General features: G+C 68.3%; 50 protein-coding genes (2 of these 50 cut by a window edge). 32 read left to right on the forward strand and 18 right to left on the reverse strand.

Annotation, left to right across the window (positions count from 1 at the left end):
• The 5 genes in view from PFX90_RS09360 to PFX90_RS09380 are tightly spaced (at most 41 nt apart) and all read right to left on the reverse strand, a layout consistent with a single transcriptional unit that may run on beyond the window.
• A protein-coding gene (locus PFX90_RS09360) for a carboxyl transferase domain-containing protein (protein ID WP_285712166.1) crosses the window boundary here: on the reverse strand, positions 1–1409 show its 5' portion. The gene continues 199 nt to the left of window position 1, outside the view; only the first 1409 of its 1608 coding nucleotides appear in the window; the start codon lies at positions 1407–1409; its stop codon lies beyond the left edge, outside the window.
• Positions 1406–1789, reverse strand: a complete 384-nt coding sequence (locus PFX90_RS09365) for a hypothetical protein (RefSeq protein ID WP_285712167.1) — start codon at positions 1787–1789, stop codon at positions 1406–1408. The genes PFX90_RS09360 and PFX90_RS09365 overlap by 4 nt, the downstream gene beginning before the upstream one ends.
• On the reverse strand, positions 1789–2094 hold the full coding sequence (locus PFX90_RS09370) for an alkylphosphonate utilization protein (protein WP_285712168.1): 306 nt from the start codon (positions 2092–2094) through the stop codon (positions 1789–1791). The genes PFX90_RS09365 and PFX90_RS09370 overlap by 1 nt, the downstream gene beginning before the upstream one ends.
• 41 nt (positions 2095–2135) lie before the next feature.
• The gene (locus tag PFX90_RS09375; RefSeq protein ID WP_285712169.1) at positions 2136–2507 is read right to left on the reverse strand and encodes a hypothetical protein; all 372 of its coding nucleotides are present in this window, start codon (positions 2505–2507) and stop codon (positions 2136–2138) included.
• Between the two features lie 11 nt (positions 2508–2518).
• Positions 2519–3685 carry an isovaleryl-CoA dehydrogenase gene (locus PFX90_RS09380; RefSeq protein WP_285712170.1) on the reverse strand — a complete coding sequence of 389 codons (1167 nt, stop codon included), beginning with the start codon at positions 3683–3685 and terminating at the stop codon, positions 2519–2521.
• A gap of 116 nt (positions 3686–3801) precedes the next feature.
• Between PFX90_RS09380 and PFX90_RS09385 the strand changes: the two genes are divergently transcribed.
• Both PFX90_RS09385 and PFX90_RS09390 read left to right on the forward strand, forming a co-directional pair.
• Positions 3802–4575 carry an ATP-binding cassette domain-containing protein gene (locus PFX90_RS09385; protein ID WP_285712171.1) on the forward strand — a complete coding sequence of 258 codons (774 nt, stop codon included), beginning with the start codon at positions 3802–3804 and terminating at the stop codon, positions 4573–4575.
• Positions 4572–6116: an ABC transporter permease/substrate-binding protein gene (locus tag PFX90_RS09390; RefSeq protein WP_285712172.1), complete on the forward strand. Its 1545-nt coding sequence runs from the start codon at positions 4572–4574 to the stop codon at positions 6114–6116. Before PFX90_RS09385 ends, PFX90_RS09390 begins: the two co-directional genes overlap by 4 nt.
• 10 nt (positions 6117–6126) lie before the next feature.
• On the opposite strand, the gene PFX90_RS09395 is transcribed toward PFX90_RS09390, so the two are convergent.
• From PFX90_RS09395 to lgt, 3 genes are read right to left on the reverse strand one after another with little or no spacing between them, the layout of a single operon-like run.
• Positions 6127–6552, reverse strand: a complete 426-nt coding sequence (locus tag PFX90_RS09395; RefSeq protein ID WP_285712173.1) for a DUF2147 domain-containing protein — start codon at positions 6550–6552, stop codon at positions 6127–6129.
• Positions 6553–6563: 11 nt separating this feature from the next.
• Entirely contained in the window at positions 6564–8645 is a 2082-nt protein-coding gene (locus PFX90_RS17110) for a class I SAM-dependent methyltransferase (RefSeq protein ID WP_336426492.1), read from the reverse strand.
• Positions 8646–8662: 17 nt separating this feature from the next.
• A complete protein-coding gene (gene lgt, locus PFX90_RS09405; RefSeq protein WP_285712174.1) occupies positions 8663–9574 on the reverse strand; it encodes a prolipoprotein diacylglyceryl transferase in 912 nt (303 codons plus the stop codon).
• A 192-nt stretch (positions 9575–9766) separates the two neighbouring features.
• Between lgt and PFX90_RS09410 the strand changes: the two genes are divergently transcribed.
• From PFX90_RS09410 to PFX90_RS09420, 3 genes are all read left to right on the forward strand, one after another.
• Positions 9767–11482 carry a class I adenylate-forming enzyme family protein gene (locus tag PFX90_RS09410; RefSeq protein WP_285712175.1) on the forward strand — a complete coding sequence of 572 codons (1716 nt, stop codon included), beginning with the start codon at positions 9767–9769 and terminating at the stop codon, positions 11480–11482.
• Between the two features lie 7 nt (positions 11483–11489).
• Positions 11490–14249, forward strand: a complete 2760-nt coding sequence (locus PFX90_RS09415) for a [protein-PII] uridylyltransferase (RefSeq protein WP_285712176.1) — start codon at positions 11490–11492, stop codon at positions 14247–14249.
• Positions 14250–14363: 114 nt separating this feature from the next.
• A complete protein-coding gene (locus PFX90_RS09420) occupies positions 14364–17111 on the forward strand; it encodes a TonB-dependent receptor (RefSeq protein ID WP_285712177.1) in 2748 nt (915 codons plus the stop codon).
• A 61-nt stretch (positions 17112–17172) separates the two neighbouring features.
• Here PFX90_RS09420 and PFX90_RS09425 read toward each other — a convergent pair whose 3' ends face one another.
• Positions 17173–17835 carry a YggS family pyridoxal phosphate-dependent enzyme gene (locus PFX90_RS09425; protein ID WP_285712178.1) on the reverse strand — a complete coding sequence of 221 codons (663 nt, stop codon included), beginning with the start codon at positions 17833–17835 and terminating at the stop codon, positions 17173–17175.
• A gap of 22 nt (positions 17836–17857) precedes the next feature.
• On the opposite strand from PFX90_RS09425, the gene PFX90_RS09430 reads away from it, so the two are divergent.
• From PFX90_RS09430 to PFX90_RS09460, 7 genes are all read left to right on the forward strand, one after another.
• Positions 17858–18394: a thiamine phosphate synthase gene (locus PFX90_RS09430; RefSeq protein ID WP_285712179.1), complete on the forward strand. Its 537-nt coding sequence runs from the start codon at positions 17858–17860 to the stop codon at positions 18392–18394.
• The gene (locus tag PFX90_RS09435; RefSeq protein WP_285712180.1) at positions 18394–18579 is read left to right on the forward strand and encodes a DNA translocase FtsK; all 186 of its coding nucleotides are present in this window, start codon (positions 18394–18396) and stop codon (positions 18577–18579) included. The genes PFX90_RS09430 and PFX90_RS09435 overlap by 1 nt, the downstream gene beginning before the upstream one ends.
• A gap of 74 nt (positions 18580–18653) precedes the next feature.
• Positions 18654–21077 (forward strand): FtsK/SpoIIIE family DNA translocase, encoded by a 2424-nt coding sequence (locus PFX90_RS09440; protein WP_285712181.1) that lies wholly within the window; start codon positions 18654–18656, stop codon positions 21075–21077.
• A gap of 285 nt (positions 21078–21362) precedes the next feature.
• Entirely contained in the window at positions 21363–23723 is a 2361-nt protein-coding gene (locus PFX90_RS09445) for a TonB-dependent receptor (protein ID WP_285712182.1), read from the forward strand.
• Positions 23724–23891: 168 nt separating this feature from the next.
• Complete coding sequence (locus PFX90_RS09450) at positions 23892–24803, forward strand: hypothetical protein (RefSeq protein ID WP_285712183.1); 912 nt, start codon at positions 23892–23894, stop codon at positions 24801–24803.
• Between the two features lies 1 nt (position 24804).
• The gene (locus PFX90_RS09455) at positions 24805–26028 is read left to right on the forward strand and encodes a 7TM domain-containing protein (protein ID WP_285712184.1); all 1224 of its coding nucleotides are present in this window, start codon (positions 24805–24807) and stop codon (positions 26026–26028) included.
• A 1-nt stretch (position 26029) separates the two neighbouring features.
• The gene (locus PFX90_RS09460; protein ID WP_285712185.1) at positions 26030–26941 is read left to right on the forward strand and encodes a sugar-transfer associated ATP-grasp domain-containing protein; all 912 of its coding nucleotides are present in this window, start codon (positions 26030–26032) and stop codon (positions 26939–26941) included.
• Here PFX90_RS09460 and PFX90_RS09465 read toward each other — a convergent pair whose 3' ends face one another.
• The 3 genes from PFX90_RS09465 to PFX90_RS09475 all read right to left on the reverse strand — a co-directional run bounded on the left by PFX90_RS09465 (position 26942) and on the right by PFX90_RS09475 (position 29838).
• Positions 26942–27511: a GDYXXLXY domain-containing protein gene (locus tag PFX90_RS09465; protein ID WP_285712186.1), complete on the reverse strand. Its 570-nt coding sequence runs from the start codon at positions 27509–27511 to the stop codon at positions 26942–26944. It lies immediately after the preceding gene.
• Positions 27508–28659 (reverse strand): DUF2157 domain-containing protein, encoded by a 1152-nt coding sequence (locus PFX90_RS09470; protein ID WP_285712187.1) that lies wholly within the window; start codon positions 28657–28659, stop codon positions 27508–27510. The genes PFX90_RS09465 and PFX90_RS09470 overlap by 4 nt, the downstream gene beginning before the upstream one ends.
• Positions 28660–28767: 108 nt before the next feature.
• On the reverse strand, positions 28768–29838 hold the full coding sequence (locus PFX90_RS09475) for a substrate-binding domain-containing protein (RefSeq protein WP_285712188.1): 1071 nt from the start codon (positions 29836–29838) through the stop codon (positions 28768–28770).
• 207 nt (positions 29839–30045) lie between these two features.
• Here PFX90_RS09475 and PFX90_RS09480 point away from each other — a divergent pair, with 207 nt between their 5' ends.
• Entirely contained in the window at positions 30046–31788 is a 1743-nt protein-coding gene (locus PFX90_RS09480) for a GGDEF domain-containing protein (protein ID WP_285712189.1), read from the forward strand.
• A gap of 159 nt (positions 31789–31947) precedes the next feature.
• Here PFX90_RS09480 and PFX90_RS09485 read toward each other — a convergent pair whose 3' ends face one another.
• Positions 31948–32340: an acyl-CoA thioesterase gene (locus tag PFX90_RS09485; RefSeq protein ID WP_285712190.1), complete on the reverse strand. Its 393-nt coding sequence runs from the start codon at positions 32338–32340 to the stop codon at positions 31948–31950.
• 117 nt (positions 32341–32457) lie between these two features.
• Entirely contained in the window at positions 32458–34671 is a 2214-nt protein-coding gene (locus PFX90_RS09490) for a S9 family peptidase (protein WP_285712191.1), read from the reverse strand.
• Between the two features lie 111 nt (positions 34672–34782).
• On the opposite strand from PFX90_RS09490, the gene PFX90_RS09495 reads away from it, so the two are divergent.
• The 3 genes from PFX90_RS09495 (at position 34783) to PFX90_RS09505 (ending at position 37603) form a co-directional block, all read left to right on the forward strand.
• Positions 34783–36591 carry an aminopeptidase P family protein gene (locus PFX90_RS09495; RefSeq protein WP_285712192.1) on the forward strand — a complete coding sequence of 603 codons (1809 nt, stop codon included), beginning with the start codon at positions 34783–34785 and terminating at the stop codon, positions 36589–36591.
• Between the two features lie 215 nt (positions 36592–36806).
• Entirely contained in the window at positions 36807–37211 is a 405-nt protein-coding gene (locus tag PFX90_RS09500) for a VOC family protein (RefSeq protein ID WP_285712193.1), read from the forward strand.
• Positions 37208–37603, forward strand: coding sequence for a cupin (locus PFX90_RS09505; RefSeq protein WP_285712194.1), 396 nt, complete (start codon positions 37208–37210; stop codon positions 37601–37603). Before PFX90_RS09500 ends, PFX90_RS09505 begins: the two co-directional genes overlap by 4 nt.
• A 170-nt stretch (positions 37604–37773) precedes the next feature.
• Here PFX90_RS09505 and PFX90_RS09510 read toward each other — a convergent pair whose 3' ends face one another.
• Entirely contained in the window at positions 37774–39312 is a 1539-nt protein-coding gene (locus PFX90_RS09510) for a helicase HerA-like domain-containing protein (RefSeq protein ID WP_285712195.1), read from the reverse strand.
• A gap of 100 nt (positions 39313–39412) precedes the next feature.
• On the opposite strand from PFX90_RS09510, the gene pabB reads away from it, so the two are divergent.
• The 5 genes from pabB (at position 39413) to PFX90_RS09535 (ending at position 43359) form a co-directional block, all read left to right on the forward strand.
• A complete protein-coding gene (gene pabB, locus PFX90_RS09515; protein ID WP_285712196.1) occupies positions 39413–41227 on the forward strand; it encodes an aminodeoxychorismate synthase component I in 1815 nt (604 codons plus the stop codon).
• Positions 41224–41883: an RluA family pseudouridine synthase gene (locus PFX90_RS09520; protein WP_285712197.1), complete on the forward strand. Its 660-nt coding sequence runs from the start codon at positions 41224–41226 to the stop codon at positions 41881–41883. Before pabB ends, PFX90_RS09520 begins: the two co-directional genes overlap by 4 nt.
• Positions 41876–42301, forward strand: a complete 426-nt coding sequence (gene arfB, locus PFX90_RS09525; protein ID WP_285712198.1) for an alternative ribosome rescue aminoacyl-tRNA hydrolase ArfB — start codon at positions 41876–41878, stop codon at positions 42299–42301. The genes PFX90_RS09520 and arfB overlap by 8 nt, the downstream gene beginning before the upstream one ends.
• 139 nt (positions 42302–42440) lie before the next feature.
• A complete protein-coding gene (gene rpmG / locus PFX90_RS09530; protein ID WP_017664380.1) occupies positions 42441–42608 on the forward strand; it encodes a 50S ribosomal protein L33 in 168 nt (55 codons plus the stop codon).
• A gap of 79 nt (positions 42609–42687) precedes the next feature.
• Positions 42688–43359, forward strand: a complete 672-nt coding sequence (locus PFX90_RS09535; RefSeq protein WP_285712199.1) for a LolA family protein — start codon at positions 42688–42690, stop codon at positions 43357–43359.
• A 530-nt stretch (positions 43360–43889) separates the two neighbouring features.
• Here PFX90_RS09535 and PFX90_RS09540 read toward each other — a convergent pair.
• Positions 43890–45305, reverse strand: coding sequence for an alkaline phosphatase (locus PFX90_RS09540; RefSeq protein ID WP_285712200.1), 1416 nt, complete (start codon positions 45303–45305; stop codon positions 43890–43892).
• Positions 45306–45442: 137 nt separating this feature from the next.
• Here PFX90_RS09540 and PFX90_RS09545 point away from each other — a divergent pair, with 137 nt between their 5' ends.
• The 4 genes from PFX90_RS09545 (at position 45443) to PFX90_RS09560 (ending at position 48874) form a co-directional block, all read left to right on the forward strand.
• On the forward strand, positions 45443–46231 hold the full coding sequence (locus PFX90_RS09545) for an exodeoxyribonuclease III (RefSeq protein WP_285712201.1): 789 nt from the start codon (positions 45443–45445) through the stop codon (positions 46229–46231).
• A gap of 35 nt (positions 46232–46266) precedes the next feature.
• Positions 46267–47295 carry a GTP cyclohydrolase II gene (gene ribA / locus PFX90_RS09550; RefSeq protein ID WP_285712202.1) on the forward strand — a complete coding sequence of 343 codons (1029 nt, stop codon included), beginning with the start codon at positions 46267–46269 and terminating at the stop codon, positions 47293–47295.
• Positions 47292–47798: a GNAT family N-acetyltransferase gene (locus PFX90_RS09555; protein ID WP_285712203.1), complete on the forward strand. Its 507-nt coding sequence runs from the start codon at positions 47292–47294 to the stop codon at positions 47796–47798. Before ribA ends, PFX90_RS09555 begins: the two co-directional genes overlap by 4 nt.
• Before the next feature lie 353 nt (positions 47799–48151).
• A complete protein-coding gene (locus PFX90_RS09560) occupies positions 48152–48874 on the forward strand; it encodes a tetratricopeptide repeat protein (protein ID WP_285712204.1) in 723 nt (240 codons plus the stop codon).
• Positions 48875–48895: 21 nt separating this feature from the next.
• Here PFX90_RS09560 and PFX90_RS09565 read toward each other — a convergent pair whose 3' ends face one another.
• Positions 48896–49858 carry a right-handed parallel beta-helix repeat-containing protein gene (locus tag PFX90_RS09565; RefSeq protein ID WP_285712205.1) on the reverse strand — a complete coding sequence of 321 codons (963 nt, stop codon included), beginning with the start codon at positions 49856–49858 and terminating at the stop codon, positions 48896–48898.
• A gap of 158 nt (positions 49859–50016) precedes the next feature.
• On the opposite strand from PFX90_RS09565, the gene PFX90_RS09570 reads away from it, so the two are divergent.
• The 6 genes from PFX90_RS09570 (at position 50017) to PFX90_RS09595 (ending at position 55183) form a co-directional block, all read left to right on the forward strand.
• Positions 50017–50310, forward strand: coding sequence for a hypothetical protein (locus PFX90_RS09570; protein ID WP_285712206.1), 294 nt, complete (start codon positions 50017–50019; stop codon positions 50308–50310).
• A gap of 13 nt (positions 50311–50323) precedes the next feature.
• A complete protein-coding gene (locus PFX90_RS09575; RefSeq protein WP_285712207.1) occupies positions 50324–50545 on the forward strand; it encodes a hypothetical protein in 222 nt (73 codons plus the stop codon).
• Positions 50546–50581: 36 nt separating this feature from the next.
• The gene (locus PFX90_RS09580) at positions 50582–51784 is read left to right on the forward strand and encodes an acyl-CoA dehydrogenase family protein (protein WP_285712208.1); all 1203 of its coding nucleotides are present in this window, start codon (positions 50582–50584) and stop codon (positions 51782–51784) included.
• Positions 51785–51882: 98 nt separating this feature from the next.
• On the forward strand, positions 51883–53115 hold the full coding sequence (locus PFX90_RS09585; RefSeq protein ID WP_285712209.1) for a CoA transferase: 1233 nt from the start codon (positions 51883–51885) through the stop codon (positions 53113–53115).
• Positions 53112–54338 (forward strand): acetyl-CoA C-acetyltransferase, encoded by a 1227-nt coding sequence (locus tag PFX90_RS09590; protein ID WP_285712210.1) that lies wholly within the window; start codon positions 53112–53114, stop codon positions 54336–54338. Before PFX90_RS09585 ends, PFX90_RS09590 begins: the two co-directional genes overlap by 4 nt.
• The gene (locus PFX90_RS09595) at positions 54335–55183 is read left to right on the forward strand and encodes an HTD2 family dehydratase (RefSeq protein WP_285712211.1); all 849 of its coding nucleotides are present in this window, start codon (positions 54335–54337) and stop codon (positions 55181–55183) included. Before PFX90_RS09590 ends, PFX90_RS09595 begins: the two co-directional genes overlap by 4 nt.
• A gap of 107 nt (positions 55184–55290) precedes the next feature.
• Here PFX90_RS09595 and ppk2 read toward each other — a convergent pair whose 3' ends face one another.
• Complete coding sequence (ppk2, locus tag PFX90_RS09600; protein WP_285712212.1) at positions 55291–56064, reverse strand: polyphosphate kinase 2; 774 nt, start codon at positions 56062–56064, stop codon at positions 55291–55293.
• A gap of 67 nt (positions 56065–56131) precedes the next feature.
• On the opposite strand from ppk2, the gene phhA reads away from it, so the two are divergent.
• A protein-coding gene (gene phhA, locus PFX90_RS09605; protein WP_285712213.1) for a phenylalanine 4-monooxygenase crosses the window boundary here: on the forward strand, positions 56132–56807 show its 5' portion. It continues 263 nt past the right edge of the window; only the first 676 of its 939 coding nucleotides appear in the window; its start codon is at positions 56132–56134; its stop codon lies beyond the right edge, outside the window.

A 56807-nucleotide genomic window follows, 5' to 3' on the forward strand; every position in this document is an offset into this window, starting at 1 on the left:
GGCGTCCAGCTGTCGGCGTCGCGGTGGACGGTGGCGAGGACGCTGGCCGCCTGCTCGCCGCCCATCACCGAGATGCGCGCATTGGGCCAGGTGAACAGGAAGCGCGGCGAGTAGGCGCGGCCGCACATGCCGTAATTGCCCGCGCCGAAGCTGCCGCCGATCACCACGGTGACCTTGGGCACGGTCGCGGTCGCCACGGCGGTGACGAGCTTTGCGCCGTGCTTGGCGATCCCTTCCGCCTCGTATTTCCCGCCGACCATGAACCCGCTGATATTCTGGAGGAACAAGAGCGGAATGCGGCGCTGGCAGGCGAGCTCGATGAAATGCGCGCCCTTCTGCGCGCTCTCGGAGAACAGCACCCCATTGTTGGCGAGGATCGCGACCGGCATTCCCCAGATATGGGCAAAGCCGCAGACGAGGGTGCTGCCGTAATGCGCCTTGAATTCGTGGAACTCACTGCCGTCGACCAGCCGCGCGATCACTTCCTTCACGTCATAGGGCGCGCGCACGTCCTCGGGGATGAGGGCGTAGAGGTCTTCGGCGTCGTATTTGGGCGGGCGCGGGTCTTTCAGCGCCACGTCCTTCGCCGCGCCGGTGTTCGCGCCGAGATGGCTGACGATGTCGCGCACGATGGTGAGCGCGTGCTCGTCGTTCTCGGCGAGATGATCGACCACGCCCGATTTCTTCGCGTGCAGATCGCCGCCGCCCAGATCCTCGGCGCTGATTTCCTCGCCCGTAGCGGCCTTCACCAGCGGCGGGCCGGCGAGGAAGATCGTGCCCTGATTGCGCACGATCACGGTCTCGTCGGACATGGCGGGCACGTAAGCACCGCCCGCGGTGCACGAGCCCATGACGCAGGCAATCTGCGGGATGCCCAGCGCGGACATATTCGCCTGATTGAAGAAGATCCGCCCGAAGTGGTCGCGGTCCGGAAACACCTCCGCCTGATGCGGCAGGTTCGCGCCGCCCGAGTCCACCAGATAGATGCACGGCAGGCGGTTCTCCTGCGCAATCTCCTGCGCCCGCAAGTGCTTCTTGACCGTCATCGGGTAATAGGTGCCGCCCTTCACGGTCGCGTCATTGCACACGATCATGCACTGCCGCCCCGAGACGCGCCCCACGCCGGTGATGATCGAGGCGCCGTTGACGTCGCCCTCGTACATCCCGTTCGCCGCGAGCTGACCGACCTCGAGGAAGGGCGAACCCGGATCGAGCAGCCGCTCCACCCGCTCGCGCGGCAGCAGCTTCCCGCGCGACAGATGCCGCTCGCGATGCTTCTCCGGCCCGCCCAAAGCGGCCTCGGCCACCCGGGCGCGGAGCTCCTGCGCGAGCGCATGGTTATGCGCGAACCGCGCCTTGGCCTCGGGGCTCTCGCGGTCGAGTTTCGAATTGAGGGTGGGGGCGGTCATTTGCGTGCCACTTCCAGAAGCGACCAGACAAGGCCGACGAGCGCCGTCGCGAAGGCCATGCCGATCAGGATGGTGAGAAATCCGAGGTCGATGTTGCCGGGGTTGGAGCTGCCCGGATCATAGACCTTGCCGAAGAAGCTGCCGAACAGCATGCCGAGGCAGGCCGCCCATCCGGCGATGAACAGGTGGCTGCGCAGGGGCGTCGGGCGCGCCATCAGGATTGCGCCCGCCAGCAGCAGGCCGCCGGTCCAGTAATCGTCGAACCAGAACGGCCAGGGGCGCCCGGTGCCCCAGGTGCGAATGCCCTCGCCGATCATCAGCGACAGGGCGAGCCCGCCGCCAAGGACGCGCAGCACCAGCAAGGACGCACCCTCCCGCATCACCGCTTCCGGACGAATTCGGCCCTGAGCACCAGGCCCTTGATGCCGGGATACTTGCAGTCGATCTCCTGCGCGTCGCCGGTGAGGCGGATCGACTTGATCAGGGTGCCCTGCTTGAGCGTCTGGCCTGCGCCCTTGACCTCGAGATCCTTGATCAGCGTCACCGCATCGCCATCGGCAAGGATGTTGCCGACCGCATCGCGCACCTCGACAGCGTCCTCCGCCGCGCGCTTGGCGGCGAGTTCGGACGCAGGCAGCCACTCGCCGCTCGCCTCGTCATAGACGTAATCTTCGTCGGGGGTCATCGGTGGCTCTTTCCGTTTCTGGGTGAAGTCGAGGGATGGCGTTACTTGCGGGCAACTTCAACCAACGACCAGACGAGCCCGACCAAGGCGGTTGCGAAGGCCATGAAGATCAGGATGGTGAGGAAGCCGAGGTCGAAATTGCCGGGGTTGGAGCTGCCCGGGTCATAGATCTTGCCGAAGAAACTGCCGAACAGCATGCCGAGGCACGCCGCCCATCCGGCGATGAACAGATGGCTGCGCAGGGGGGTCGGTCGCGACATCAGGATTGCGCCCGCCAGCAGCAGGCCGCCAGTCCAGTAATCGTCGAACCAGAATGGCCAGGGGCGCCCAGTGCCCCATGTGCGGATGCCCTCGCCGACCATCAGCGACAGGGCGAGCCCGCCGCCAAGGACGCGCAGAACCGCAAGGGACACGCCCGGACGAATCACCCCGCCGCCCCGATCAGTTCCCGCCCGATCAGCATCCGGCGGATCTCGTTGGTCCCCGCGCCGATGTCGAGCAGCTTCGCGTCCCTCATGTAGCGCTCCACCGGCCAGTCGGTGGTGTAGCCCGCGCCGCCCAGTGCCTGCACGCTCTCGGCCGCGACGCGGAAGGCGTTCTCGGAGGCCAGCAAAATCACCCCCGCCGCATCGAAGCGCGTCGTCTGCCCGGCGTCGCAGGCCTTCGCCACCGCATAGGTGTAGGCGCGCGCCGATTGCAGGGCGACATACATGTCGGCGACCTTGGCCTGCATCAGTTGGAAGCTGCCGATCGGCTTTCCGAACTGCTTGCGCTCGCGCAGGTAGGGGATCACCGTGTCGAGGCACGCCTGCATGATCCCGAGCTGCAACCCGGCAAGCACCACGCGCTCGTAATCGAGCCCGCTCATCAGCACGCCGACCCCGCCGTTCAGCGGGCCCATGATGCGGTCTTCGGGGACGAAGCAGTCGTTGAACACCAGCTCGGCGGTGGGCGAGCCCTTCATGCCGACCTTGCTGATCTTCTGGCCGATGGAGAACCCCTCGTCGCCCTTCTCGATCAGGAAGGCGGTGATCCCGCGCGATCCGGCGTGCCCGTCGGTCTTGGCATAGACCACCAGCGTGTCCGCCTCGGGCGCGTTGGTGATCCAGAACTTGGTGCCGTTGAGGACATAGCCGCCCTGCACTGCGTCGGCCTTCAGCTTCATCGAGACCACGTCCGACCCGGCGCCCGCCTCGGACATGGCGAGGCTGCCGACATGCTCGCCCGAGATGAGCTTGGGGAGATATTTCGCCTTCTGGTCGTCATCCCCCCAGCGGCGGATCTGGTTGAGGCAGAGGTTGGAATGCGCGCCGTAGCTGAGGCCCACGCTGGCGCTGGCCCGCGAGACTTCCTCGACCGCGATCACATGCTCGAGATAGCCGAGCCCCAGCCCGCCCCATTCCTCCTCGACCGTGATGCCGTGGAGGCCCAGCGCGCCCATCGGCTCCCACAGCTCTCTCGGAAAACGGTCCTCGCGGTCGGTGCGCTCGGCGAGGGGGGCGATCTGCTCGTCGGCGAAGCGCGCGGTGGTGTCGCGGATCATCTCGGCGGCTTCGCCCAGCTGGAAGTCGAAATCGGGGGTCGCGCGCATTAATCGTTCCTCGCCGCGTAATGTTTGTTCTGCGACATTGGCATAGCAAGCCATCGCGCAAAGGCCAATCGCTCGCGCTGGCGCAGTAGCAAAACAGCGGCTAATCCTCGCAAAGGATGACCACCGCGCCGCCCCTGCTCCGCTTCGACGGCGTGACCTGCCGCTTCGGCGACGTCACCGCGGTGGGCGGCGTCACCTGCGACATCGCGGCGGGGAGCTTCGTCGCGATGGTCGGCGCCTCGGGCTCGGGCAAGTCGACGCTACTGAAAACGGTCAACACGCTGGTCGAGCCCACCGGCGGCCGGGTGCTGTTCGCGGGCGAGGACGTAAGCGACCTGCCGCCTGCCAAGCTGCGCCGCCGGGTCGGCTATGTGTTCCAGGGCATCGGCCTGTTCCCGCACATGAGTGTCGCCGAGAACATCGCCATCGGCCCGCGCCTTGCGGGCGAGAAGCTGGCGGCGGGGCGGATCGCCGAATTGCTCGAACTGGTGGAACTCGATCCCGCCTATGCCACGCGGATGCCCGACGAACTCAGCGGCGGGCAGCGCCAGCGGGTCGGGGTGGCGCGGGCGCTGGCGGGGGAACCGGAACTCCTCATCATGGACGAGCCCTTCGGCGCGCTCGACCCCGTGACCCGCGACGCGCTGGGCCGCAAGGTGCGCGAGCTGCACGACACGCTCGGCCTCACCACGGTGATGGTCACGCACGACATGGCCGAGGCGCTGCTGCTCGCAGACCGCGTGCTGGTGATGGATCGCGGCGCGCTGGTCGCCGATGCGAGCCCCCAAGGCCTGCTGGCGGGCGAGGGCGGCGCGGTGGCGCAGCGGCTGGTGCGGGTGCCACGCGAACAGGCTGAGAAGCTGGCGGCCATGGAGTCTCGCGGCGCGTGAGGGAAATCTGGGACATCCTCCCCGGCCTCGGCGAGAAGCTTGCAGCCCATGTTGTGCTCTCGGCGAGCGCGATCGGCCTTGCGATGCTGATCGCCCTGCCGCTCGCGGTGTGGGCGGGCCGCTCGCGGATCGTCTCGCGGCTGGCGCTGAGCCTGGCGAGCCTTGTCCAGACCATCCCGGCCCTCGCGCTGCTGGCGCTGTTCTTCCCGCTGCTGCTGTCGCTCAGGGCCGTGTTCGGCGAGGGGCTGCCGACCCTCGGCTTCCTTCCCGCCCTGATGGCGCTGACGCTCTATGCGCTGCTGCCGATCCTCAGGAACGCCGTGACCGCGCAGGCCAACCTCGACGAGGGCGTGCTCGAAGCCGCCGACGGCGTCGGCATGACCAAGTGGCAGAAGCTCTATCTGGTCGAAGCCCCGCTTTCCGCCCCCTTCATCATGGCCGGCATCCGCACCGCGAGCGTGTGGACCATCGGCGCAGCGACGCTCGCCACCACCATCGGCCAGCCGAGCCTCGGCGATCCGATCTTCGCCGGGCTCCAGACCCAGAACTGGGCGCTGGTGCTCGCCGGGTGTCTTGCCAGCGCGGGGCTGGCGCTGGCGGCGGACAATCTGCTCTGGGTGATCGAGGTCGGCCTCGCGCGGCGCAAGCGCTGGATGACTTTCGGGGGCATGGCGATCGTCGTCCTCGGCATCCTCGCCGCCTTGTGGGGCCAGCGCAGCGAGGAGGCCGAGCGGCCCATCGTCATCGCCGCCAAGCAGTTCTCCGAGCAGTACATCCTCGCCCAGCTGATCGGATCGCGGCTGGAGGCGGCGGGCTACCGCGTCGAATATCGCGACGGGCTGGGGAGCGCGGTGGTGCACTCGGCGGTCGCGGCCTCGAGCGTCGACATCTCGGTCGACTACACCGGCACGATCTGGGCCAATTTCATGAAGCGCGCCGACAATCCCGGGCGCGAGGCGGTCTACGAGACGATCCGCGAGTGGGAGGCGCGGCAAAACGGGGTGAAGGTGCTCGGGCGGCTGGGGTTCGAGAACGCCTATGCCTTCGCGATGCGGCCCGACCGCGCCAAGGCGCTGGGCGTCACCAGCCTTGCCGATCTGGTCGGCAAGGGCGCGAGCCTGACGGTCGGCGGCGACCCCGAATTCTTCGAGCGGCCCGAATGGCTGGCGGTGCGCGACGCCTATGGCCTGCGCTTCGGCAAGACGCGCAACTTCGCGCCGACCTTCATGTATGATGCGTTGAGGTCGGGCGAGGCGGACGTGATCAGCGCCTATACTTCGGACGGGCGGATCGCGGCCGACAGGCTGGTGGTGCTCGCCGACCCCAAGGGCGCGCTGCCGAGCTATGACGCGCTGCTGATACTCTCCCCCCGCATCGCCGACGACCCCGGCGTCGCCGCCGCGCTGCAACCGCTGCTGGGCGCGATCAGTGTCGAGGCGATGCGCGAGGCGAATTTCGCGGTCGACCGCGAGGATGCGGGCAAGCTCACGCCCAAGCAGGCGGCGGAGCAGCTTTCGCGTAAACTCCGTCGTCCGGAATGACGGATCTCTGCTACCCCGCCTTCCGCCACACCTGCGCCTGGCAGAACGGCCCCACGCAGCCCTTCATTTCGAGCGTCCCGTCGGGCTTGCGGCGCACGTAGGCCGTGTAGGTCTTGCCCTTCTTGGGATCGTAGACCTTGCCGCTCCACACATCGCCGTCAGCCACGAGGCCGGTGAGGATCGTGATGCCGAGCAGCTTGCGGGTGCGCTTGGCGGGGTCGGGATTGTTGACGTCGCGCTGGTCATTGCCGCCGGGCGGGGGGACGAGGAAGCGCTCGATCCGTCCGCACAGCGCCTTGCCGCAGGGGGCGATCGCGACCACCGCGTCCTTCTCCGCGGTCACCCAGCGGCCGGTGATCGGCTCGGCCGCGAAGGCCGCGGGGATCATCGCCGCCGCGCCCAGAACCACAGCCAGCATGCCTGCCCTCAGCTTCATTCCCGCTCTCCTCACTGGAACCCCGCTCCGAACGGCCAGCGCCGCCCGCACAGGCCGAGCACCTTGAACAGCCGGCCCATCTCGCTGTCCTTGACCAGCCGGTTGCGCTGCCGTTCGAACTTCTCGCGTTCATAGGGCGCGCGGCGGCGGAGCATTTCCATGCGCGTGTCGATCCCCATCTGGATCAGCCATTCGCCCTGATATTGCAGCCCCATCAGGTCCGCGCCGTTCTGCACCGCGACGTGCTGGAGCAGCTCGAAATCGACGTGGGCGGTAAGGTCCGCATCGCCCGGATGCGCGAAGACATCGACCTTCTGGTGGCTCTTGAGCGCCTGCAAGGTCGAGCCCGAGCGCAGCTCCTCGTGGCCGTAGTCGATGATCAGCGCGACCCCGCCCTGCTCCTTCAGCCGCCGCGCGAGTTCGGCCATCAGCGCGACCGCGGCGGGGCTGGTCTCGATCAGCGTGCCTTGCGAGGCAGTGACCCAGCTCGGCGGGACGAGGTGATCCAATCGCTCCTTGCCGGTGACGAAGGTGAAATCGTCGCCCTCCAGCCCCACCATGCGGCCATACCAGCCATCGGTGGAGCGGATCAGGTGCTGCACCGGCAGGGCATCGAAGAACTCGTTGGCGACGATCAGCAGCGGGGCATCGTCGGGCAGGGTCGAGATGTCGTGGTGGTGGATGCAGTCGGGGAAGGCCTCGCGCTGGAGCTTGCGCAGGGCCGCCGAGGTCTCGACGAAGTGGACCTGCGGCGTGAGCCCCTGCTTGGCCGCCGCACCCAGCGCATCCTTGGCGAGCGTTCCACGCCCCGGGCCAAGCTCGACATAGTGGATATATTTGCGCTTAGTCATCTGCGACCACAGGTCGGCCAGCCACACCCCGATCAGCTCGCCGAAGACCTGCGTGATCTCGGGCGCGGTGATGAAATCGCCCTGTTCGCCCAAGGGATCGCGGCTGGCGTAATAGCGCGCATTGCTCTCGCCCATGTATTGCGAGAGCGGGATCGGGCCGGTCTCGCGGATCAGACGGCGGAGCACCTTGGGCACGTCGACATTGGCGCGAGCGAGGACTTCGGCTTCGAGCCGGGCCTGTTCGGCGGCAGCAGCTTCCTCGGCCTCGCGCTTGGCCTGTTCCTCGGCAGCGATGCGGGCGGCTTCTTCCTCGGCAGCCTTTCGTGCAGCCTCTTCGGCGGCGAGGCGCGCGGCTTCTTCGGCGGCGAGCCGCGCGGCTTCCTCGGCTTCGCGGCGGGCCTTCTCTTCGGCTTCCTTCTTAGCCTTGGCCTCGGCTTCGCGGCGCGCCTTTTCCTCGGCGGCTTTGCGAGCTTTCTCTTCGGCGGCGGCCTTGGCCTCGGCCTCGCGGCGGGCTTTCTCCTCGGCGGCCAGCCTCGCCTTTTCCTCGGCTTCCGCCTTGGCGCGGGCTTCGGCTTCGGCCTTCGCGCGGGCCTTGGCTTCGGCACGGGCGCGGGCTTCGGCTTCCTTCTTGAGGCGGGCTTCCTCGGCAGCGCGGGCGCGGGCCTCGGCTTCGGCGCGCTTGCGAGCCTCGGCGATGCGGCGCGCTTCTTCCTCGGCACGCGCGCGTTCGGCGGCTTCGGCGACCTCGGCCTCGCGGCGGGCGCGTTCCTCGGCCTCGGCTCTCGCCTTGGCTTCGGCGATGGCGCGGGCCTTGGCCTCTTTCTTCGCCTGGAGTTCGGCCGCCGCGCGGGCGCGGGCCTCTTCCTCGGCCTTCCGGCGCGCCTCGACCTCGGCGAGCTTGCGCGCGCGGGCTTCGGCCGCGGCCTGCTCGCGCGCTTCGCGTTCCGCCTTGGCGCGGGCTTCGGCTTCGGCCTTCTCGCGGGCGCGGGTTTCCTTGAGGGCGCGCGCGCGTTCCTCGGCCTCGGCCTTGGCGCGGGCGAGCGCCTCGGCCTTCTCGCGGGCGGCATCCTCGGCGCGGGTCTTGGCGGCGAGCCGCGCCGCCTCGCGCGCTTCGGCCTCGGCATGCGCCTTGGCTCTGGCCTCGGCCTCGGCACGCGCCTTTGCGGCAGCAGCCGCCGCCGCGCGGGGCTCGCCGGCGCTGCCGGGCTCGGGATCGATCAGCCGGAGCGAGCTACGCCACACCCCCGGCTCGTTATCGTTCAGGCCGGCGCTGCCGTCCCTGACGCGAGCGGCTTCTTCCGCAGCGCGAAGATCACGACAATCAATCCAGTCAGGATAAGCGGTATTGTCAGCCATTGCCCCATCGATAGTCCGGTGCGGAGTGCAAAGTCAGCCAGTTGTTGATCCGGCTCGCGGAAAAATTCGTTCACGAAGCGCGATACGCCCATGCCGATCGTGAACACCCCGGCGAGCAGCCCGGGGCGATAGCGCGCGCGGGTCAGCCAGAACAGCGACAGCATGATCACCAGCATCGCCAGCCCCTCGAGCCCCGCCTGATAGAGCTGGCTCGGGTGGCGCACGGTGCCGGTGGTGGCGCAGGCGACGCCCTGGCGCGCGATCCCGTCGCAGAACACCATGCCCCACGGCACGTCGGTCGCCCGGCCCCAGAGCTCGCCGTTGACAAAGTTGGCAAGGCGGCCGAGCAGCATCCCCATCGGCACCCCGACGCTGACGTAATCGACCACGCGGATGAAATTGAGCTTCTCGCGCCACGAGATCCACAGCATCGCCACGGTGACGCCGATCAGCCCGCCGTGGAAGCTCATCCCGCCCTCCCACAGGCGCAGCAGGCGCCAGCTGAGCCAGCTGTCATTGGCGAAGGTGGTCCACAGGTCGGGCTCGTAGAAGGTCGCATAGCCCAGCCGCCCGCCGATGATGACGCCCAGCGTGCAGTAGAAGAACAGGTCGTCGGCATGGCGCTGCGCCATCGGCGCGCCGGGCTGCTTCAGGGCGACCGAGGTGTGCCAATAGGCGAAGATCACCCCCAGCAGATAGGCGAGCGAGTAGAACCGCAGCTGGAAGAAGCCGAGGTCGATCGCCTTGGCCAGACGCAGATCGGCGAACTGGATCGGATCGGCGGCGGCAGCGCTTGCGGCAAGTAGTGACAGCACGGAGCGAACCTCTTATTGCAATGATATGCCGTAACGGTGAGCCCGCGAGGGCCTTCCATCATGATCCCGGTTGCGCTGGCGCTTCTGGCACAGCCGCGGGGTCAGGGGAAGGGGCGAGGGACTGCTGCCGGACGGAATGGGACAGGCGATCCGGACACCGGATGCCGCACACGAGAGAGAGGAAACCACCGCATGCCCACCCCCCTGGACAATGCGCTCGAAGCGATCATCACCGGCCTCACCGCCGAGGGCCAGCCCTTTGCCACCGTGCCTTTCGTGCGCGACGGGGTGGAGATGCCGGTCTTTGCCGCAGCCCCGCCGACGCTGGCCCATTATTTCGCCCATTTCGCCAACCAGAACAAGGACATCCCCTTCCTCGTCGATGGCGAGGTCCGCCTCACTTTCGGCGAGGCCTATGCCGCCGCGACCCATGTCGCCGAGGGGCTGATCCGGCTTCACGGCATCGAGAAAGGCGACCGCATCGGGCTCGCCGCGCGCAATTCGGCCAACTGGATGATCGCCTACATGGGCATCCTGATGGCGGGCGGCTGCGCCACGCTGCTCAACGGCTTTTCGAGCGGCGAGGAGCTCGCCTATGCCATCGAGCTCGCCGAGGCCAAGCTGCTGCTCGCCGATGACGGCCGCGCCGCGCGGCTCGAGGGCCAGTCGCATGGCGCGAAGGTGGTGCTGTTCTCGCACGGCAACCCGCCCGCCGAAGGCCTTGCCGCAACCTGGGCCGCGCCCGAGGGCACCCCTGCGGCAATCGCCCTGCTCGGCGAGCTTGGCCCGGATAACCTCGCGACGATCCTCTACACCTCGGGTTCGACCGGCAAGTCCAAGGGCGCGTGGTCCGATCACCGCGGCGTCGTCAACGGCGTGATGAACTACGTCGCCCAGTCGGCGATGGCCAAGGTGCATGTGGAATCGCAGGGCGAAGTGCTGACCGACCAGCCCTGCGCGCTCGTCGCCGTGCCGCTGTTCCACGTGACGGGCGAGGTGCCGCTGTTCCTCCAGTCCTTCGCCATCGCGCGCAAGCTGGTGTTGATGCCCAAGTGGGATGCGGGCCTCGCGATCCGGCTGATGGCAGAGGAGAACGTCACCTACTTCGTCGGCGTCCCCCTGATGAGCTACGAGATCGCCAACCACCCCGACCGCGAGAAATACGACCTGTCGAAGTGCAAGAGCTTCGCGGCGGGCGGCGCGCCGCGTCCGGTGGAGCACGTCACCCGCATCAAGGAAGCCTTCCCCGGCAGCTTCCCGCTGCTGGGCTATGGCCTCACCGAGACCAACGCGGTCGGCTGCGGCAATTTCAACGAGAACTATCTCGCCAAGCCGGGTTCGACCGGGCGCGCCAGCAAACCGATGGTCGATCTCGCGATCCTCGACGATGCCGGCAACCCACTCCCCGCCGGCCGCGTCGGCGAGGTCTGCATCCGCTCGGTCTGCAACTTCCGCGGCTACTGGAAGAACGAGGAGGCGACCAAGGCCGCCTTTACCGACAACGGCTATTTCCGCACCGGGGACTTGGGCTATCTCGACGAGGACGAGTATCTCTTCATCGTCGACCGCAAGAAGGACATCATCATACGCGGCGGCGAGAACATCTCGTGCATCGAGGTCGAGGACGCGATCTACGCGCATGACGATGTCGGCGAATGCTCGGTCTTCGGCCTGCCGGACGAGCGCTTCGGCGAGGTGCCCGCGGCGGTCTACGCGATGAAGGAGGGCCGCCCCGCCATCACCCCCGGCGAGCTGCGCGCTTTCCTGCTCGAGCGGATCGCGCCCTTCAAGGTGCCGCTCGAACACCAGATCTGGATCGCGCACGAGCCCCTGCCGCGGCTCGGCACGCAGAAGATCGACAAGCGCACGGTCAAGGCGCGCTATCTCGAACAGGCGGTCGCCGCGTGACAGCTTCATGAGTCCCTCTCGCGTCCCCGGCCAGCGCGCGATCATCGACCGGCGCGCGCTGGCCGAGGAGATCGAGGCGCTGTTCGCGAGCGGCGGCGCCTCGGCCCGCCCGGCGATTGTCACCGCGCTGCGCTCGGCGCTCGACGAGGGGCGCGCCGAGCTTGCGCGCCGCCTGCTCGAAACCCCATCGGCCGGGCACGAGGTCACCGCCGGCTACAGCTTCCTGATGGACCAGCTGCTGCGGGTGATCCACGATCACGTCACCACCCACCTCTACCCCGTCCCCAACGCCACCCAGGGCGAGCGTCTCGCGATCCTCGCGGTGGGGGGCTATGGCCGCGCCGAGATGGCGCCGCATTCGGATGTCGATGTCGCCTTCATCACCCCCGGCAAGCGCGCCCCGTGGTGCGAGCAGGTGATCGAGACGATGCTCTATCTCCTGTGGGACCTCGGCCTCAAGGTCGGCCACTCCAGCCGCACCGTCTCCGACACGATCCGCATGGCGAAGGAGGATCTGACGATCCGCACCGCCCTGCTCGAAAGCCGCCTCGTATGGGGCGAACAGGCGCTTTACGACGAGATGCGCGCGCGGTTCTGGAGCGATGTCGCCAAGGGCAGCGAGCGCCAGTTCCTCGCCGAGAAGCTCGCCGAGCGCAATGCGCGGCACAAGCGGATGGGCGACAGCCGCTATGTGGTCGAGCCCAATATCAAGGAGGGCAAGGGGGGCCTGCGCGATCTCCAGACGCTCTACTGGATCGGCAAATATGTCCACCGTGTCGACAATGCCGCGCAGCTGGTGGACGTGGGCCTGCTGACCACCAGCGAATACCGCAACTTCCGCCGCGCCGAGGGCTTCCTGCTTGCCGCGCGCTGCCACATGCACATCCTCACCGACCGTGCCGAGGATCGGCTGACCTTCGACCTCCAGCGGCAGGTGGCCGAGCGGATGCTGTTCGCCGACCGCCCGGGCAAGAGCGCGGTCGAGCGGTTCATGCAGTACTACTTCCTCCAGGTGAAGCGCGTCGGCAGCCTGACCGGCGTGTTCCTTGCGCACCTCGACGAGGAGATGGCCAAGAAGCGCCCGCGCACCGGGTTCTTCGCCGGCTGGACCCAGCGCCCCCGCCAGTTCAAGGGCTACACCGTCGAAGGCGGCCGGTTGCGCGCGCCGGGCGACGACTGGTTCCGCGACGATCCGGTGCGCCTGATCGAGGTGTTCCAGCTCGCCGAGGCCGAGGGGCTCGAGATCCACCCCGAAACCATGCGTCAGGCCGGGCGCGATGCGAAGCTGATCGACGGCAAGCTGCGCCGCGACAAGCGCGCCAATGCGCTGTTCATTGACCTTCTGAGCGGCCGGAAAGACCCCGAAACCGCGCTGCGCTGGATGAACGAGGCAGGCGTCTTCGGCCGCTTCGTGCCCGATTTCGGCCGGGTCAACGCGCAGATGCAGTTCGACATGTATCACCACTACACCGTCGACGAGCACACCATCCGCGCCATCGGCCTGCTCTCGCAGATCGAGCGCGGGCTGCTCTCCACCGATCACCCGCGCGCCACACGCGAATTCCCCAAGCTCGCCTCGCGCCGCGCGCTGTTCGTGGCGGTGCTGCTGCACGATATCGCCAAGGGGCGCGGGGGCGACCATTCGGTGCTGGGGGCGGATGTGGCGCACCGGTTGTGCCCGCGCTTCGGATTGGACGAGAAGGAGACCGACCTCGTCGCCTGGCTGGTGCTCCACCACCTCCTCATGAGCCGCACCGCGCAGAAGCGCGACCTCACCGATCCCAAGACGATCGAGGATTTCGTCGCCGAGGTGCAGAGCCTCGAGCGGCTGAGGAACCTCGCGATCCTCACCGCGGTCGATATCCGCGCGGTCGGGCCGGGGACGTGGAACAGCTGGAAAGGCCAGCTCCTCGGCGAGCTTTACGATGCCGCGCAGGAGCGCCTGCGCCTCGGCCACAAGGGCACCGGCAGGAAGGCGCGGGTCACGGCCAAGAAGGATGCGGTGCAGCGCCTGCTGGGCGATCAGGACCACCTCGTCGATTCCATCGGCGCGCTGCTGGGCGATGCTTACTGGATCGCCGAGCCCGAGGACATCATCGCCAGCAATCTCGCCCAATATGACGCCGCCGAAGCGGCAGGCGAGGCGCTCTCGATCGCCTGCGAGGTCGACGAGACCCGCGGCGCGACCCGGGTCAGCGTCATCGCCGCAGACCACCCCGGGCTGTTCTACCGCATGGCGGGCGGCATCCACCTCGCCGGCGCGAACATCATCGACGCGCGCATCCACACCGCCAAGTCGGGCTATGCGGTCGACAACTTCCTGGTGCAGGATCACAACGCCCAGCCCTTCCGCGAGGCGGCGCAGATGGCGCGGATCGAGAAGGGCATCCGCGACGCGCTGCTCGCCAAGGTCGAACTCGTGCCCAAGCTGGCGGCGCGCCCGCTCGCGCACTCGCGCGCGAAAGCCTTCGACGTCGCCCCGCGCGTCGGCTTCGACAATGACGCCTCGAACCATTTCACCGTGATCGAGGTGACCGCGCGCGACCGCCCGGCGCTATTGAACCGGCTCGCCCACGCGCTCTACAAGGCCAACCTCATCGTCCATTCGGCGCATATCACCGCCTATGGCGAGGCCGCCGCGGACACCTTCTACGTGACCGACCTCACCGGCTCCAAGATCAAGGCGAGCGAGCGTCAGGCCGAAATCGAGGCCGCGCTGCTGTCCGCGGCGAGCGACCACCGCCAGCAGCAGCTGGAAAAGGCGTAAATGCAACACCTGCGGCGAAATTTGACGCTTGCGTGAAAGCCCCCGTTTGCAGGCGGCGCAGATAGGGTTAGTCCCCTATCAAAATAACAAGCCACAGTTTGGGAGAGAGACCAGATGAGATCCTATACTTCGCTGCGTGCGTTGGCGCTGCTTGGCGCCGGCATGGCCTTCCTGCCCACCGCCGCCTTCGCGCAGGACGAGGCGACCGCTGAGGAAGAACTCCAGCCCGAAAACGTCATCATCGTCACCGCACAGGGCCGCCAGCAGGCGCTCGCCGACGTGCCGGTCGCGATCTCGGCGATCAATTCTGAAACCCTCATCAACTCCGGCGCGAACGACATCCGCCAGCTGAACCAGGTCGCGCCCTCGCTGCTGGTCTCCTCGACCGGCTCGGAAGCCAACGGCTCGGCGCGTATCCGCGGGATCGGCACGGTCGGCGACAACCCCGGCCTCGAAAGCTCGGTGCCGGTGTTCATCGACGGCGTCTACCGCTCGCGCTCGGGCATCGGCCTCAACGAGCTGGGCGAGATCGACCGCGTCGAAGTGCAGCGCGGCCCGCAGGGCACGCTCGGCGGGCGCAACTCCTCGGCCGGCCTCATCAGCATCTTCTCGAAGAAGCCCGAATTCACCTTCGGCGGCACCGCCGAGGCGACCTACGGCAACTACGACTTCTTCCGCCTCGGCGGCAGCATCACCGGCCCGCTCGCCGAGAACCTCGCGGCGCGCGTCGACGGGATCTACGTCAAGCGTGACGGCTTCTACACCGACGCCGCCAACAACACCGACATCAACGACCGCGACCGCGTGTTCGTGCGCGGCCAGCTGCTGTTCGAGCCGACCGACGCGCTGTCGATCCGCCTCATCGCCGACTACACCTACCGCGACGAAAAGTGCTGCGCGGCGACCTATATCGACCCGGCCATCAACCCGGCGATCGGCAATCTCAACAACCCCTCGACCCCGCTCACGCCGCTGCAGACCAACGGCAACAACATCATCAACGTGCTGCGCGATCTGGGGCAGAACATCGGCGCGTTCAGCCAGGGCTACAGCCGCGCCGTCTCGGTCACGCCGGGCCGCAGCTATGCCGGCATCACCAAGGACTACGGCTTCTCGGGCCAGATCGACTACGATCTCGGCTGGGGGACCCTGACCTCGATCACCGCCTACCGCGAATACCGCTCGGGCCAGGCCGGTGACGTCGATTACGGCACGGTCGACATCCTCTACCGCGCCGAGAGCGACCAGGCCTATCGCCAGTTCCACACCTTCACGCAGGAAGTCCGCCTCCAGGGCGAGGCTTTCGACGGCAAGCTCGACTGGCTCGTCGGCGGCTTCTTCGCCAACGAAAAGCTGACGGTGCGCGACAACCTGCGCTTCGGCAACCAGTATGGCCGCTTCGCCGCCTGCCGCATCGTCTCGGGCGGGGGCCTTGCGCCGTTCTACTCGCCGACCGGGCAGGGCTGTCTCAACGCCACCGGGCGCGGCGTGATTGCGAGCGGGGCGGCGACCGGCGGTTCGGCCACGCTTGGCGCGGCGCTGCTGGGCGGTATCGACCGGCTCGACACGCTCAACAACCTCGGCTCGACCATCGACCAGTACAAGCAGGACGGCACCAACTGGGCAGTCTTCACGCACAACATCATCGACATCACCGACCGCCTGAGCCTGACCGTCGGCCTGCGCTACACCAAGGACCAGAAGGACTTCTCGGCGCTGTTCGGCAACGACAACACGGTCTGCACCGCGCAGCAGGCGGCGCTGGTGCCGTTCCTGCCGACGCTGGGCGCGACCGCGGGCGGCCTGATCGGCCTTGCGTGCCAGGGCAACTCGACCGCCGAACTCAACGGCGTCAGCATCAATGACGACCGCAACGAGGACGAATGGACCGGCACCGGCATCCTATCGTGGAAGGCGACCGACGACCTGCTGGTCTATGCGAGCTACGCGCGCGGCTACAAGGCGGGCGGCTTCAACCTTGACCGGTCGGCGCTGAAGTCGCCGACCCTGCCGTTCGGCGGGCAGGCCGGCGCGCAGGCGCTGGTGGCCAACCTCCAGTTCGATCCCGAGCTGGTCGACAGCTACGAACTGGGCCTCAAGTACGCGACCGGGCCGTTCAGCCTCAGCATGGCCGCGTTCCGTTCGGATTTCAGCAACTTCCAGCTGAACACCTTCAACGGGACCGTCTTCCTCGTGCAGAACGTCAACGGCTGCAAGGGCGACCTCGTCGGCGGCCCCTCGGCCGACACCGACACCAGCGCGGCCACCGGCGCCTGCGCCGCGGGCGATGTCAGCTACGGCGTGCGCACCCAGGGTATCGAAATCGAAACCCAGATCAATCCGACCGCCGATCTCAACATCGCGGGCGGCGTGACCTATGCGCGCACCCGCTATGTCGACGATCTGGTCGGCAACTCGGCCGGCGCCCCGCTCGATCCGGCGCTGCGCAAGCTGCCGGGCGACAACCTGTCGAACGCCCCCGAGTGGGTCGCCACCGGCAGCATCACCTGGACCCCGGAAATCGGCTCGAGCGGGCTCACCGGCCTGTTCTACTTCGACGGCCGCTACACCGAGGGCTTCAACACCGGCTCCGACCTGTTCCCGCAGAAGCAGCAGGAAAGCTTCGCGCTGTTCAACGCGCGCATCGGCATCCGCGGACCGGACCTCAAGTGGTCGCTGGAGTTCTGGGGCCAGAACATCTTCGACAAGGACTATGCGCAGGTCGCGTTCAACACGCCGTTCCAGGCGGGTGCGAGCACGGCGCCCTTCGTCGACCCGGCATTCCCGGGCGGGCGCCAGATCTTCTCGCACTTCCTCGCCGAACCGCGCGTCTACGGCGTGACCGCCCGCTTCAACTTCTGAGGCGAGGCCTGAGGGCAAATCGGAGAGGGGCGTCCGCAAGGGCGCCCCTTTCTCTTTGGGGCTAACCCCTGCTGCCGAACAGCGCGGTCCCCACGCGCACATGGGTCGCGCCGAGCTGGACGGCGGTCTCGTAATCCCCGCTCATGCCCATGCTGAGGCCGGTGACGCCGTTATCCGCGGCGAGCTTGGCGAGGAAGGCGAAGAACGGCGCGGCCTCGGTGTCCGCCGGGGGGATGCACATGAGGCCCGCCAGCGGGATCGGGGTGGCGCGCACCTCGGCGAGGAACTTCGGCAGATCGGCGATTCCGCAGCCGCCCTTCTGCGCCTCGTCGCCGATATTGACCTGCACGAAGCAGGGCACCTGCCTGCCCGCCTTGTCCATCGCCTTGGCGAGCGCGGTCAGCAGGCTCGGCCGGTCGAGCGAGTGGATCATGTCGAACAGCGCCACGGCCTCTTCCGCCTTGTTCGATTGCAGCTGGCCGATCAGATGGAGTGCGATATCGGGATGCGCCTCGCGCAGGGCGGGCCACTTGCCTTGCGCCTCCTGCACCCGGTTCTCGCCGAAGACGCGCTGGCCGGCCTCGATCAGCGGGGTGATCGCCTCGGGGCCGTGGGTCTTGCTCACCGCGATGAGCGTCACGTCCTCGGGCGAGCGGCGCGCGGGCTTGCACATGCGGGCGATATTGCCGCGGACTTCGGCGAGGCGGGTGGCTGCGTTTTCCATTGCGGCGCTCTATAGCGGCTGGGTGCCCCGCGCAAAGACCCTCCCCGCCCTGTGGCTGATCTCCGACGCGCGCAATGATGCGGTGCTCGAGGGGGCCCTCGCTGCGCTGCCGCGCGGCTCGGGGTTGATCTACCGCCATTATCATATGGACGGGCCCGAGCGCCTCGCGCGCTTTCGCGCGCTTCGGCGGGCGGCGCGGGCGCGGGGGCACGTGGTGGTGCTCGCCGATTCGGCGCAGACCGCGCGCGAATGGGGCGCGGACGGGATCTATGGCGCACCGCGGGCGCTGTGGCCGCGGCGAGCGGGCCTGCTGCACCTCGCCACGGCGCACGACTTGGCCGAACTGGGGCTGGCCGCAAGGCTGGGCGCGGATGCGGCGCTGCTCTCGCCGGTGTTCGACACCCGCTCGCACCCCGGCGGCGGTTCGCTGGGCGGGGTGCGCTTCCGCCTGCTGGCGCGGCAGGCGGGGCTGCCGGTGATTGCGCTGGGCGGGATGAATGCGGCGAAAGCGCGCGCCCTGCGCTGGCCCCGATGGGCCGCGATCGACGGGCTCAGCTGATGGTGGACAAGCGCGACGACGACCAGCTCTACTGGCAGGCCTGCCAGTTCGTCATCAGCGGCGGGCGGCCGAGCGTCTCGGTGCTCCAGCGCCATTTCAAGGTCGGCTTCTATCAGGCCTGGCGCTGGATCGAGCGGATGCAGGAAAACGGGATCATCAAGATCCCTCCGGATCGGCTCCATTGACCGCAGCCGAGGGCGAATTCCATTGACCCGATGCGCCCGAAGATTCATGCTGTGTTCCGCTCAGGAGACACCCCATGGCCAGCCGCGCGGTCGCACACACCAAACCCGTTCGCCAGACCGACGCCGAGTGGCGCGCTGGCTTGCGCCGATCCCTGCGCCGAATCGCGCAGATGACGGGCGCCGGGGTGCTGCTCGGCATGACCGTCTTCCTCGCGCTCGCGCTCGCCAGCTACACCCAGACCGACCCCAGCCCCTCGACCGCTGCCGACACCGCTGCGGTCGCCAACTGGATGGGCCGCGCGGGGGCCTGGGCGGCGGACCGCGTGCTGCTGGTGTTCGGCCTGCCCGGCGTGCTGCTCCTCCCGCTGCTCTATGTCAGCGCGCGCAAGCTCTGGCGCGATGTCGAGAACGGGGACGCGCCCGAAACCACCGCCTGGTGGATGCCGACCGCGCTGCTGCTGATCGCGATGAGCCTCGTCGCGACCGTGCTCAGCCTCGTGTTCGAAGGGCCGGGCGGCACGCTGCCCGCGCAGTCGGGCGGGGTGGCCGGGCTGCTCGGCGCTGGCGCGATCCGTGCGGTGGCGGCGCGCTTTGGCGAGGCGGCGGAGGGCTGGGTGATTCTCGGCCTCGCGCTCACCTGTCTCGGCGCGGGCGTGGCGCTGCTGACGCGGATCTTCGCGATCGACTGGCGGGTGCTGATGAGCCTGCCCGAATTCCTCGGCGGGGGTTCGCTCGCCGGGCTGCTGCGCCGCCTGCCGCTGCCGGGCCGCAAGGACAAGGCGCTCGCCTTCGCGGGCGCGTTCGACGATGACGACGATGAGGACGCGGCTCCCGCCCGCCCGCGCCGCCCGGTCAAGGGCGAGTCCGCGCCCGAACCGCTCGCCGAAGAGCGCCCGCGCCGCGCGCCCGAGATCTCCGACCCTTCCGCCCCGCCCAAGCGCGCCGCGGCCGGCAAGACCGCGCAGACCGACATGTTCGCGCGCTTCGCCCTGCCGAGCCTCGACCTCCTCGCCGAGCCGCCGGTCGACAAGGGCCCCAAGCTCGACAAGCTGGCGCTGGAGCGCAACGCGCGCCTGCTCGAGAACGTGCTCGACGATTTCAATGTGAAGGGCGAGATCACCGCGGTGCGCACCGGCCCGGTCGTGACCATGTACGAGCTCGAACCCGCACCCGGCATCAAGGCCAGCCGCGTGATCGGCCTTGCCGAGGACATCGCGCGCAACATGAGTGCGATCAGCGCGCGCGTCTCGCCGATCCCGGGGCGCACCGTGATGGGGATCGAGCTGCCCAATCACGACCGCCAGATGGTGGCCCTCAAGGAACTCGCCGCGGCGGCCGCCTTTGTCGATGCCAAGGGCAACCTGCCGGTGATCCTCGGCAAGGACATCGCGGGCGAGCCGATCATCGCCGACCTTGCCGCCATGCCGCACCTGCTGGTCGCGGGGACGACCGGATCGGGCAAGTCGGTGGGATTGAACGTGATCCTGCTCTCGCTGCTCTACCGCTTCACGCCGGCCGAGCTGCGGCTGATCCTGATCGATCCCAAGGTGCTGGAACTGAGCGTCTACGACCACATTCCGCACCTCCTCTCCCCCGTGGTGACCGAGCCGGCGAAGTCCGTGCGCGCGCTGAAATGGGCGGTCGAGGAAATGGAGCGGCGCTACCGGATGATGAGCGCGATTTCCTCGCGCAACATCAACTCCTTCAACGAGAAGGTCAGCGCCGCGATCGCCAAGGGCAAGCCGCTGGGGCGGCGGGTGCGCAGCGGGTTCGATCCCGAGACGGGTGACGAGTTGTTCGAGGAGGAACAGCTCGATTACCAGCCGCTCCCGCAGATCGTGCTGATCGTCGACGAGCTTGCCGACCTGATGGTGACCGTCGGCAAGGAGATAGAGGTGCTGATCCAGCGCCTCAGCCAGAAGAGCCGCGCGGCGGGCATCCACCTCATCATGGCGACGCAGCGCCCCTCGGTCGATGTCATCACCGGCGTCATCAAGGCGAACCTCCCCACCCGCATCAGCTTCAAGGTGACCAGCCGGATCGACAGCCGCACGATCCTCGGCGAGCAGGGGGCCGAGCAGCTGCTGGGCAAGGGCGATATGCTCTACAAGCCCAATACCGGCGCGATGGTGCGCGTCCACGGCCCCTTCGTCTCGGACGAGGAGGTCGAGGCGGTGACCAACCACTGGCGCGCTCAGGGCGCGCCCGAATATGTCGACGCGGTCACCGAGGAGCCGGAAGAAGGCTTCGGGGGCTTCGGCTTCGACGACGAACTCACCGCCTCGGACAACCCCGAGGAGCGCAAGTACCGCCAGGCCTGCCAGATCGTGTTCGAGAACCAGAAGGCCTCCGGCAGCTGGCTCCAGCGCCAGATGGGCGTGGGCTACAACACCGCCGCCAAGTGGATCGAGCGGATGGAGGAAGACGGTTTCGTCGGCCCGGCGAACCATGTCGGCCGGCGCGAGATTTATCGCGACAAGGACGGCAATCCGCTTTGACCTCACCAGTCCCTCCCCGTTCGCCTCGCGAATGGGGAGGTGGCACCGCGCAGCGGTGACGGAGGGGTTCTTCCTCCCGCCGCCGATGACCCCTCCGTCAGCCGCCTGCGGCGTCTGCCACCTCCCCATCCCTGCGGGACGGGGAGGGGCTTCCCTGCCGATGCAATTCTGCAACGTCCCGAAACTGTAAATCCGCCGTAACGCGCGCGTCACTGCGGCGTCGCTCCGCCGTCACCAAGCGCTGTCACGGGCAAGGCCTCTCTCCACGGATAAGGGCCTTTCCTCATGCTTCGCACCCGCTCCACGCGCGCCTCGCTGATCGCGCTCGCCGCTACTCTCGCCGCCGCGCCGCAGGTCGCCCTCGCGCAGGACGAAACCGCCGCCGAGAACGACAGCGCCTCGGGCAACGAGATCATCGTCACCACCCAGAAAATCGAACAGCGCGCGCTCGACGTGCCGATCACCATTTCCGCCACCACCGGCGAGCGCATCCGCGAGCTCGGCGTGGGCGACCTCGACGAATTGAGCTACTACATCCCTGGCCTGCTCATCCAGGAGCAGAGCGCCAACAACCCCGGCGTCGTGATCCGCGGCATCACCTCGGACTCGGGCTCGGCGCAGCAGGGCCCGCGCGTCACGCTCTATTACAACGGCGTCGACATCTCGCGCTCGCGCGGGTCCTATCAGGCGATCTACGATCTCGAGCGAGTCGAAGTGGTCAAGGGCCCGCAGGCGACCCTGTTCGGCACGGCGAGCGCGGTGGGCGCGATCAGCCTCGTTTCGGCCAAGCCGCGCCAGGGCTTCTCCGCCGAGGTGCGCGGCCAATACGGCAACTTCAACCAGACCCTGCTGGGCGGCTTCGTCAATATCGGCAGCGACAGCCTCGCCTTCCGCCTCGCGGGCGAGTGGAAGACGCGTGACGGCTATGTCGAGAACCTCTCGCCCAACCAGCGTGAGGAACTCTACGCACAGGACCAACTCGGCCTGCGCGCCTCGCTACGCTGGACGCCGACCGATCGCACCACGGTCGACCTGATCGGCACCTATGACCAGCAGCGCAACGGCGGCACGCCCTTCATCTCGGGCCGCTTCCCGGCCTTTCTCGGCGCCCCCGGCGGCGCGGCCAATGCTTTCCGCGATGCCAACCTCGGCGGCAACCCAGCGGGCGCGGCGGCGCTCGGCGACGACCAGCTCGGCCTCGACCGCGAGGTCTATGACGTCAACCTCACCATCGATCACCAGTTCGAGGACGACTGGAGCTTCACCACCGTCAACGGCTACCGCAAGTTCGACAGCGCCGAAGTGTTCGACGCCGACGGCGGCCCCGCCCCTTTCCTCGAATTCGCCGAAATCGCCGAGGGCTGGCAGGTCAGCCATGAAGGGCGCTTCACCTATTCGGGCAAGACCTTGCGCGCGAGCTTCGGCTGGAACGCCTTTATCGAGGACGGCCGCCAGAACGTGCCTTTCGCGACCGAAGAGGGAACCTTCCTCCAGTGCCTCTCCTCGCTGTTCGGCGCGCCGCTGATCCCCGGGATCGCCTGCGTCGCGCCCGATGGCACCGTGCCCGCCAGCGGCGTCACCGCGATCGCCACCGGCGGGGCGCGCACCGCGATCCCCTATAGCTCGGTGTTCGAGAACCAGGGTCGCAACGAGGCCTATTCGCTGTTCGCCGATGCCACCTACATCCTGTGGGACCGGCTGGAGCTGACCGCGGGCCTGCGCTTCCTCAGCGAATACCGCCGCTCGGGCTTCTTCGCCAATGTGCCCAATTCGGTGCTGAGCCGCGCGGCACTGATCCCGGGGCAGATCGACACGGCGGGGCAGACCTATACCGCCGATGACCGCTTCGAAGCCTGGCTGCCGCGTTTCAACGCGCTCTACCGCATCTCGGACGACGTGAATGTCTTCGCGACCGTCTCCAAGGGCCGCCGTTCGCCGGTGATCAACGTCGCCGCGCGGCGCGTTTCCGGGGTGTCGCAGCCCAACGTGACCAATATCGCCGAAGAGACCGTGTGGAACTACGAGGGCGGGCTGAAGCTTGCGACCGGCCCTGTCTCGGGCTCGGTCGGGGTCTATTACCAGGTTTACAACGACTTCCAGGTCTCGGTCGCGCAGCTCGATGCCAATGGCAATCCGACCGGCGCCTTCGTCACCGCGAGCGCAGGGCGTGCCTCGAACCTCGGGGTCGAGGCGGAGCTGGCGGTCGATGTGACCGACTGGCTGCAGGTGTTCGGCAATGTCGGCTATATCGACGGCGGGATCGACGAGGACGGCGCCTTCTCGCCCGCCTTCTCGGGCGCGCGCTTCCGCTTGCAGCCGGAATGGCAGGCCTCGGGCGGGATCACGATCGACAAGGACTTCGGATCGTTCCGCATCTTCGCAACGCCGAGCGTGACCTATCGCAGCCGGATCTTCTTCGAGGTGCCCAACAACCCGCTGATCTCGCAGGATGCCGTGACGCTGGTCAACGCGCGCGCGGGCGTCAGCTTTGCGGACAGCAAGTACGAGATCGCCGGCTTCATCCGCAACGCGACCGACGAGGACTACCTGCTCGACGCGGGCAACACCGGCGGGGCCTTCACCATCCCCACCTTCATCCCTGCCGAACCGCGCTTCTACGGGGTGGAAGTGACCGCGAAGTTCTGACCGGGCGCACTCGGGCTAATCGGCGGCGGGGGGCCTCGTGTCCCCCGCCGCCTTGCTTTTCAAGGGGATGGCGCGGCCCGTGCGAGGCGCCTCAAAAGTTTATAATCGGGGTTAGGAATTTCTAAACACAGCCCCCCGTATGCCGACGTGGTTAACGGGGGCTTCACCATGTCGTTCACGAAAATTGCACGCGCAGTTGTGCTGGCACTCGGCCTTGCAGCTGCCGCACCGCTGGCGGCGGCGGAGGAGCAGGGCTGGACGCTCGAGCCCGACGCCCGCATCGACATCTCGACCATCAGCGCCCAGACCACCACCCGCGACGAGGATCTGGTGATCGACGGCGAGGCGCTGTCGGTCCGCGCGCAGGCCGGGCTCGGGATCGAGAGCAAGCGCACCCGCGTGCGGCTCGAGGCCGACCGGATCGAGGTGTTCCGCCTCGGCGATGGCCGCCGCGACGTCTCGCGCGACCGGCTGACCGCGAATATCGAGCACGACGTCACCGACACCCTCGAACTGCAGGCGCAGGTCCGGCGCTACGACGACCTCGTCACGGTCGAATCCGCCGATTCTGACGCTTGGGAATACTCCGCGCGCGCCACCTTCGAGCCGACGCGGGAGAACCGCTTCCGCCTGCAGGGCACCTGGCGCGAGCGGCAATATGACAATGGCGCGGGCCCCGCGACCACCGGCGAGGGTGAGCGCTTCGATGCGCAATACCGCCGCCGCTTCGGCTCCTACCACTACCTCACCTTCGACCTGCGCACCGAGACCATCCGCTCCGACGATCCGCAGCGCGGTTACGAGCGCGATTCCGCGAGTGTCGCCTATACCCGCCCGATCGGCCCCGATCTCAGGGTCCGGCCCGCTGTCGAGCTGATCAAGACCCGCTTCGACGGCCGCATCGCCGACGACGGCGCGCTGCGCCGCGACCGGCAGGTCGTGCCCGAGCTCGAGCTGCAATGGTGGCCGGGCCAGTGGCGGATCGAGGCCGAGGCGAAATACGTGTTCTTCTCGAGCAACGAATCCCTGCGCGAGCGCGAGGGTTATCGTCTGACGCTGTCGGTGGGATACGTCTTCTGAGATGATCGCCCGCGTCGGCCAGATCTGGGCGAATGCCACCCCGCAGGTCCGCCGCCCGTTCTATATCGGGCTGGCGGTCGCGGCGGTGCTTGCCGTGCTGGTCGGCCTCGGGGTCGCCAATACCGAGACCTTCCTCGCGCTGCCCTCGACCTTCGAGGGGGTCGCCGCCTCGCAGGCGATCTGGGGGCTGAAGCCGTCGAACCTGCTGATGGTGCTGCCGCTGGGGGCCTTTTTGGTGGTGCTGGCGAGGAGCTTCATCGGCCTCAAGGCCTTCGGCCTGTTCACCCCGATGCTGATCGCGCTCGCTTTCCTCCAGATCGGCCCCGTGCTGGGGCCTGTCGTGCTTTGCTCCTCGGTGCTGGCGGGGATGATCGTGACGCCGACGCTCCTGAAGCTGCGCATGACCCGCGTCGGCTTCCTCGGTGTGCTGATCTCGCTGATCGTGCTGGTGCTGGTGGGCCTGCAACAGGCGCTCGACACCCAGCTTCAGGTCGACGCCTTCCCCGTCATCGTCTGCGCGCTGTGCGTCGAGCGGTGGTGGAAGCAGTGGGGCAAGGACGGCGCCAAGCCCGCCGCCAAGATGGCATTGAATACCTTCGTGCTGGCGCTGATGATCGAGTTCGTGATGGTGTCGGACTTCGCGATGGCGCTGATCGAGTGGTCGCCGCTGCTGATGCCCGCGACCACCGGCATCGCGATCGCGATCCTCGGGCGGTATCGGGGCCTGCGCCTCTCGGAAATCGGCCGCTTCGCCCCGATCTGGCTCGAGCGGCGGCGCCGCGCCAAGGCCCTGGCTGCGGAGGCTCTCGTCTTGCCCGAAGGGGTGGAGGAAGATCGCCGCAAGGGCCTGCCCGACACGCGCCGCGTGCCCGAACCGGTGCCCGAGCCGCTGCCCGAACCCTTTCCCGAGCCGCTCATCCCGCCGCTGCGCCTCCCCCGGCGGGCGGCCTATCGCAAGCCGCAGCTTGCCCCGCTGCACCAAAGCCACGGCATGGTGCTCGCCGCGATGGCCGGGCGCCAGCGCGCGTTGCGCGGCATCTGGGTGATCGGATCGGCCGAGGAATTGAAGCGCCGCGGCAGTCCCCTGCCCGCCGCCGCCCCCGACAGCGAGCCCCGCGCGCGGCCGCGGCTTGCCGCCTCGGGCGGGCGCGCCGTGGCCGATTGGGCCGACGAGCGTGCGCCGACCAGGAATGCCTGGGTCATCCGCGGCGTGGAGGACATCTGACATGTTCAGGTTCGTCAACCGCTGGCTCGGCCTCGACGAGGACGCTCTGACCGGGGGCGAGGTGCTCGGCATCAACATGCGCAACGCGCTGATCCAGAAATACAACCCGCGCCACGCGATCGAGCGTGCGCGCGACAAGGTGGCGGCCAAGCGCGCGCTCGAGGCGGCGGGGATATCCTGCACCGGCACGGTCGCGGTGCTCGAGGATCACCAGCAGGTCGCCGATTTCAAGCCCAGCCGCGACATGCCCGATGCCTGGGCGATCAAGCCCGCGCGCGGATCGCAGGGCGACGGCATCCTGCTCGCGGTGCGGCGCGAGGGGAACACCTGGTACAAGGGCTCGGGCGCACCGCTGCCCGAAGACATGGTGATGCACCACATCCAGAAGGTCGTCGACGGCGGCTTCTCGGGCGATTCCGCCGCCGAGGACGCCGCGCTGATCGAGCCGCTGATCATCGCCGACCCGGCGCTGTCACGCATCGTGCCCGAGGGCCTGCCCGACCTGCGCGTCATCAGCTTGCACCATACCCCCCTCATGGCAATGGTGCGCCTTCCCACCATCGAGAGCGACGGCAAGGCCAACCTCCACCAGCGCGCGATCGGGGCGGGGATCGACATGGAGACCGGCAAGATCACCCGCGCGGTGGTCAAAGGCACGCCGATCACCCACCACCCCGACACCGGCGTCAACCTCATCGGCTTCGAGATCCCGGGCTGGAAGCGGGTGCTGGAGCTGGCGTCGAAATGCGGGCCGGCGGTGGGCCTCGGCTACTGCGGGGCGGACATCGTGCTCGACGTCAATGACGGCCCGCTGGTGATCGAGGTCAATGCCCACCCGGGGATCGAGATCCAGAACATCTGTCAGGCGGGCCTGAAGTCGCGGATCGCGGCGACGGGCGAGGACTTCCGCTAGCTACTTGTCCATCACCGCAGGAGGCGCGAGCGGATCGAAGGGGGAGAGCGGTGCTTCGCCCTCCGGCGCATCGCGCTCGGCAATTTCCTGCGGGGTGAGCGGGCGGAAGCGGATGCTTATCGGCGTGAAGCTGCCGTCCTCGCGCTGGCGGATGGTGACGATCCCGCGCTGGTCGCGGTTCTGGAGTTGCTGCTGCAAGGCCTCGGCGCGCTTCTGCCCGATGTAGAGGCGGCCGCTTCCGAGCGAGTCGCCGTAGACATGGCTTTGATCGGCCTTCAGGAGGTGCGCGCAAGCGGCATCCGCCTTATTCAGGGTAACGCGCGCGATGCGGGGCGCGGTGCCCTCGATGCACAGCGCCTCAGGGCCGGGGCCAGTGGCCCAGAAATCTAGCTGCGGCCAGTCATAGCGGAACTCGACATAGTGCCCGCGCAGGTAATCGCGCGGGTCGCAGCCTTCGATCGGCACCTCCCAATCGGTGCCGGAGTGGTAGGTGCGGTCGCTCATGGCCCATAGCGCCCCGAGGCCGAACAGCGGCAGGACGGCAGCGGCGAGGCGGGCGTATCGGATCATGCCTCGCCCTCCGCGCGCGGGGCGAAGCGCTTCGACACCCGCACCGCGCCCCACGCCACGCCGAGGATCATCACCCCGGCAAGGATCAGCCCTAGGCCATTCATCAGCAGATCGCCCGCCAGCTCGAAGCTGAGGATGATGAGCCTCAGGGCGATCACGCCCACGGCCATCTGGAACACGCCTCGCCAGTGCGCATGGAGCGCAGCGACGGCGATCCCCGCCCACAGCACGAAGAACAGCAGGGCCGCGGGGACGGTCGAATCATTCGCTCCCACCGCCATCCCGATCGCGAGCCCTGCCTCGGTGATGATCGTCGCCGCCATCTGCCCGGAGGTGCCGGGGCGCGCGGCGTAGTGGGCGATGCCGGTCAGCGCGATCGCGACCGCGCAGGACAGGATTCCGGTGCTGCCTGCGAACAGGCCCGAGCCCTCGAACGCGCCCCCGCTGGCGAGCGCGCAGGCAAGCGAGCCGAGCGCGACCGCATAGGCGAGCGCGAGCTGCTCCATCCGGCGCCAGAAATCGGGGCGGGCGCTGCGGGCGCGCATCCAACCGCCCAGCAGCGCGAAGGCCGCAGGCAGGGCGACAACCGCGCCCAGCCAGATCAGCCACGCGGCACCCGGATCGCGCGCCGCGCCATACCCGGTCATGTAGGTGGCATACTCCCATGCGGTCCACCCCGCACCGCCGATGACCGCCAGCGCGCTCGGCCAGCTGCGGCCCGTCAGCAGCAGCAGCGGAGCGAACAGCGCCAGCCACAGGCCCAGCGGCTGCCAGATGGGCGAGGAGGTCTGGTAGACCTGCCCGAGATGCCCGAAAAAGGTGAGGCCCATGGCGGCGGTGACGAAGACCAGCGCCTCGACGATCCAGGGCGAGCGTTCGGCCAGCGCCGCCTCCCGCATGAACAGCAGGCCCAGCAGCGCCGCAATCAGCGCCAGATGCACCGCCAGCCGGACGAGCCCGGGAATATCCTCCCAGTTGGCCGCCACCACCGACACCACGCCCAGCCCGATGGCGAGCGCGCCGATGCCCCACACCGCCCACAGCAACAGCGGGCGGGCGTGCTCGGCTTCGTATGCGGCGAGGCGATCACGCGTCGCGGCGTCGATCAGGCCGGCTGCGTGCCATTCGGCGATCTTGCGCGCGCTCATGTGGCGGAGCCTAAAGCGATAGCGCACAAATGCAAAGCGGCCGCTTCGACATTCCGGAGCGGCCGCCGCAGCAGCGCACAAACTTGCGCTGCAAGGAATTGAAAAACGTTACTTCTTGGCTTCCAGCTCGGCCTTGGTGAGGATCGTCATGTTCTGCACCTTGGCGGCGTTGGCGGTCATCGTCTCGGCGGGCATGGCGACCATGCCGACGCGCGCGAGCGGGCCGTCCTTGCCCCAGCTCTTGACCCATTCCTTCATGAACTGCTCGAGCCCGGGGATCGCGCGCATGTGCGACTTCTTGACGTAGACGTAGAGCGGCCGCGCGCCGGGGTAGGAGAAGTTGGCGATGTTCTCGTAGGTCGCCATCACGCCGTTCATCGGCAGGTCCTGCACCTTGTCGAGGTTCTCCTCGAGGTAGGAATAGCCGAAGATGCCGACGATCTTGGGGTTGGCGACGATCTTGTTGACGATCAGGTTGTCCTGCTCGCCCTGGTCGGAATAGGCGCCGTCATTGCGCACTTCGGTGCAGATCTGCTTGTACTTGGCCTCGTCGCTGTCCTTCAGCGCCTTCATCGCCGGGTCCTTCTTGCACCCGACTTCGAGGATCAGCTCCTTCAGGGCATCGCGCGTGCCCGAGGTGCTGGGCGGGCCGTAGACGAGGATCGGATCGGCGGGCAGCGACGGGTCGACATCCTTCCAGGTCTTGGCGGTCTGCGGCTTGCCATAGGGCTGCGCGGCGAGCGCCTTGTAGACGATCTCGGGCGACAGGTTGAGCATGATCCCGCCCTTGGCCGAGGCGAAGGCGATCCCGTCGAGCCCGACCTGGAGCTCGATGATCTCGTTGACCTTGTTGCTGGCGCAGGTGTCGAATTCCTCGGGCTTCATCCGGCGCGAGGCGTTGACCATGTCGGGGGTGTTGGGGCCCAGCCCTGAACAGAACAGCTGGATACCATTGCCCGTGCCCGTCGATTCGATCAGCGGCGAGCGCATGTCGGGATAGGTGCGCGAGAAGTTCTCGGCCACCAGCTTGGCGAAGGGATAGACCGTCGAGGAGCCCACCGCGTGGACCGACTGGGCACCCTCGCCTCCGCTGCTGCCGGGATCGCAGGCGGTAAGCGTGAGGGCGGAAAGCGCGAGAACGGCGCCGGTCTTGAGGTGTGCGGAGATGGATTTGAGCATGACGATTCCCGATCGGCGCCAGCGGCGCAAGGTTGGTGAAAGCCGCGCTAGGAGCGTTTCATGACCGCTGTGTGACAAGCTGTGCCCGGCAGGCCGACGGGCACACTTGCACAAGACGCAAGCCTCTCAAAAGGCGGGAAATTATCTCCGAAAAGGAGGGAATTGGCTTAACAGCATCGTAAGAGCTTCCATGGTAGGCCTGCGGGTATGGCACTCCTGCGCCTCCTTACCCGGCTCGGCATGGTCGCCGCGATGCTGGTGTTGCTGGCTGCCCGACCGGCAGCGGCAGACGACTATCGCGTGCCGACCCATGCCCCTGCCTGCCACGCGGCGACCGGCCTTGCGACCGGGCTCGACGCGATGCGTCCGCGCGCCGGGTGGACCTGCGACGATACCGGCTGGCGCTCGGATGTGCCCGCGGTGTGGCTGCGGTTCGAGGCGGCGAGCTGGAAGGACGGCAAGCTTCCCCGCCACTTCTTCACCCGCAACGCGCGCTTCGCCTCGATCACCTTCCACGCGATCGACGCGGGCGGAGCGGTGCGCAGCCTCGCGCTGACCGAGGCCGACGGCGAGCCCTTTGCCGCCGGCCCCGTGTTCCGGCTGCCGCTGCCCGAGATCACCCCGGCGACCCGGACGCTCATCGCCCGGATCGAGGCGCCCCATTCCGTGCCGATGCTGACCGAGGCGCGCATCACCGATGATCCCGCCACCGCCGACTGGTCGCAGATCGACATGATGCTGCTCGCCTTCGTGATGGGCATGCTGGTGCTGCCGCTGCTGTTCGACATCAGCTTCTTCGTGGTGCTGCGCGAACGCTTCGTGGTGCTCCACGCGGCGATGGTCACCGCGATGATGACCTATGTGCTGACCGCGGGCGGGCTCGCCTCGGCTTTCGTGACGCTGCCGGTGGCGGTAATGGCGGTGCTCGGCCCGCTGTCCTGGGCGATCGGCGTCGGCATCTCGGCGCTCTTCCTTGCAAGCTTCCTCGAACGCGGCGCGCAGTCGCCGATGATGCGGCAGATCACGGTCGCGACCGGCTGGTTCACGATGATCGTGCCCGGCTTCTTCGCGCTCCAGCTGCATGCCACCCAGCGCTTCGACGATGTCGGCTATTTCTTCGCCTTCATCCCTGCGATCATCGTGATCAGCGCCGCGGTGATCGAGGCCGCGCTGCGCGGCAGCCGCCCGGCGCGCTTTCTCGCCATCGCCTGGGCGCCGATCATCGCCGCCTCGGTCGAGCGGCTGCTGCGCGGGCTGGGCTGGCACACCGGCCCCTCGAGCCTCGACCAGATGCTTTATCTCGCGGTCGGGATCGAGGTGGTGGTGATCTCGCTCGCCATCGCCGACCGCTTCCTCGCGCTGCGGCGCGAGCGCGATGCGGCGCTGACCGAGGCGAAGATGCTCGAGCAGCTTTCGGCGCGCGATTCGCTCACCGGGCTGATGAACCGCCGCGCGATCGAGGCGCGTTTCGAAGAGCTGCTGGTGCAGGGCTTCGATACCTTCGCGCTGGTCGATCTCGACCGCTTCAAGGCGATCAACGACGTCCACGGCCACCAGGTCGGCGATGCCGCGCTGGTCGCCTGTGCCAGCGCGATCCGCGCGAGCGGCGACCGTGACGCGGTGGCAGTGCGCCTCGGCGGCGAGGAATTCGTGGTGCTGCTGCGCGGGCCCCGCCCGATCGAGCGCGCCGAGGCCTTGCGCCAGGCAATCCCGATGCGGATCGCCAAGGAAGTGCCCGGGCTCGACATGCCGGTGACCGCGAGCATGGGCGTGGTGGTGCTCGGCGATGCGGGGCGGCAGAAGATGACCTTCGCCGAATTCTACGCCCGCGCCGACGCGCTGATGTACGAGGCCAAGGCGAGCGGGCGCAACCGCCTGTGCTACGAGCGCCTCACCGTGTTCCGCTCCGCACCCGAGGGGCGCAAGGCCGAGAAAGAGCGGGCAGCGTGAAACTCCCGAGTCCCTCCCCGTTCGCCTGCGAATGGGGAGGTGGCACCGCGAAGCGGTGACGGAGGGGGTTTTCGGCGAGTGGGGCTTCACCCCTCCGTCACGCGCCTGCGGCGCGCGCCACCTCCCCATCCCGTGCGGGACGGGGAGGGACTGGCAACGTCATACAAACGGCTCCAAGACTTCCGGCCGCACCCGCGCCAGCCGGCCGGTCGCGCGGTCGAGCATCGCCCAGGTGGTCGCCGCGCTGACGAGGCGCTTGCCCGCGGCATCGGTGAACTCCACCCGCCGCAGCGACTTCGCGCCTTGGGCGGGGCCTTCGATCCACGTCTCCGCATGGACTTCCGCGCCCTCGGACACATTGCCGCGATAGTCGATCTCGTGCCGCACCACGACCCAGAAGAACGCCCCGCGGTCCTCTGACCGCGCGACCGCGTCCCAGTGGGCGGTGGCCATATCCTGGATCCACTGCACCCACACGGTGTTGTTGACGTGGCCGAGCTCGTCGATGTGCTGCGGCTCGGCGCGGAAGGTGCGGGTGAAGCGGTTGGGCACGGGCAGGTTATTCCGGCACGAAGCGAATCAACAGTTCGAGCAGCAGCCAGAGCGCGAACGGCAGCAGCACCACGCCCACCGCAATTGCGGCCAGACCCCGATCGTAGTTCGGCGCCTTCACTCGCCCTCGCCCTTGGGTTCCATGCCCATCTGCCACAGGATGAAGGCGAATTCCTCCGCCGTCTCCTTGAGGCTGTTCCAGCGGCCCGATTGCCCGCCGTGGCCTGCGCCCATGTTGGTCTTGAGGAGCAGCAGATTGTCGTCGGTCTTCAGTTCGCGCAAGCGGGCGACCCACTTGGCGGGCTCCCAATAGGTCACGCGCGGGTCGTTGAGGCCGGCGGTCACCAGCAGCGGCGGGTAGGCCTTGGCGGTCACCTGATCATAGGGCGAATAGGACAGCATGTAGGCAAACGCCGCCTTGTCGGTGATCGGGTTGCCCCATTCCTGCCACTCGCCCGGGGTCAGCGGCAGCTTCTCGTTGAGCATGGTGTTCACCACGTCGACGAAGGGCACATGCGCCACCACCGCGCCATATTGCGCCGGGTCCTGATTGATGACGGCCCCCATCAGCTCGCCGCCCGCCGAGCCGCCGCTCGCAGTGACCTTGCCTTCCGCGGTGTAGCCCGCCGCGATCAGCCCGCGGCCCGCATCGACGAAATCGTCGAAGGTGTTGCGCCGCTCGAACAGCTTGCCGCCGAGATACCAGCGCCGCCCGAGATCGTCCCCGCCCCGGATATGGGCGATGGCATAGGCGAAGCCGCGATCCACCAAGGAAAGCCGCGAGGTCGAGAAGCCCGGCGGCACGGCATAGCCGTATGCGCCATAGGCATAGAGGTGCAGCGGCCCCGGCCCCTCGATGCCAGCCTTCTTCAGGATCTCCGCCCGATCGCGCCGCATCAGCACGCTGACCGGCACCTGCGTCCCGTCACGTGCGGTGATGGTCAGCCGCTCGGAGACATATTGCGAGGGGTCATAGCCGCTGGGGATCTCCTGCGTCTTCAGGGTGGTGAGCTTGCCCGTCTTGACGTCGTAGTCATAGACCGTGCCAGGCGTCACCATCGACTGGTAGGACAGGCGCAGCACGCTCATGTCGTATTCGGGGTTGTTGGAGAGGCCCGCAGTGTAGCTCGGCTCGGGGAAGGTCACGGGGGTGATCTTCGCGGGGTCCGCATATTGGCGCAGCTGGATCTGGTCGAGGCCATTGAGGCGCCCCTCGGTGACGAAGAAGCCTTTGAACAGGTCGAAGCCGGTCAGATAGAAATCGTCCGATCCGGGGATCACCGTCTGCCAGTCCCCCGGCGCCTCCAGCTTCGCCTTGGCGAGGCGGAAGTTGATGTGGTCGTCATTGGTCCAGATCCACAGCTCGCCGTCGCGCACATCGACACCATATTCGACGCCCTTCTTGCGCGGCTTCACGAGGATCGGCGCGGCGGTCGGATCATTGGCGGGGACGAGGCGCACTTCGCTCGTCTCGTTGTCGCCGGTGGCGATGATCAGCCAGTCTTCCTGCGCGCTGAGGCCGGTGCCGACGCCGAAGGACTGGTCCTCCTCCTTGTAGAGCGTGACATCCTGCTCAACCGGCGTGCCGATGACGTGCATCTTCGCCTCGAGCGTGCGCCATTCCTCGGTCGAGGGGCCGTAGACGATCGCAGTATCGCCCTTCACCCACACGAGATCGCCGCGCAGGTTCTCGATCACGTCGGGCAGGTGCTCGCCGGTCTGAAGGTCCTTGATGCGCGCGGTGTAGCGCTCGCCGCCGGTGGTGTCGGTGGCATAGGCAAGGAAGCGCCCGTTCTGGCTGATCGAGGCCGCGCCGAGGCGGAAATATTCCTGCCCTTCGGCAAGCGCGTTCTCGTCGATCAGCAGCTGCGCCTCACCCCCGGCAACCGGCTTGCGGTAGTGCTTGCGATACTGCGCGCCCTCTTCGAATTCGCTCCAGTAGAGGTAGTCGCCGTCCTTCTGGGGCACGGTCGAATCGTCCTCCTTGATGCGCGCGCGCATCTCGGCGAACAGCGCCTCGGTCAGCGCCTTCTGCCCATCCATCTGCGCCTCGAAATAGGCGTTCTCGGCCTTGAGGTGATCGAGCACGTCCTTGTCGTCCACCGTCGGATAGGACTTGTCGTAGAGCCAGTCATAGGGGTCTTCGACCGTGATGCCGTGCACGGTGTAGGTGTGCGGGCGCTTGGCAGCGACGGGGGGCTTGATGTCGGTCTTCGAAGACGTTGTCACGCTGGGAGAATCCTTGGCAGTGGCCGCCGTGGCGGCGGCAAACGAAAAGGTGGTGGCGGCAAGCCCAAGCGCAAGAGCGCGCAAGCTGGTCCGGGTGATCATTGGAAGCAGTCCCCGTCGGTCGGTCTGGGTGGAAAGACAAGCCCATCGGGCCTATGATGGCGGTTGTAGCGCGACATTGATGCGCGGCAAGACTCGGAAAGATCAACGCCAATGCTGATGCAAACCCACGAAGCCCGCCTTGCCGCCCTGCGCGAGGAGCTGAAGCGGCGGGGATTGGACGGCTTCATCGTCCCCATCTCCGACGAGCACATGAGCGAATATGTCGGCGACTACGCCCAGCGCCTCGCGTGGCTGACGGGCTTCGGCGGCTCGGCGGGGTTTGCCGCGGTGACGCTGACCCACGCGGCGATCTTCGTCGACGGGCGCTACACCGTGCAGGTGCGCGAGCAGGTCGACGGCAACCTGTTCGAATACCGCTCCGTCCCGAAGGACACCTTGGGCGGCTGGCTGGCCGAGGTGTGCGAGAGCGGCGCGCGGATCGCCTATGATCCCTGGCTCCACACATGGGCGTGGGTCGAGGCGCTGGAGAAGAAGGTCGCGGCCAAGGGCATCGCGATGGTGCCCGCAGACAGCAACCCGGTGGACGCCGTGTGGGCCGACCGCCCCGCCCCCTCGCCCGCGATCGCCATTCCCCATGCCGACGACCTCGCGGGCCGCTCCTCGGCCGACAAGCGCGCCGCGGTCGCCGACTGGCTGGCCAAGGAGGGCCACGACGCGGTCGTGATCCCCGCGCTCGATTCGGTCGCATGGCTGCTCAACATCCGCGGGAGCGACGTGGCGCACACCCCCGTCGCGCTGTCCTATGTGATCGCGCACAAGGACGGCAGCGCCGAGCTGTTCATCGCGCCGGAGAAGGTCACGCCCGAGCTGACCCGTCACTTGGGCAATGCGGTGACGATCCGCGACCGCGATGCGTTCGAGGGGGCGCTCGGCTCCGCCTTCGCGGGGAAGAGCGTGGCGCTCGATCCTGATTTCGCGGTAGTCGGCATCGCGCAGGCGTTGCGGGCTGGCGGGGCGCAATTCGCCTTCAAGCAGGACCCGACGATCCTCGCCAAGGCGATCAAGAACTCGGTCGAACAGCAGGGCCACCGCGACGCGCAGGCGCGCGACGGGGCGGCGGTGAGCAAGTTCCTGCGCTGGCTGGAGATCGAGGCGCCGAAGGGCGGCGTGGACGAGCTGTCCGCCGCCGCGCGGCTGCAAGCCTTCCGCGAGGAGGATGAAGGCCTGCGTGACCTCAGCTTCGACACGATCTCCGCCGCCGCCGGCCACGCCGCGCTGCCGCACTACAAGGTGGACGAGGACAGCAACATCCCGATCCCGCCCTCTTCGATCTATCTGGTGGACTCGGGCGGGCAATATCCCGGCGGCACCACCGACATCACCCGCACCGTCTGGGTCGGCCCCGGCGAGCCCAGCGCCGAAATGCGCGACCGCAACACCCGCGTCCTCAAGGGCCACATCCAGCTCGCCCGCGCGGTGTTCCCGAAAGGGACGGCGGGCGGCCAGCTCGACGTGCTCGCGCGGCAATATCTGTGGGAGGCGGGGGTCGACTACGCCCACGGCACCGGCCACGGGGTCGGCAGCTTCCTCAGCGTCCACGAAGGCCCGCAGCGCATCGCCAAGCCGAGCGGCGGGCAGGCCGGGACGGGCACGGAACTGCACGCCGGCATGATCCTCTCGAACGAGCCGGGCTATTACAAGCAGGGCGCCTTCGGCATCCGCATCGAAAACCTCGTGCTGGTCGAAGAACGGCAGATCGAAGGCGCGGAAGGGCGGTATCTCGGCTTCGAGACGCTGACCTTCGTGCCGCTCGACCGCAAGCTGATCGAGAAGAGCCTGCTGACAACCGATGAGGTCGCGTGGGTCGATGGCTACCACGCCAAGGTCCGCGCGCTTCTCAGCCCGCGCCTGAGCGGCGAGGATCTGGCGTGGCTGGAGCGCGAGACGCAGCCGCTTTGATTTAAGGCATCTCCGGCCTCGGCTCGAACGACCTCGGCCCGCCGATGGACGGGCCGCAAGGGCGACCGCCCGCCCGCAGGCGCCCGTAGCGAAGCGAAGGAACAGCGCCGAGGACTGCACGCCGGAGGGCGTGCAGCACACAAGGACTCCTTGTGACCATCCAAATGTTCTAGTAATGTTCCAGAGCACCGAGTCGCGGTAAGGGAGGAACTCACATGATCGGCTACGTCACCCTCGGCACCAACGACCTGCCCCGCGCGGCGGCTTTCTACGATGCGCTCGCCGCGCAGTTCGGCGTGGGGCGGATGATGGATTTCGAAACCTTCATCGCCTGGGGCGAATGGGGCGGCGCACCCGGGATTGCGGCGACGGTGCCGTTCGACGGCCAGCCCGCCACCGTGGGCAACGGGGTGATGGTCGCGCTCGAAGTGAAATCGCCCGAGCAGGTCCACGCGGTCTATGATACCGCCATCGCTCACGGCGGCACCTGCGAAGGCGCGCCGGGGCCGCGCGGCAGTGACGGCTTTTACGCGGGCTATTTCCGCGATCCGGACGGCAACAAGCTCAACGCCTTCTGCATGGTCGCCCCCGAGACCGCACCGGTCGGCGACGGTTCGTGAGCGCGCACCGTCTCTCGGAGCGCTTCATCCACCTGGGCCTCGGCGCAAAGGCGGTGGAAGAGCCACCTTTCGCCGGGATGGAGTGGTATGCAGGTTATGGCGCGCGCCACGCGGCGGACGGCGCGGAAGGGCGGCTGGTGTCGCAATACACCTTCACCGAAAGCTGGACCTCGTGGGAGATGCACCCGGCGGGCGACGAGGTGGTGATCTGCACCCATGGCGCGATGGTGCTGGTGCAGGAATTCGGCGACGGGCGGGTGGTGACAACCCCGCTCAGCGCCGGAGAGTACGCGATCAACCCGGCGGGCGTCTGGCACACCGCCGACGTCGCCGAGAGCGCGACCGCGATCTTCATCACCGCGGGCGAAGGCACCCAGCACCGGGAGCGCTAGAGCCGCGCCCGCTCCGTCCCCGCAGGGGCCCCCGCCAGCGGCCACGTCGCTTCTCCCCCTCCCCTCGGGGAGGGGGTCGGGGGGTGGGGGCTCCCGCCAGCGGTCACGCCCCGCGGCGTTTCAGGCCGCACCCCTCAAGCGCCCTTCCCTCGGGAAGGGGCCCGCTGCCCTCACCGCATCAGCCCGCCGAGCAGGTTGCGCACAAACGCCGTCGCTCCCGTTTGCAGCGGGTTGGCGGCGGACTTCTTGCCGAGCACCATCGCCACAGCCATCGAGGCGAGCGAGCCGGTCGCGGCGGTCATCGCGCTCTTGCCGGCCTTTTCCCAGACCGAGGGCGTCTTGCGTTCGCGCTTGGCGACTTCCTCGACGCCCTTCTCGGCCACTTCCTGCGCCGTCGCCGCGGCATCGGCGGCCTTGGCGGCGAGCACTTCGGCGGCGCTCTCGCGGTCCACCGGCGTGTCGTACTTGCCTTCCACCGGGCTCACCGACTGGATGATCGCGCGCTCCTTCTCGCTCACCGGGCCCAGCCGCGAGCGCGGGGGCTTGATCAGCGTGCGCTCGACCACCGTCGGCGCGCCGTCTTCGTCGAGGGTCGAGACCAGCGCCTCGCCGACCTTGAGCTCGGTGATCACCGCCTCGACATCGAGCTTGGGGTTCACGCGGAAGGTTTCCGCCGCCGCCTTGATCGCGCGCTGATCGCGCGGGGTGAAGGCGCGCAGAGCGTGCTGCACGCGGTTGCCCAATTGGCCTGCGACCTCTTCGGGAATGTCGATCGGGTTCTGGGTGACGAAGAACACCCCCACGCCCTTCGAGCGGATCAGGCGGACCACCTGCTCGATCGTGTCCTGCAGCGCCTTGGGCGCGTCGTCGAACAGGAGGTGCGCCTCGTCGAAGAAGAACACCAGCTTGGGCTTCTCAGGATCGCCGACCTCGGGGAGCGCCTCAAACAGCTCGGCCAGCAGCCACAAGAGGAAGGTGGCGTAAAGCTTGGGGCTGCGCATCAGCTTGTCGGCGGCGAGCACGTTGACATAGCCGCGCCCCTGATCGTCGACCTTGAGGAAGTCGTTGATCTCGAGCGCCGGCTCGCCGAAGAAATGGTTCGCCCCCTGCGCCTCGAAGCTTAAAAGCTGGCGCTGGATCGAGCCGACCGAGGGCTTGGTGACATTGCCGTATTTGCCTGAAAGCTCGGCGGCATTCTCGTTCGCCCAGGCGAGCAGCGCGGAGAGATCCTCGAAATCGAGCAGCAGCAGGCCGTTCTCGTCGGCATAGCGGAAGATGATCTGGAGCACGCCTTCCTGCGTCTCGTTCAGATCGAGCAGGCGCGACAGCAGCAGCGGGCCCATTTCGCTCACCGTGGTGCGGATCGGGTGGCCCTGTTCGCCATACAGATCCCAGAAGATCACCGGATTGTCGGCATAGGTGTAGTCGGTGATGCCGAGTTCCTTCGCGCGCGCCTCCAGCTTGTCGGCGTGCTTGAAGGTGGGCGAACCGGGCATGGCGATGCCCGACAGGTCGCCCTTCACGTCCGCGAGGAAGACCGGCACGCCGGCCGCCGAGAAGCTCTCGGCGATGCCTTGCAGGGTCACGGTCTTGCCCGTCCCGGTCGCCCCCGCGATCAGCCCGTGGCGGTTCGATCGCCCGAGCAGCAGCGTCTGGCGCGAACCGTCCGCGCCGAGGCCGAGATAGATGTCGCTCGCGGTGTCGGTCATGGCGTGCCCCTCGTCTTTGATGCTTGCGCGTGATGTGCAGGGGCGGGAGGCGGCGGTCAAGTTCTCGACAGCGGCGCACGATTGGGCCAAGGAATCGGGCATGGGAGCCGCTTCGCCTTTCGTCCTGCTCGATGATGCCCGCGCCGGAGACGGCGCGGCCGACGCGCTGCTCTACGAGGCGCCGCGCGCGCTGTTCGTGGCGCACCGGGCGGCGGAGGTCGAGGCCGTGCTCGCCGCAGCCGAGGCGGCGCGGGTGGCCGAGGGCGGCTCGCTCGCAGGCTTCATCGCCTATGAGGCGGGGCTGGCGCTCGAGCCCCGGCTTGCGGCGCAGGCGGCGGCGCGCAGCGGGGCGAACGGCCCGCTGGTGTGGCTCGGCCTGTTCGACGCACCCCGCCGCATTGCCGCCGCCGACGTGCCCGCGTGGCTCGCCGACAGGGCGGAGGGCCCCGGCACGCTCTGCCCGATGGAGCCGCAGCTCTCCCCCGGCGGCTACGGCGCGGGTTTCGATGCCTTGCTAGAAGCGATCCGCGCGGGCGACATCTATCAGGCGAACCTCACCTACCCGCTCGCGGGCAGCTATCGCGGCGACCCCGTGGGGCTCTACGCCGCGCTGCGCGGCGCGGCCGCGGCGGGCTATGGCGGGCTCGTGTTCGACGGGTCGCACTGGCTCCTGAGCTTCTCGCCCGAGCTGTTCGTGGCCCTCAATGGCGCCGAGGCGAAGGTCAAGCCGATGAAAGGCACCCGCCCGCGCGCCGCCGCGCCCGATGCGGACCGCGCGGCGGCGGAAGAACTCGCCTCCTCGATCAAGGACCGCGCCGAGAACCTGATGATCGTCGACCTGATGAGGAACGACCTCTCGCGCGTCGCCGAGGCCGGGAGCGTCCGGGTCGATGCCCCCTTTGCGGTCGAAAGCTACCCGACGGTCCACCAGATGGTCTCCACCGTGCGCGCGCGGCTCAGCCCCGGCAAGGGTGCGATGGACCTGGTGCGGGCGCTGTTCCCCTGCGGCTCGATCACCGGGGCGCCCAAGATCCGGGCGATGGAACTGCTCACCGAGACCGAGCGCGATGCGCGCGGGGCCTATTGCGGAGTGATCGGGCGGATCGATGCCGACGGGAATGCCGCCTTCAACGTCGCGATCCGCACTTTGCGGCTGACCCCCATCGAGAACGGGCAGGGCTCTGCGGTGGTGGGCATCGGCTCGGCCATCGTCGCCGACAGCGATCCGATGGCGGAGCGCCGCGAGTGCGAGGTCAAGGCGGGCTTCCTGCGCCGCGCCGCGCCGGGGCTGGCAGCGCCGCAATGCGACCTCATCGAGACGATGCGCTTCGAGCCCGATTGCGGCATTGCCCTCCTCGAAGACCACCTCGCCCGGATGAAGGCGGGCGCCGAGGTGCTCGGCTTCGCCTTCGATCGCCATGCCTTGCGCAACCAGATCCAGGCGCTGTGCTTCGAGCTCGATGCGCCCGCGAGGGTCCGCCTGCTGGTCGCGCGCAGCGGGGCGAGCGCGCTCGAGACCGCGCCGCTCCCCGCACCGCTCGCCGAGCCGGTCAAGGTCGCCGCCCTGCCGCATCCGCTCGACCCGTCCGACTGGCGGCTGGCGCACAAGACCTCGGATCGTGGCTTCTACGAGGATGCCCTCGCCGCCGCCCGCAGCTTCGGCGCCGAGGAGGCGCTGCTGGTGCGCGCCGACGGCCTCGTTACCGAGGGCAGTTGGACCAGCGTCTTCGTGCAAGGGCCGGACGGCGTGCTCGTCACCCCGCCGCTCGGCCTCGGCCTGCTGCCGGGCGTGCTGCGCGCGAGGCTTATCGCCGAGGGCCGCGCGCGCGAGGGGGAGCTGACGCTCGATGATCTCGCAAACGGCTTCCACATCGGCAACGCCCTGCGCGGGCTTATGAAAGCGGTGCTCGCATGACCTTGCCGATCCTCTACGAAGACGGCGAGGCGCTGGTGATCGACAAGCCCTCAGGGGTGGCGGTCGACCGGCCGCGGAAGGGCGGCATCTGCCTCGAGGATCATCTCGAGCGGCTGAAGCTCGGCTTCCAGCGCGCGCCGGTGGCGGTGCACCGGCTCGATACCGACACCTCGGGGTGCCTGCTGCTGGCGAGGAACCCCAAGGCGCTCGCCCGCTTCAACCGCGCTTTTGAAGAACGGCTGGTGGGCAAGACCTATCTTGCGATTCTGGCGGGCCATCCCGTGGGCACCGAGGGCACGATCGAACTCTCGCTGATGAAGATCAGCTCGGCCGAGAAGGGCTGGCGGATGATCGCGGCGAAGAAGGGCAAGCCTGCGGTCTCGCACTGGGAGCTGGTAGAGACGCTCGGCCCCCACAGCCTGATCCGCTTCCGCCCCGAAACCGGGCGCACGCACCAGTTGCGGGTGCACGCATTGAAGGGCCTCGGCGCACCCCTGCTGGGCGACCCGGTCTATGGCGCGGGCAATGCGGGCGCGGCCAAGCGCACGATGCTCCATGCCGAGAGCCTCTCGGTCACCCGCCCCGGCAAAACGCCCATTGAGGCGCGCGCGCCGCTGCCCGCAGATTTCCTCGCGTTCGGGGCGAAGGATGGATGACGGCGAAGAGCCCCTTGCGGCGCGCGCCATAAGGCTGGCCAGCGAGAGCTTCCTCGCAGGCTCGGGCCCCGGCGGGCAGAATGCCAACAAGGTCGCGACCGAGGTCGAGCTCAGGGTCAATATCTACGCCCTGCGCCTCTCCCCGCCGGTCTTCGCGCGGCTGCGGAAGCTCGCGGGCGCGAAGCTGGCGGGGAACGGAGATCTCATCGTCACCTCCAAGGCCCACCGCACGCAGGACGCCAATCGCCAGGACGCCCGCGCCAAGCTCGCCGCGCTGATCGAGGAAGCGCTGGTCGAACCCAAGCGCCGCGCCAAGACCCGGGTGAACCGCGTCGGCAAGACCGAGCGGCTGAAGGTCAAGAAGGTGCGCGGCGCGGTGAAGGTCAACCGCGGCAAGCCCCGCGCGTCGGACTGGTGAGCCTTATTGACTTTTGCCCGTGAATCGGCGAATGGCGCGCCCGTGTGGCGGTGTGCCGGGCCTTCCGGGCGCGCCGCTATTTGCTTTTTAGCCCTGCGGACAGCACTCGCCGGGCCGACCCAGTTGACAGGAAACCGCCATGGCGAAGCCCACCACCGTCAAGATCCGCCTCGTCTCGAGCGAGGGCACCGGCTTCTTCTACGTGACCAAGAAGAACCCGCGCAACATCACCGAGAAGATGAGCTTCCGCAAGTACGATCCGGTCGCGCGCAAGCATGTCGAATTCAAGGAAGCCAAGATCAAGTAAGGTCTGGCCGCGCCGCCTGTACGGCTGGCGGCGCGATAATTCATCGACAGTTCAAGCCTTGCGACCTAGGCGCAGTGGCATGAAAACAGCTTCGACAAAACTTCGCATCGCAGCGCTCGGCCTTTCGGCCGGAGCGCTTGCGCTCGGTTTGGCCCCCGGCGACACCGCCCCGCTGACCGCCCCTGCCGCCGCGCAGGCCCAGGCCTCCGATCTCGACCGCGTCGTCACCGCGCTGCGCTCGATCTCGACCATGAAGGCCGACTTCGTCCAGACCGACCGCAACGGCCAGTCGCTGCGCGGGGTGATGACCCTGAAGCGCCCGGGCAAGATCCGGTTCGACTACGGCAAGGCCGCCAACTTCCTCGTCATCTCCAACGGCAAGTCGCTCTACGTGATCGACTACGAGGTCTCGCAGGTCGAGCGCTGGCCGATCGGCAATTCGCCGCTGGGCGCGCTGTTCGATCCCGAGAAGGACGTAAAGCGCTACGGCAAGCTGATGCCGACCTCGAGCCGCGACGTCATCTCAGTTCAAGTGCGCGATCCCAAGAAGCCCGAATTCGGGATGATCACGCTGATCTTCGTCAAGAACGCCGCCGCGCCGGGCGGCTTGCAGCTGACCCACTGGGTCGCGCTCGACGCACAGAACAACCGCACCCGGGTGGAGCTGTCGAACCAGCGCTACGGCGTGGCGGTGGCCGACAGCACCTTCACCTTCAAGGACCCGCGCCGCACGGCTCGTCGCCCGGGTTGAACATCCGTCCGACGAACGGTTGTATGAAAGCGACAAAAAACTTGCCGCGTTCATGTGAGTGAAAGGCACCAGCCGCTAATTATTCTCAACAAGGCGGGCCGAAGGGAGGTTTCCCCCCTGTTGCCCACCCTTCGAATGGGCCTGCCTTGCACAAGCGTGACGAACGCTCCATGGAACCCCCGACCCATCGCCCCCGGGTCGGGGGTTTTTGGTGTCCGGGCGGTTTATGCAGGCCTGCAAAGCGCTCCGCTCCGGTTCTCGGTCGAAGCACTTTTCGGCGATGCCTAAACCACCCGGACGCGTCGCGTTTTTTGTTTGCGCCCTCAGAGCCGGGCGCAGCGCATCCGCGCTGCTTGGCTTTCCTCGTATAAGCTCGGGCGCGCGTTCGCGTCTTTTGTGTTCCGCAGCGCATCCGCGCTGCGAAATCCTCGCTCATGCGACCTGAAGGTCGCATCGCTGCGGGCGCGCGTTCGCGCTTGCGGCGGCTGCGCCGCCGAGGCAGCGCGACACGTTAGATTTGCGCGCCTATCTCACTTCTCCCAGCCGAGCGCCTTGGTGATGATCGTGTAGATCACGTTCTGCTCGATCACCCCGTGGGCGCGGGCCGCGCCGGGGCCGGTGGCGAACAGGGCGACATCCTCGCCGCCGTGGGTCTCCGCGCCGGTCGGGACCAGGGATTGCTGCTGCGCCTTGAGGCCCGTTTGCGGCACCGGCCGCTCGCCCTTCACGGCGCCAGGGCCATTGGCATAGCCCAGCGTCGAATAGGGCTTGCCGTCGAGCGCCGGGGTCGGATCACCCTCCTTCAATGCGCCCGCATGGTCGCCGTCGCCCCCACCCGGCGGCGGCACCACCAGCCCGAGGATGTCGTTCCCCCGCACCGGATAGCCCGCGATCGTGAAGACATGGCTGTGATCGGCGGTGACGAGGATCAGCGTCTCCTTCGGATCGGTGTGATCGACCGCATATTGCACCGCGCGCGCAAACTCGACCGCCTCTTCCAGCGCATAGCCGGCGCGGCCCTCGTGGTGGGCGTGGTCGATCCGACCGCCCTCGACCATCAGGTAGTAGCCGTCCTTGTCGCCCTTCAGCCGCGCGATCGCCTGCGCGGTCATCTCGGTGAGGGTCGGCTCGGTCGAATCGGCCTTGCGGTCGGCCATGTAATTGAGGTGGCTCGGGTTGAAGAGCCCGAGCACCGGCTTGCCCAGCGGCGCGGCGGCGAGCCCGGCGGCGTCCTTCACCACCACTCCGCCGGTCCGCGCGGCCCAGGCGGCGGGCAGGTCAGCCGCCGGATCGGCGCGGCGGCCGCCCATATTCTTGCCGTAGAACATCGCCGTCCCGCCGCCCAATGCGAGGTCGAACTGCGCCTCGACCAGCTGCTGCGCGATGTCCTTGCAGCCCTGCCCCTGCTGGCTCGCGGGGATGTTGCTGTCGGCCTCCCAGTCGCGGTCAGCGGTGTGGGCATAGACCGCTGCGGGCGTCGCGTGGGTGATGCGGGTGGTGGTGACGATCCCCACCGCGAGCCCGCGCGCCTTGGCCAGTTCGCCCAGCGTCGGGAGCTGGTGGGCGAGCGCCTCGCTGCACACGCCGCGGGTCGCCTCGGGCCCGATCCCGAGCACCCCGATGCGGGTCTTGAGCCCGGTGTTCATCGCGCTCGCCGTCCCCGCGGAATCGGGCACCTGCGCGTTTGTGTTGTAGGTCTTGACCAGCGCCACGTTGGGGAATTTCTCGAAGCTCAGCTGGTTTTCCTCGCCCGTCTCCCCGCGCTTCTGGCCCTCATAGATGCGCGCGGCGGTGATGGTGGAGATGCCCATGCCGTCGCCGATGAAGAGGATGACATTCTTCGCGCGCGGTTCTTCCGGCGGTTTGGCGCGGCGTTCCTTGGCGAGCACCGGGGTGGTGGCGGCGGAAGCGAGCAGCAGGGCGGCGAGGAAGGTGCGGGTGATCATGGCGGGTCTCCGGGTCGGTAGCCCGCCCTATCGCGCCGCGGTTTGACGATAAAGTGAAAGCTAGAAGTTTCGGAGTCCTTGTCGTCCTACCGCTTCGCTACTTGAGGACGGGGACGCGCTACCCTAAGTCCCGCCCCATGCTGACCGTCGCCACCTGGAACATCAACTCGGCCCGCCTGCGCGTCGGCCTCATCGAAAAGCTGCTGACCGAGGCCGCGCCCGACATCCTGTGCCTGCAGGAGATCAAGTGCGAGAGCCACCTCTTCCCCGCCGAGGCATTGGCGGCGCTGGGCTACACCCATCAGGCGGTGAGCGGGCAGAAGGGCTACCACGGGGTCGCCACCATCAGCCGCGTGCCGATCCGCGAAGTCACTCGCCATGACTGGCAGGACAACGGCGAGGCGCGGCACATCGGGGTCGAGGTTGTCGGCAAGGATCTGCTGGTCGAGAACGTCTATATCCCGGCAGGCGGCGACATTCCCGACCGCGAATTGAACCCCAAGTTCGGCCAGAAGCTCGACTTCCTCGGACGGATGACGAAGTGGGCCGACGCGCTCGACAAGCCCACGCTGATCGTCGGCGATTTCAACATCGCCCCGCTCGAAAGCGACGTGTGGAGCCACAAGCAGCTCCTCAAGGTCGTCAGCCACACGCCGATCGAGGTGGAAACCTTGGGGAAGTTCCGCGACGCCCACGGCTGGGTTGATCTCGGCCGCCAGCACATTCCCGCGCCGGAGCGCTATTACTCCTGGTGGAGTTATCGCAATCCCGGCTGGCAGGAAAACGACAAGGGCCGCCGGCTCGACCACATGTGGGCCTCGCCCGAGATTGCGCAGCAATCGAGGGCCCACCGGGTGCTTGAAGCCGCCCGTGCGTGGGAGCAGCCCTCCGATCACGTCCCGCTGATCACGGAGTTCGACCTCTGAGCGCACCGTCGCCTGAACGCCGCGCCGCACAGGCCGTGGACGCCCTGCGCCACGGCTGGCCGCTGGCGTTCGCTGGCGGGCCGGTTCTGCTCCCGGTAGAGACCGCCACCGCACCGGACGCCCGCGCGCCGCAAATGCTGATCTCCGCCGCGCGCGCCGCGACGCTGAAGCTCGCCAACCAGAAAGAGGCAGCCGTCCCCCACGCCCCCGTGCTGATCGCGGGCGGCGAGGATTTTACGATCCGCGACGCCCTTCCCATCGCCGACCCGGCACTGGACCTCGGCAACCCCCTCAAGGGCCCGTTCAAGGCGGTGAGCATCGACTGGCCCGAAACCGCCGCCGCAGCACTGGAACTGGCGCGGATCGCAGGCATCCTGCCCGCCTTCATGGTGGACGCCGAAGCCGCAGGTGAGGCGCTCCCCATCAGCCTCGAAGACCTCGCCGCCTATGCCGACGCGGGCGCGCTCAAGATCGTCACCCGCGCGCGCCTGCCGGTCTCCGCCTGCGAGGACGCCGAGATCGTCGCCTTCCGCTCCGCCGCCGACCTGCGCGAGCATGTCGCGCTCATCATCGGCAAGCAAAACGGCGACCGCCAGCCGCTCGTCCGCCTGCACTCCGAGTGCCTCACCGGCGACATCCTCGGCAGCCTCAAATGCGATTGCGGCCCGCAACTCGACGCCGCGCTCCACGCAATGGCGCACGAGGCGGCGGACAATGGCGGCTGGGGCGTGCTGCTCTACATGCGGCAGGAGGGGCGCGGGATCGGCCTCATCAACAAGCTGCGCGCCTATCGGTTGCAGGACCAGGGCTTCGATACGGTCGAGGCCAACCAGCGCCTTGGCCTCCCCGACGAAGCGCGCGATTTTCCCGTGGCGGCGCGGATGCTCGAACTGCTGGGCGCGGGCCGCATCCGCCTCCTCACCAACAACCCGGCGAAAGTCCGCGCGCTCGAGGCGGCGGGCATCACTGTGAGCGAGCGCGTCCCGCACCAGCTCCCCGAGAACCCCCACAACGCCCGCTATCTGGCAACCAAGCGCGACCGCTCGGGGCATCTCTTGACGTGAGCGCGATCACCATCCGCCCCGAACGCCCCGGCGACGAAGCCACCATCCACCGCCTCACCGAAGCCGCCTTCCGCGACATGCCTTTCAGCGAGGGCGACGAGCAGCACCTCGTCGACGCGCTGCGCCGCGACGGCGATCTCGCACTGTCGCTGGTGGCCGAGGACGCCGCGCGGATCGTCGGCCACATCGCCTTCTCGCGCGTCACGATCAGCGACGGCACGCCGGACTGGTACGATCTCGGCCCGGTCTCGGTATGGCCGGAACTGCACCGGCAGGGAATCGGCAGCGCGCTGATCCTCCACGGCATCGCGACCTTGCGTGAGCGCGGTGCGGCGGGGATCGTGCTGCTCGGCAGCCCGGTCTACTACGGCCGCTTCGGTTTCCGGCACGAGCCGCAGCTACGCTACCCCGGCCCGCCGCCCGAATATTTCCAGTGCCTCGTGCTGACGGGGGAGCTTCCCCACGGCGAGGTGACCTACGCCCCCGCCTTCCGCGCGCTTTAGAGCCTGTCCCGGTTAGGTGGAAGCGTTGTCATCGCGTCAGGAAGTCCGCTGGACAGGAGCGGCGTGCAGCAGGGGCTGGTTGCCCCTGCAAGTGCCGCGACGCAGCCAGCGGACTTCCTGACGCGACCCCGGAGGGGCGGGCCGCTTTTGGCCCACCACGCCGTCGCTTGTCGGTCACTATGCTTCGGCATGGCTCCCTCCGCGCTTCTTGTGCTGGGCCAAAATCGGCTCCGTGCCAATGCTTCCACCTAACCGGGACAGGCTCTAGCACCGCTGACCGCTGCTGCCGCAACCCCTTGCGCCAGCGCGGCTTTTGACCGACCATCGCGGCACTGCAACCGGGGAGACCCACGATGCGCGCGCTGATTCTCGCCCTGGCTGTCGTCCTCGGCACGGCCAACACCCTGCCGACGCTCGACGAGGAGATCGAAGCGCTCGTCACCGAGGGCAAGGTCGATGAGGCCTATGACCTCGCCCGCGCTGCGGCCAAGCGGGGCGATGCCGACGCGCAGGACTGGCTGGGCTGGTTCCACGAGACCGGCAAGGGCCGCAAGGTCGACCTCAAGAAGGCCGCCGAGCATTACCGCAAGGCCGCGGACGCGGGCGACAACCATGCCGCGTGGCGGCTCGGCGTGCTCATCGACAGCGGCAAGGTGCCGGGCCGCCTGGAGGACGCGGTCGCCCTGTTCCAGGCCGCGGCCGACCGCAATTTTCCCGCGGCCCACGTCAGCCTCGCGGTGATGCAGGCGACCGGGCGCGGCACGCCCAAGGACCACACCGCGGCGATGGCCAACTACCTCGCCGCCGCCAAGCTCGGCCATCCCCACGGCGTGCGCGGGGTGGGGATCATGTTCTACCTGGGCGAGGGCGTCACCAAGGATGTGGTGGAGGCCGCCGCGTGGTTCCTCGCCTCGGCCGCGATGGGCAACGAGGAGGCGGAGCAGAGCCTCCAATCGATCGCCGACGAGGTGCCCCCGGGCAACGGCCGCGCGATCGTCGAGCGCGCGAAGGCGATTGCGGCGGAACTGGGCGCCGAGGTGGATATCACCTTCGAGGAAGACCCGCCTGCCAGCTGACGGGGGGCGCGGGCCTAGGCTCTAGCGCGGCTCGTACTGCCTGATCCCGTCCGCGATGCGGTTGCCCTGCATCACCACGCGGCTCGCGGTCCAGTCGGCGAGGAAGGCGCTGGTGCGGGTGAGGCCGGGGACGAAGCGCGCCTCGTTGTTCTCGACCCTGAGGCCGTCCGATGGGTGCAGCAGCTCCTCGGCCCCCAGCGCGATGAAGGCGGAGAAATTCTCCTTGTCGCGGCCCTGGACGAACCAGTTGTCGGCGATCCGCCCGATGCTGCCGGCGGGCAGATCGATCATGTAGTTGGTGCCCGTGCCGTTCGCGTCGTCGAAGCTGTTGTCCTCGATCACCACCTGCGCCGCGCGGGCCTTGAGGTAGTGCCCGCCGGTGCCGCGCTCGAAGCGGCTCTCGCGCACGGTGAGCGAGGCGATGTTGCCGATGTAGATCGAATGCGCGCAGCCCGCATCGTTCTCGCAGGTGCCCAGCCCCGAGAAGGTCGAGCGCAGGATGTAAACGCGCATCGCAGGATCGGCGGCGGTGAGGATGCCCTGCTGGCTGTTCTCGAATCGCGCATAAGCAATGTTGAGGGCGCCTTTCTCGAGCCGGATGCCCGCCCCGTTGCCGTCGGGCACGCGGATGTCGGAGAAGGTGATCCCCCGGATTTCCGCGCCGATCCCGCGAAGCACGAAGGCCGCCTTGCCCTCGCAGGCGCGGCCCGTGAAGGTGACGCTGCCGGGCTGGAGCGCCTCGTAGACGATCACCCCGCCCTGCTGCACCGCGCATTGGCGGTAAGTGCCAGGCGCAATGCGGATCGTGCCGCGGCCCTCCCCGATGGCATCGACCGCTTCCTGCAAGGTGGCGAAGCGCTTGCCGCTCTCGGCCACGGTGAAGGCACCGGGCGCGGGCTGCGCGGTCAATGCGGCGGCGGGCAGCAGGGCCGCGGCGGCGAGGACAAGTGCGGGCAGGCGCGCGCGGAGCGGGTGGGCGATCATCGGCGTGATACTACCACCCGCACCCCCTCCCGCCATCGCCCGCACACGGCCTGTGCCCATTTGGCACTTGGCGGCAGGGGCAAGGCGTGGCTAAACCCCTCGCGCAATCGCGGCCGGGCCAGCCCCCGCACGCCGCGCGAGAGGAGAGAACCCGAGCCATGCGCAAGCTTTTGAGCCTTACCGTCCTGACCGCCGCCGCGCTGACCCTTGCGGCATGCGGCAGCGCCGACGATGCCTCGTCCGAGGCGAGCGCCGACACGGTCGAGATGCCCGCCGACAGCGCGCTGGAGCCGGTCACCGACGCGCCGGTCGCCGACCCTTCCGCCACAGCCACCGACGCGCCCGAGCCGGTCGTGCCCGAAGCAGGCGCGACGGCCGCGGGCGATGCCGCCGCGGCGGTCGCCGACAAGGCGCTCGAGGCCGCGGGCAAGGGCGAAGACGCGCCGCGCTAAGGCCCCGCCCGCCATGCCCCGCCTTTCCGTGCTCGCCCTCGCCCTCGCGCTTGCCGCCTGCGGCAGCGAGGAGGTGCGCGAGGCCGGGCCCATCAGCCCGGGCGAGGCCAAGACGCTCGACGAGGCCGCCGAGATGCTCGACCAGCGCCGCCTCCCGGCCGAGGCCCTCCCCACCGATGCGCCCACCGCTCCGCCTGCCGAAATGACAGGCGACGACGCCGAGGCCCGCCGTTAGGCGGGCGAGGCGCCCCCTCACAAGGATGCCGACACCATGAACGCCCCCGCCAACCTCTCCGCCCCGGCCAACACCGGCATGGACGAGGAAACCTTCGAACAGTTCGCCGAGCAGCTCGCCCGCTATGTCCGCGAGCGCCTGATCCCGGCCGAGGCGCAGGTGATCGCCGAAGACCGCATCCCCGAGGCGATCATCAACGAGATGCGCGAGATGGGGCTGTTTGGCCTCTCGGTGCCGGAGGAATATGGCGGCGCGGGGCTCAACATGACGCAATATGCCCGCGTCGTGAACATCATGGCCTATGCCGCACCTGCCTACCGCTCGATCTTCTCGATCAATGTCGGGATGTTCGCGAGTGCGCTGAAGAACGGCGCCACGGAAGCCCAGAAGGCCGAATGGTATCCGAAGATCGCGGAAGGCCGGATCGCCTGCTTCGGCCTCACGGAACCTGGATCGGGCAGCGATTCTGCTGCGATGGCCACCACCGCCACGCCCGACCCGGACGGCAATGGCTGGATATTGAACGGCACCAAGCGCTACATCACCAACGCCCCCCACGCCGATGTCGCGCTGATCATGGCGCGCACCAGCAAGGAGGCGCTGCCCAAGAACGCGCATGTCAGCGCTTTCTTGGTGCCGATGGACTCGCCCGGCGTCTCGCGCGGGAGCCCGGACAAGAAGATGGGCCAGTCGGGCTCGCACATCTCCGACATCATGCTCGACGATGTGCGCGTACCGGGCGAGGCGCTGCTTGGCGGCGAGACCGGCAAGGGCTTCGTCTTCGCGATGAAGAGCCTCGACAACGGCCGCATCAGCGTCGGCGCGGCGGCGACCGGCTATGCCCGGCGCGCGCTCGATTCCGCGCTGCGCTACGCCAACGAGCGCAAGGCCTTTGGCGAGCCGATCGCCAACTTCCAGCTGATCCAGCAGATGCTCGCCGACAGCGAGATCGAGATCTATGCCGCCGAAGCGATGATGAAGGACGTCACCGCCCGCGCCGACCGGGGCGAGAACATTCTGGTGAAGGCCGCCGCCTTCAAGGTCTTCGCCTCGGAGATGTGCGGCCGCGTGGTCGACCGCGTGGTGCAGATCTATGGCGGCGCGGGCTACCTCGCCGAATACGACGCCGAACGCTTCTTCCGCGATGCGCGCATCTACCGCATCTACGAAGGCACGACGCAGATCCTCCAGCTCCAGATCGCCAAGCATATGCTGCGCGAGTGGAAAGAGCATAACTAAGGGAGCGCAGCGCCCACCCTGCTGCGACTAGCCAGCAAGCTGGCAAGTCTCGCCCCCCTCCCGCTTGCGGGAGGGGTAGGGGGTGGGCCCGGGACGACATGTATAATCTGCTTTCCGACCTCTCCATCGTCGAAGTCTCGAGCTTCGTCGCCTCGCCCACCGCCGGGCTCTATTGCGCGCAGCTGGGGGCGGAGGTGATCCGCGTCGACCACAAGGCGGGCGGGCTCGATTACAACCGCTATATGTTGACCCGCGAGGGACGCTCGCTGAGCTGGGAGAACCTCAACCGCGCCAAGAAATCGGTCGCGCTCGACCTGCAATCGCCTGAAGGCCGCGAGCTGCTGGTAGAGCTGGCGGGCGCGGTGGGCCAATGCATCACCAACCTGCCCGAGCAGTCCTTCCTCAGCCACGCGGCCATGGCCGCCAAACGCGCGGACATGATCTCGCTCAGGGTCATGGGCTGGCACGACGGGCGGCAGGCGATGGATTTCACCGTCAACGCGGCTGCCGGCTACCCGCTGATGTGCGGGCCGGAGGAGTGGGACCCGGCAACCGCCCCGCCGGTAAACCAGGTGCTCCCCGCGTGGGATTTCATCACCGGAGCCTACGGTGCCTTCGCCATGCTCGCCGCCCTGCGCCACCGTGACCGGACGGGCGAGGGCAGCGAGGTGCGCTTGCCGCTCGGCGACGTTGCCATCGGCACCATGGCCAATGCCGGTTTGCTCGCCGAGGTGCTCTACCGCGGCGGTGACCGCGAGCGGCTCGGCAATGCGATCTGGGGCGCGTTCGGGCGCGACTTCCGCAGCCGCGATGGGGTCAGGTTCATGGTCGCAGCTCTCACGCCCAAGCAGTGGGGCGGGCTGGTGAAGGCCTTCGGGGTCGAGGCGGGGATCGCCGCTTTGGAGACGCAGCATGGCGTGCGCTTCGCCGATGGGGACACCCCGCGCTTCCAGCATCGCGCGGCGCTGTTCGCGCTGTTTCAGCAGGCGGCGGACGGCATGGATTACGCGAGCCTCGAAGCCCGCATGGCCGCCGAGACCTGCACCTTCGAGCGCTATCGCACCGCCTACGAAGCGGCGAACGACCCGGTGCTGGTAGCGGGCAATCCCCTCTTTGGCCCCGCCCCCGTCAACCCCTCCGGCTTCGACTATCCCGCTACCCGCAGCTTCGCGAACCTGCCGGGCCGCGCGGCGGGCGACCCCGCGCCTGCGCCCTTCCTCGGCGAGCACTCCGAGGAGGTGCTGGCGGACAAACTCGGCCTTTCCTCGGGCGCGATCGGGAAGCTGGTCGATGCGGGGACTGTGGCTCTTTCGGACAAGGACAAGACATGACCAGACGCGCCGCCATCGTTTCACCCCTGCGCACCCCGGTGGGCAAGTTCCTCGGAGGGCTTGCCAGCCTCAATGCCGGACAGCTCGGCGCGGTGATCCTCAAGGCGCTGATCGAACGCTCGGGGATCGACCCGGCGCGGGTCGACGACGTGGTCTTCTCGCAGGGCTACGGCAATGGCGAGGCGCCTGCCATCGGCCACTGGAGCTGGCTTGCGGCGGGGCTGCCGATCGAAGTCCCCGGCTTCCAGCTCGACCGGCGCTGCGGTTCGGGCGTGCAGGCGGTGGCGACGGCGGCGATGATGGTCGAGACGGGCATGGCCGACGTGGTGGTCGCGGGCGGCGTGGAGTCCATGTCCAACGTCGAACACTACACCCTCGCCGCGCGCGGGGGCGTGCGGATGGGTGACATGGTGCTGCACGACCGCCTCAGCCGCGGGCGGGTGATGAGCCAGCCGGTCGAGCGCTTCGGGGTCATCACCGGCATGATCGAAACCGCCGAAAACCTCGCCAAGGATTACGGCATCACCCGCGAGGAAGCCGACGCCTTCGCCGTCCGCTCGCACCAGAACGCCGCGCGCGCATGGGCCGAGGGCAAGTTTGCCGAGCAGCTCGTCCCCGTCACCATCCCGAGCCGCAAGGGCGATCCGGTGGTCTTCGACCATGACGAGGGGTACCGGACGGACGCCAGCATGGAAACGCTCGGCAAGCTCGCCCCCATCGACTTGCGCCGCGACCCCGAGGCCATCGTCACCGCGGGCAATGCCAGCCAGCAGAACGATGCGGCGGCGGCGTGCCTGGTGGTGGCCGAGGACAAGCTCGAGGAACTGGGCCTCACCCCGATGCTGTGGTTCGGCGGCTGGGCGGCTGCGGGGTGCGATCCTTCGCGCATGGGCATCGGCCCGGTGCCGGCGGTGGAGCGATTGTTCGCACGGCGCGGATATTCGTGGGACGATATCGGGCTGGTGGAACTCAACGAGGCCTTTGCCCCGCAGGTGCTCGCCGTGCTCAAGGGCTGGGGCTGGTCGGCGGATGACAGCCGCCGCGAGATCCTCAACGTCAATGGCTCCGGCATCAGTCTCGGCCACCCCATCGGCGCCACCGGGGGCCGCATCCTCGCCGACATGGCGCACGAGATGCACCGGCGCGGGGTGCGCTACGGGCTCGAGACCATGTGCATCGGCGGCGGTCAGGGCATCGCGGCGGTGTTCGAGCGGGCGGCATGACGTTCGAGGCGTGGATCGGGCGCGAGGCGCGCGCGGGTGACCGGCTCGACGAGGGGCTGGCGACACGCTGGCTCGCCACCTTCGATCTCGCCAAGCCCCATCCGCCAATCATGCCGCAGGGCATCCACTTCGCGCTCTGCACCCCCGAGGCGCCTACCGCGAGCCTCGGCGAGGATGGCCACCCCGCGCGCGATGACAGCGCGGACAGCTTCCTCCCGCCCTTCCCGATGCCGCGCCGGATGTGGGCGTCGAGCAAGATCGCCTTCCACGCGCCCATCGCCATCGGAGCGGTGATCGAGCGCGTCAGCCGCGTCGCTTCGGTCAGCGAGAAGGAGGGCGGATCGGGCCGCCTCGCCTTCGTCGATGTCGAGCATGTGACCAAGGCCAACGGCACCATCGCGGTGATCGAGACCCAGACGCTGGTCTACCGCGAGGCTGCCGCGCCCGATGCGCCGCTCTCCCCGCCAGCGCCGGGGGACGGCCGCTTCGATCCCGCTGGCTGGGACGCCCACCGTGTGCTGACCCCCGACGCGCGCCTCCTGTTCCGTTATTCCGCGCTGACCTTCAACACGCACCGCATCCACTATGACGCGCCCTATGCGTGCGAGGTGGAGCGCTATCGCGGCCTTGTGGTCCACGGCCCGCTGACCGCGAGCCTGCTCCTGCAGCTGGCGGCACGCGAGCTGGGCGAGAACCGCCTGCGCAGCTTCGCCTTCCGCGGCCTCTCCCCCGCCATCGCGGGCGAGCCGCTGCATCTGGTGATGCGCGCCAAGGACGAGGGCTATGAGTTGGCGGCCTATGCGGGCGACGGGCGGCAGGTGACCCAGGCGAGCGCGGGCGTCTGATTTCCCCTCCCGCATGCGGGAGGGGTCAGGGGTGGGAGCGAGCGTAGCGAGCCCTTGCACGTGCCCACCCCCAGCCCCTCCCGCAAGCGGGAGGGGAGAAGGCAGGCTCACCCCTCCCAATCGGGAATCGGCTTCAGCACCTTGTACTTCTCCTTCGCGGGCTTCCGGCCCAGATCGGGGAAGTCGATCGCCTCGGGTTCCTCGTGCGTGTCGGGCACGCGCGAGAGCAGATCGCGAACCAGCGTCAGCCGGCCGCGGCGCTGGTCGTTAAAGTCGACGATGGTCCACGGCGCATGGTCTGAATGGGTCGCCTTCAGCATCGCCTCGCGCGCCCTGGTGTAGTCGTCGTATTTCTCGCGCGCGGCGAGATCGATGGGGGAGAGCTTCCAGCGCTTCAGCGGATCCTCCAGCCGTTCGCGCAGGCGCTCTTCCTGCTTGTCCTGATCGGCGGCGAGCCAGTATTTGAACAGCAGGATGCCGTCGTCGACCAGCAGCTTTTCGAAGGCGGGGACGGCCTTCAGGAACGCCTCGACCTGCTCGGGCGAGGCATATCCCATTACCTTCTCGACGCCCGCGCGGTTGTACCAGCTGCGGTCGAACAGCACGATTTCGCCCGCGGTGGGCAGGTGGGCGACGTAGCGCTGGAAATACCACTGGCCGAGTTCCGCCTCGGTTGGCTTGCCGAGTGCCACGGTGCGGCACTGGCGCGGGTTGAGCGCGTGACGCACCGCGCCGATCGCGCCGCCCTTGCCCGCGGTGTCGCGGCCCTCGAACAGCACCACCACGCGCGCGCCGCTCGCCTTGACCCAGCGCGCCATGCTCACCAGTTCGAGCGTCAGCGGCTCGAGCGCCACCTCGTAATCCTTGCGCTTCATCCCCATCCGCATCCCCTCCGTTTGTCCTGCGCCTGTTTGTGCTCAGGGGACGAAAGTAGTATCACCTGAAACCATGGCGACTCTCGCAGACCCCCGGCCCGATTTTGCCACCCTGCCAGACATGGCGGCCGATGTCTTTACCGCGCCCCTCGCGCGGCCCGCACACGTGGGAGAGGACTGGCTCGAGCCCGCGCAGACTGCCTACACCGCCGAGGATCACGCGGTGTGGGACGATCTCTTCGCGCGCCAGATGGAGGTGCTGCCGGGCCGGGCGTGCAGCGCTTTCATGGCGGGGCTCGACAAGCTCGATCTCGGACGAGGGGGCATTCCGGAATTCGGCAAGCTGTCGGAGGAACTGGGCGCACTCACCGGATGGAGCGTCGTTCCGGTGCCGATGCTGATCCCCGATCACGTGTTCTTCTGGCACCTCGCCAACCGGCGCTTCCCCGCGGGCAACTTCATCCGCACACGCGAGACCTTCGATTACATCGAGGAGCCTGACGTCTTCCACGACGTGTTCGGCCACGTGCCGATGCTGACCGATCCGGTCTATGCCGACTACATGCAGGAATATGGCCGCGCCGGGTGGAAGGCGATGCGCTACAACCGGCTGAAGGCGCTGGGCGCGCTCTACTGGTACACGGTCGAATTCGGGCTGATCGAGGAGGCGGGCGCGGTCCGGGCCTATGGCGCGGGCATCCTCTCGGGGCCGACCGAGGCGCGCTTCGCGGTCGAGGCGCAGAGCCCCA

The sequence above is a fragment of the Erythrobacter oryzae genome, assembly GCF_030271515.1.
Classification (GTDB): domain Bacteria; phylum Pseudomonadota; class Alphaproteobacteria; order Sphingomonadales; family Sphingomonadaceae; genus Erythrobacter; species Erythrobacter oryzae.

Coding starts and splice junctions, on each gene's coding strand:
- PFX90_RS09380 (WP_285712170.1), bottom strand. CDS start 3,685: ATGCGCGCGACCCCCGATTTCGACTTCCAGCTGGGCGAAGCCGCCGAG.
- PFX90_RS09475 (WP_285712188.1), bottom strand. CDS start 29,838: ATGCTCAAATCCATCTCCGCACACCTCAAGACCGGCGCCGTTCTCGCG.
- PFX90_RS09460 (WP_285712185.1), top strand. CDS start 26,030: ATGTTCAGGTTCGTCAACCGCTGGCTCGGCCTCGACGAGGACGCTCTG.
- PFX90_RS09470 (WP_285712187.1), bottom strand. CDS start 28,659: ATGAGCGCGCGCAAGATCGCCGAATGGCACGCAGCCGGCCTGATCGAC.
- PFX90_RS09595 (WP_285712211.1), top strand. CDS start 54,335: ATGACGTTCGAGGCGTGGATCGGGCGCGAGGCGCGCGCGGGTGACCGG.
- PFX90_RS09465 (WP_285712186.1), bottom strand. CDS start 27,511: ATGATCCGATACGCCCGCCTCGCCGCTGCCGTCCTGCCGCTGTTCGGC.
- PFX90_RS09480 (WP_285712189.1), top strand. CDS start 30,046: ATGGCACTCCTGCGCCTCCTTACCCGGCTCGGCATGGTCGCCGCGATG.
- PFX90_RS09570 (WP_285712206.1), top strand. CDS start 50,017: ATGCGCAAGCTTTTGAGCCTTACCGTCCTGACCGCCGCCGCGCTGACC.
- rpmG (WP_017664380.1), top strand. CDS start 42,441: ATGGCGAAGCCCACCACCGTCAAGATCCGCCTCGTCTCGAGCGAGGGC.
- PFX90_RS09425 (WP_285712178.1), bottom strand. CDS start 17,835: ATGGAAAACGCAGCCACCCGCCTCGCCGAAGTCCGCGGCAATATCGCC.
- PFX90_RS09445 (WP_285712182.1), top strand. CDS start 21,363: ATGCTTCGCACCCGCTCCACGCGCGCCTCGCTGATCGCGCTCGCCGCT.
- arfB (WP_285712198.1), top strand. CDS start 41,876: ATGGATGACGGCGAAGAGCCCCTTGCGGCGCGCGCCATAAGGCTGGCC.
- PFX90_RS09410 (WP_285712175.1), top strand. CDS start 9,767: ATGCCCACCCCCCTGGACAATGCGCTCGAAGCGATCATCACCGGCCTC.
- PFX90_RS09440 (WP_285712181.1), top strand. CDS start 18,654: ATGGCCAGCCGCGCGGTCGCACACACCAAACCCGTTCGCCAGACCGAC.
- PFX90_RS09585 (WP_285712209.1), top strand. CDS start 51,883: ATGTATAATCTGCTTTCCGACCTCTCCATCGTCGAAGTCTCGAGCTTC.
- PFX90_RS09575 (WP_285712207.1), top strand. CDS start 50,324: ATGCCCCGCCTTTCCGTGCTCGCCCTCGCCCTCGCGCTTGCCGCCTGC.
- PFX90_RS09415 (WP_285712176.1), top strand. CDS start 11,490: ATGAGTCCCTCTCGCGTCCCCGGCCAGCGCGCGATCATCGACCGGCGC.
- PFX90_RS09450 (WP_285712183.1), top strand. CDS start 23,892: ATGTCGTTCACGAAAATTGCACGCGCAGTTGTGCTGGCACTCGGCCTT.
- PFX90_RS09565 (WP_285712205.1), bottom strand. CDS start 49,858: ATGATCGCCCACCCGCTCCGCGCGCGCCTGCCCGCACTTGTCCTCGCC.
- PFX90_RS09535 (WP_285712199.1), top strand. CDS start 42,688: ATGAAAACAGCTTCGACAAAACTTCGCATCGCAGCGCTCGGCCTTTCG.
- PFX90_RS09520 (WP_285712197.1), top strand. CDS start 41,224: ATGACCTTGCCGATCCTCTACGAAGACGGCGAGGCGCTGGTGATCGAC.
- pabB (WP_285712196.1), top strand. CDS start 39,413: ATGGGAGCCGCTTCGCCTTTCGTCCTGCTCGATGATGCCCGCGCCGGA.
- PFX90_RS09435 (WP_285712180.1), top strand. CDS start 18,394: ATGGTGGACAAGCGCGACGACGACCAGCTCTACTGGCAGGCCTGCCAG.
- PFX90_RS09545 (WP_285712201.1), top strand. CDS start 45,443: ATGCTGACCGTCGCCACCTGGAACATCAACTCGGCCCGCCTGCGCGTC.
- PFX90_RS09455 (WP_285712184.1), top strand. CDS start 24,805: ATGATCGCCCGCGTCGGCCAGATCTGGGCGAATGCCACCCCGCAGGTC.
- ppk2 (WP_285712212.1), bottom strand. CDS start 56,064: ATGGGGATGAAGCGCAAGGATTACGAGGTGGCGCTCGAGCCGCTGACG.
- PFX90_RS09500 (WP_285712193.1), top strand. CDS start 36,807: ATGATCGGCTACGTCACCCTCGGCACCAACGACCTGCCCCGCGCGGCG.
- PFX90_RS09580 (WP_285712208.1), top strand. CDS start 50,582: ATGAACGCCCCCGCCAACCTCTCCGCCCCGGCCAACACCGGCATGGAC.
- PFX90_RS09420 (WP_285712177.1), top strand. CDS start 14,364: ATGAGATCCTATACTTCGCTGCGTGCGTTGGCGCTGCTTGGCGCCGGC.
- PFX90_RS09590 (WP_285712210.1), top strand. CDS start 53,112: ATGACCAGACGCGCCGCCATCGTTTCACCCCTGCGCACCCCGGTGGGC.
- PFX90_RS09495 (WP_285712192.1), top strand. CDS start 34,783: ATGCTGATGCAAACCCACGAAGCCCGCCTTGCCGCCCTGCGCGAGGAG.
- PFX90_RS09395 (WP_285712173.1), bottom strand. CDS start 6,552: ATGAAGCTGAGGGCAGGCATGCTGGCTGTGGTTCTGGGCGCGGCGGCG.
- PFX90_RS09540 (WP_285712200.1), bottom strand. CDS start 45,305: ATGATCACCCGCACCTTCCTCGCCGCCCTGCTGCTCGCTTCCGCCGCC.
- PFX90_RS09370 (WP_285712168.1), bottom strand. CDS start 2,094: ATGACCCCCGACGAAGATTACGTCTATGACGAGGCGAGCGGCGAGTGG.
- PFX90_RS09560 (WP_285712204.1), top strand. CDS start 48,152: ATGCGCGCGCTGATTCTCGCCCTGGCTGTCGTCCTCGGCACGGCCAAC.
- PFX90_RS09365 (WP_285712167.1), bottom strand. CDS start 1,789: ATGCGGGAGGGTGCGTCCTTGCTGGTGCTGCGCGTCCTTGGCGGCGGG.
- PFX90_RS09510 (WP_285712195.1), bottom strand. CDS start 39,312: ATGACCGACACCGCGAGCGACATCTATCTCGGCCTCGGCGCGGACGGT.
- PFX90_RS09490 (WP_285712191.1), bottom strand. CDS start 34,671: ATGATCACCCGGACCAGCTTGCGCGCTCTTGCGCTTGGGCTTGCCGCC.
- PFX90_RS09385 (WP_285712171.1), top strand. CDS start 3,802: ATGACCACCGCGCCGCCCCTGCTCCGCTTCGACGGCGTGACCTGCCGC.